The sequence below is a fragment of the Nonomuraea marmarensis genome, from assembly GCF_043197025.1.
GTDB lineage: Bacteria > Actinomycetota > Actinomycetes > Streptosporangiales > Streptosporangiaceae > Nonomuraea > Nonomuraea marmarensis.
Genome location: NZ_JBICRM010000004.1, coordinates 169,442 through 225,564 on the forward strand (window position 1 = coordinate 169,442; position 56,123 = coordinate 225,564).

Sequence of the window (56,123 nt, forward strand, 5' to 3'; positions counted from 1 at the left end):
CGCCGTACCCCAATCTCGCGCCGGGGACGGGCCCGCGCGGGGGACGGTGTTCGCGATCGAGCGGGCCGCGTCCGGCGAGAAGGTGGCCTACCTGCGGGTGCGCACGGGCGCCCTGCGTGCGCGCGAGCCCCTCACCTTCTACCGGCACAAGGGCGTCCACGCGTACGACGGCCGCCTGACCGCGCTCTCCGTCGTCGGCTCCCCGGACCGGCGGCAGGCCGTGGCGGGCGACATCGTCAAGGCGTGGGGCGTACCGGAGATCCGTGTCGGCGACCACCTGGGCGAGCCGGGGCCGGCCGACCAGGCCCACTTCACCCCGCCCAGCCTGGAGACCGTCGTACGCCCCCGCGTACCCGGCCAGGAGCCCCGCCTGCACGCCGCCCTGCTCACCCTCGCCGAGCAGGACCCCCTGATCGGCACCCGCACGCTGGCGGGCGGCGAGACGTCGGTCCTGCTGTACGGGGAGGTGCAGAAGGAGGTCATCGGCGAGACTCTGGCCAGGGATTTCGGCGTCGAGGCCGAGTTCGAGCCGAGTCGCCCCGTCTACTTCGAACGCCCCTCGGGCACCGCAGAAGCGATCGAGGAGATGCGGCGCCACGGCCACAACGACTTCATGGCCACCGTCGGCCTGCGCGTCGAGCCGGCCGCTCCGGGTGAAGGCGTCGGCTACCGGCTGGAGGTGGATCTCGGGTCGCTGCCGCTGGCCTTCCACCGGGCGATCGAGGAAAGCGTACGCCTGACGCTGAACGACGGCCCGCACGGCTGGCCGGTCACCGACGTCACGGTCACGCTGACCAGGACCGGCTACAACGCCCCCATCACTGTGGCGGCCGACTTCCGGGGACAGACGCCGATCGTGCTCATGCGAGCGCTGCGCCTGGCGGGCACCACCGTGTACGAGCCCTGCCACCGGTTCGAGCTGGAGGTGCCGGTGGAGACGTTCAGCGCGGTCACCGCCAAGCTCGCGGTGCTGGGCGGCGAGTTGCGCGACAGCGTCAGGCGCGACGACACGTGGGTGATCGAGGGCGAGCTCCCGGCGGCCGTGGTGCACGAGTTCGAGCAGCGGCTGCCCGGGCTGTCGCATGGCGAGGGCGTGTGGTGGTCCGAAGCGTCCGGGGACCGGCGCCTGCGATAAGCGGTATGTCGGTTTCGCCGCTAGATGGGTATTAAGGGGCTTGGTGTACCAATCCGGTGCACCTCGTTCGTACAGGGGGGGATTTCCATGGCAGACACGAAGAAGAAACCCGCTGCCAAGACCGGCAAGTCGAAGAAGCAGGCCATCAAGACCAGCCGGCAGGCCAAGGAGACGAAGCGGGACACCAGCAAGCGGACGGACGAAGGGGTGACCCGGGCGCCAGGCCATACGGCCATCTGACCGGGTGACGTGATCGGACAGCCGAGGCCCCCGGGCCACGGCTGTCCGATCGACCGCCGCGTACTCCGGATCCCCGGCAGCGCCGCGCATGCAACCTTTGCGACCTTGCGAGCGTCTAAAGATCATAGGTGGGGAAAGCGCACAGGGGATGAACGGTGCACTCCATCGAACGCGGGATAATGGCCGGTGGTGAGGCATGCTCCTCTCCGCCGGCCACGTGTGTTGTGACTTCTTCAGGCGACATAAGGGGAATTCTCAGGTGCGCGCACTGGCACGCAAGGGAAAGTCGGCCGTCGTCCGGCTGTATCGGGGGTACAACCGGCGCAAGGTGCAGCAGGCGCCGCCGCCCTCGACCAGGCAGGTCCGGATCCTGCTGCTGCATGCCCACGGCATGGGCGGCACGATCAGGACCGTGTTCAACCTGGCCGGATACCTGGCCAGGGAGCACGACGTCGAGATCGTGAGCGTCCTGAAGGAGGCCGAGGAGCCGTTCTTCCCCATCGATCCGCGGGTGAAGTTCCGCTTCCTGGACGATCGGCTCCGCCCCAGCCCCGACCCGCTGCGGGCGGTGTTGTCGAAGATGCCGAGCCGGATCATTCCCAAGGAGGAGTCGGCCTACCACCGCTTCAACCTGTGGACCGACCTCAAGCTGGCCCGCTACATCCGCTCGCTCGACTCGGGCGTGCTGATCGCCACCCGCCCCGGGCTCAATCTGGCGATTGCCCAGTTGGCGCTGCCCAGCGTCATCACGATCGGGCAGGAGCACGTGGCGCTGCGCACCCAGGCCGAGGCGATCCAGGATCTGATCAAGTGGCGCTACCGCCGCCTCGACGCCCTGGTCACGCTCACCAAGGCCGACCTGCGCGACTATCGGGAGACGCTGCCGAAGAAGCCGAAGAAGCTGATCCGCATCCCCAACGCCGTGCCGCCGATGACGGGCGACGTGGCCAAGCTCGATGCCAAGGTGGCCATCGCGATCGGCAGGATGACCCGGATCAAGGGCTTCCATCGGCTCATCACCGCCTGGCAGACGGTCGCCGCCGCCCATCCCGACTGGAAGCTGCGCATCTTCGGCGCCGGACCGCAGGAGGAGGTCCTCGCGCAGCAGATCGTCGAGGCGGGTCTCGAAGGCAAGGTCGAGCTTCCCGGGCCCACCTCCGACGTGGGCGCCGAGCTGGAGAAGGCGTCGATCTTCGTGCTCAGCTCGCGGCACGAGGGTTTTCCGATGACCATCCTGGAGGCCATGGCCAAGGGGCTGGCCATCGTGAGCTTCAACAGCCCGCACGGGCCCAGGGAGATGATCTCGGACGAGGTCGACGGGCTGCTGGTCAAGCCGCGTACCAACGCCAACCTGGCGGCCTCGATCATCCGGGTCATCGAGGACGAGCGGCTGCGCCGCGACCTGGCCGCCCGGGCGCTGGAGACCGCGCACGGCTACGACGTGGACGCGGTGGGGCAGAAGTGGGACGCGCTGCTGGCCGAGCTGCTGGCCCGCCGCACGGGCACGTACGTCAGGCCCGAGCGTCCATCGGCCGAAACCCCGTCGCCCGAAGCGCCACCGGCACCGGCGCCACAAGCTGAGGTCTCACCGGAAGAGGCGTCGCGCTGAGGTCAGACGCCTGAACCGGTGAGTTCCACCGGCTCGGCGATGACGTCCACGAGTGCGCCGTTGCGATAGACGGTGATCGGCAGCGGCCGCCCGATCGCGTCGGCGAACATCAGCCGCTGCAGGCTCTGCGCGTCGCCCACCGGGCTGCGGCCCGCGCTCAGCACCAGGTCGCCGGCGCGCAGCCCCGCCCTGTGGGCGGGCGAGCCCGGCACCACCTCCACCACCCGCAGCGCCCCATCCTGCCCGGTACGCCGCCGCAACTGCTCGGGCAAGGGCGCGGGCGAGGTCACCAGCCCCAGGAACGCCCGCCTGACCCGGCCGTCCCTGATCAGCGCGGCGATGATGGACCGGGTCGTGGCGTTCATCGGCACGGCCAGCCCGACGCCGACCCCGGCCACCGCCGTGTTGATGCCGACCACCCGCGCCCGCGAGTCGGCCAGCGCGCCACCGGAGTTGCCCGGGTTGAGCGCGGCGTCGGTCTGGATCACGTCCTCGATCAGCCGTACGGCCGCGCCGCTGCGGGCGGGCAACGAGCGCCCGAGGCCCGACACCACCCCGGCGGTCACCGAGCCGGCCAGCCCGAGGGGGTTGCCCACGGCCACGACGAGCTGCCCCACCACCAGCTCGTCGCTGTCGCCCAGCTCGGCCGGCGCGGGGGTGGCCGTCTGTGCCCTGATCACCGCGAGGTCCGACAGCGGGTCGCGGCCCACCACCACGAAGTCGCCGGAGCTGCCGTCGGCGAAGGCGACCGCGCCGGCGCGGGAGGAGCCGACCACGTGCGCGTTGGTCAGCAGGAACCCGTCGGCGGTGAACACCACCGCGGACCCGCTGCCCCGGCCGGCCCGCACGCTGGCCACTTTCGGCAGCAACTCGGCCGCCACGGAAGAGACGACGCGCGAGTAGGCGTCGAGGGGATCCGCCATCACGTGCACTCCTTTGCTTACAGGATTACACGTTAACTCTGCGACCACCGTTCCGTGTTCCCAGAGCGCCGGGCTCGGCGGGCACCTCAGGCGACCGCCTGGGCCAGCGCCACGCCGCAGTAGGCCGCGCCCAGCCCGGCCACCACACTGGCCGCGGCGTTGGCCACCGCGTGGAAGCGCGCCCCCTCCTCCAGCAGCCGCACCGTCTCATAACCAAGCGTCGAGTACGTCGTCAGCGCCCCGCAGAACCCGGTGCCCGCCAGCGCCATCACCCCGTCGCCCGCGGGCAGCGCGGCCAGGAACCCCAGCAGCGCCGACCCGGCCACGTTGACCGTCAGCGTCCCCCACGGGAACACGGTCTCGTGCCGCGCCTGCACCGCCCGATCCGCCAGGTACCGCAACGGCGCCCCGACGGCCGCCCCCAGCACGATCAGAACCACCGTCATCGGACGCCCATCCGGGGCCCGGCCCCCGTCATCGCACACCCGCCTGGACCCTGGCGATCCGCCTGGTCAGCCACATCCCGGCGGCCACGGCCAGCACCGCCGCCGCCATCGTCGCCCCCAGATAGACCAGCCCCGTCACCGGCGCCCCCGCCGCCACCGCCCGCTGGAAGTCCACCGCGTACGCCGAGAACGTCGTGTACCCGCCCAGCACCCCCACCCCGAGGAACGGCCGCACCAGCCGATGCGCCTGCCGTACCTCGGTGATCAGCACCATGAGCACCCCGATCAGCAGGCAGCCCGACACGTTGACCCAGAACGTCCCCCACGGGAAGTCCGCCGCTCCCGTCGGCAGCGCCGACTGCACGCCGTGCCGCGCCAGCGCGCCCAGCGCGCCACCGGCCGCGATCGCCACGATCACCGGCCAGTGCAGCTCGGCCCGCTGTGCGGGCACGTGGAGATCGACGTCCGGATCGATCGGACGATCAGTCACATAACCCTCCCCGTGTCAAAACGGTCGATGCCGGGAATTTCTCTAGACAACCTGTTGTAGCCCACGGGAGGACTGGTTGAGCACGAAGGACGCGATCGCCTTCCTCGCGGGAGCCATCATCGTCGTTTCCTTCATCGGCAGCGCCAAGACCCGGCCGGCCACCGCGGCCAGCCCGCTGGGCAACGCCGGCGGAACCTTACCGGGCCTGGCCCCCATCATCTCCGACGCCGACAAGGCCAGAGCACGCGACCTCATCAAAGGCCTGCGCGTCAAGGGCATGGGCCCCAACACCGGGTACGAGCGCACCAGGTACGGCGAGAACTGGGCCGACACGGCCACCGGGGTTCCGTACGCGCGCAACGGCTGCCGTACCCGCGACGACCTGCTGGCCCGCGACGGGCAGGAGGTGAGGTATCGCGCGGGCTCGAGTTGCGAGGTCGTCTCCATGGAGCTGACCGACCCCTACACCGGAAGGATCATCCACTGGCACAAGGACGACCCGGACGCGGTGCAGGTCGACCACGTGGTGCCGCTCAACTACGGGTGGCGCATGGGGGCGCCGCGCTGGTCCATGTCCAAGCGGCTCGACTTCGCCAACGACCCGCTCAACCTGCTGCCGGTGGACGGCGCCGCCAACGAGCAGAAGGACGCCTCTGGCCCGGCGAGCTGGTTACCGCCGCAGCGGCGCATCCGCTGCGCCTACGTCACCCGCTTCGCGCAGGTCGCGCTCAAGTACGAGGTGCCCGTCACCGCGGCCGACAAGAAGATCATGCTCGCCCAGTGCCGCTGAGCCGTCAGCGCGGGTCGATCCACTCGAAGCCGTTCTCGAACGTCTGCTCGGCGATGATCCGCTGCCCGGCGGTGTTCGGGTGGAAGTAGTCCCATTTGCTGACGTGGTCGAGCGTGAACGGGAAGGCGAACACCGCTCCCCCGTCGGTGTCGCAACCGGGCCCGAACGCGGCGCACGCCTCGGCCGCCTCCCGGTTGTAGGCCATCACCCGCGCCCGCACCCTGGCCCGGCGCTCGGTGTCGGCGGCCTTGGTGGACGTCGGCCTGGCCAGCATCGTCTGGCAGATGCGGCCCGCCGTCCAGAACGTGCGGGCGAGCGGGTTGCCCTTGCCCACCTGCCACAACCGCCGCAGGTCGGGGATGCTGGAGAAGAGCACCCTGGCCGCGGGCATCGCGGCCCGCAGCTCGGCGAGCGCCGCGTCCAGCCGCTGCCGGTAGGTCTGCACGGACGTCATCGCCTGCTCGGTGCGTACGCACGCGTCCTGGGCGCCGACGAGGATCGTCACGTAGCCGGCCTTGGCCTCGATCGCCTTCTTCACCTGGCCGAGGAGGTCGGCGCTGGTCGATCCCGGGACGGCGAAGTTGAGGTTGTGCTTCTGGAGCGTTCCAGACAATGTGGACAGGCGCAGGTAGTGGCTGGTCACCTGCTTGTTGTCACCGGCGGACCAGGAACGCGAGGTGCAGGAGACGTACCAGCCGCAGGCGTTGAACCCGGTGGAGATGGAGTCGCCGAGCGCGGCCATGATCTCGGGCACGGGCTGGGCCGAGGCCTGTGCCGTACCTGTCGGGGAGAGGACAACCACTGCGGCGAGGACGGACCCCAGGCGACCGATCATGGGCACCAAGGTAGGGAGCCGATCATCGGCCGACTATGGCGTCACGGCAAGGTCTGCCATTTCAGGACCGCTTTCATATCGCTGCTTGACAGACCACAGGCGATCAGGTTGCGGCCAAATCGGCTCAACGTCCGGGTTTTTCCGGGTTCATCGACCGTAACCCCGCATTCACGGGGGTCTGAGTCGAACGTGTTCAGTTCCCGCATAGAGTGTCTCGAGTGAGTGTCGCGCTCGGAACAACCCGCCCGCTACCGGTTCGCACCACCCCTGTCGGCGACCCCGGTGACCTGCTGGCATCCCTGCCCAGGACGGCACCCTACGCCTGGGTCAAGAACGGCGAAGGCCTCGTCGGCTGGGGAGAGGCCGCCCGGGTGGCCGTGCCCCCTGGCCCCGGCAGATTCGGCTGGGCCCGTGAGTGGCTGGCCACCGTCTTGGGCGATGCCCACGTCGACGACGCCGTACGCACTCCCGGCTCGGGCCCGGTCGCCTTCGGCAGCTTCACCTTCGACGAGGACGCCCACGGCTCGGTCCTCGTCGTGCCGCAGGCCGTGCTCGCCCGCCGCGACGGCCACGCCTGGCTCACCACGATCGGCGACGCCCCGCTGGAGACGTACTCCCCCATGTCCCCCATCCATGGGCCGGGCCGCATCAGCTACGGCGACGGCAGCCTGTCCGCCCTCCAGTGGGAGCACGTCGTGGCCCGCGCCGCCCGGCGCATCCGCGACGGCCGGCTGGAGAAGGTGGTGCTCGCGCGTGACCTGCTGGCCACCGCCGAGCGGCCCATCGACGTGCGGCTGCTGCTCACCCGGCTGGCCCGGCGCTATCCCGAGTGCTACACGTTCTCGGTCGCGGGCCTGGTCGGCGCCACGCCCGAGCTGCTGATCCGGCGCACGGGGCAGGAGATCGAGTCGCTCGTGCTGGCCGGCACGACCCCGCGCGGCACCGGTCCCGCCGACGACCTCGCGCGGGGGGCCGCGTTGTTCGCCTCGCCCAAGGACCGGCACGAGCACGAGTGCGCGATCGCCTCCGTACGCCAGACGCTCGCCCCGCTCTGCTCCTCGCTGGAGACGCCCGACGAGCCCGAGCTGCTGGTGCTGCCCAACGTGCAGCATCTGGCCAGCCACGTCAGCGGGCGGCTGGCCGACGGGGCGTCGGTGCTGGACGTGGTCGCGGCCATGCACCCGACGGCGGCCGTCGGCGGCACCCCGACCGGCACCGCGATCGAGGTCATCCGCGAGCTGGAGGGCATGGACAGGGCCGGGTACGCCGGTCCCGTGGGCTGGATCGACGCCCACGGTGACGGCGAGTGGGGCATCGCGCTGCGCTCGGGGCTCGTCCAGGGACGGCGGGCGCGCCTGTTCGCGGGCGGGGGCATCATGGGCGACTCCGACCCGGCCGCCGAGCTGGCCGAGGCCCAGGCCAAGTTCAGGGTGATGCAGTACGCGCTGGAGGGGTGATCACTGCGGGACGTGGATGTCGTCGCCCACGTCCACCCGGGCCCGGCCGGCCGTCAGCGTGGCCACCCAGTCCGCGAACGCCGCCACCTCGTCCTCGCCCACCGCCACCGAGAAGGTGACGCTGCTCGCGTACGTCACGTCGCGCACCGCGTAACGGGAGGCGCGCAGGTCGTTCTCCACCCGGCCCGCCTGGTCGTGCGCGACCGCGACGGTGACGAGCTTGGCCGGCACCATGCGCACCGGCTCCGCCCGGTCCAGGGTCTCCGTCACCGCCGAGCCATAGGCGCGCACCAGGCCGCCCGCGCCGAGCAGGGTGCCGCCGAAATAGCGGGTCACCACCGCCACCACGTCGCTGAACCCCCTGCCGACCAGGGCCTGCACCATCGGCGTGCCCGCGGTGCCGCCCGGCTCGCCGTCGTCGTCGCCCTTCTGCACGCGCTGCCCGATGACGTAGGCGGTGCAGTTGTGGCTGGCGCCCGGATGCTGGCGGCGGCGCTGGCCGATGAAGGCCGCCGCCTCCTCGACGGTGCGCGCGGGCGACAGAGCGCAGATGAAGCGCGAGCGCCGCGCCTCGGTCTCGTGCTCGACGCCGGCGTTGAGTGTGAGGTACGAGGCGGACACATTCGACAGGGTATGCCCTTGCCGTCCGGGCCACGGGAGCTACCATCTCGTCATTCCACCAAGGACCAACGGGAGGGTCACATGGGCACCGCGGACGACGTCATGCCCTTTGTCACCTCGGCGATCGGCGCCTACGGCGGCAGCGTGCTGGCCAAGACCATGGAACTCGCCGCCGACACCCCCGTCGCCCGGGGCTCGCGCATCCTGCAGCGGGTCTTCGGCCGCGGCGACGCGCGATCCAGGCAGGTGATCGAGCGGGTGGCCGGCGCCAAGCCGGATGACGAGCCCAGCCACGCGGCGCTGAGGTCGGCGATCACGGAGGCGTTCCGGGCCGACCCGATCCTGGCTCGAGAGGTTGCCGCCATGTTGCCCCGGGTCCCCGTGACCGCGGGAGACGGCACGGGGGTCGAGCCGCCGCGCTGATCTACCGTTCGCGGCAGGATGCACTGAACGTCCGGCCGGCCCTGTGCGGGGCGCACATGCGGGCGCGATCACCGCGGGCATACGGTTTCCCGCATGAGCTATCGCGTCGCCATGGACATCGGCGGCACCTTCACCGACGTCGTCTGCTATGACGAGCGGACCGGAGCCGTCACCGCCTCGAAGGCGCCCACCACCCCGGGAGACCTCGCCGAGGGCGTGTTCGCCGCGCTCGGCCGGGTCGTGCACGATCCCGCCGCCATCTCGTTCTTCGTGCACGGCACCACGCAGGGCCTCAACGCGCTGCTGGAGCGCAAGGGCGCCCGCGTGTTGCTGCTGGCGAGCCGGGGCGGCAGGGACGTCTACCAGATCGCCAGGGGCAACCGTGATCGCATGTTCGACCTGCGCTACCGCAAACCGGCGCCGCTGGTGCCGCGCCAGGACGTGATGGAGGCCGGTGGGCGGCTGGATTACCGGGGTCAGGAGCTCGTGCCCCTGGACGAGGAGTCGGTGCGGCGGGCGGCGCGGCGGGCGCGGGAGGAGGGGTTCGAGGCGGTGGCGGTGTGCCTGCTGTTCTCCTACGCCAACCCGGCGCACGAGGTCAGGGCGGGTGAGATCCTGCGCGAAGAGCTGGGCGACGACGTGCTGGTGGTGCTCTCGCACGAGGTGGCGCGGGAGTGGCGCGAGTACGAGCGGACCTCCTCGGCGGTGCTGGAGGCGTACACGGGGCCGGTCGTGCGCCGGTACCTGGCCAGGATCGAGCGGCGCTTCGCCGAGCGGGGCCTGGCGGTGCCGGTGCACGTGATGCAGTCGTCCGGCGGGCTGGTGAACGTCTCCTACGCGATGCGCCGGCCGTTGCAGACGCTGCTGTCGGGTCCTGTGGGCGGGACGATGGGCGGCGTGGCCGCCTCCCGTTTCATGAGCAGCAAGAACGCGATCTGCATCGACATGGGGGGCACGTCGTTCGACGTGTCGCTCGTCGTGAACGGGCGGCCCGACGTCAGCGCCGAGGCGCACATCGAGGGTTACCCGGTGCTCATGCCCGTGGTGAACCTGCACACGATCGGCGCGGGCGGCGGCTCGATCGCCTACACCGAGGCGGGCGCGCTGCGGGTCGGGCCGGAGTCGGCCGGAGCCGTGCCGGGGCCCGCCTGTTACGGCAGGGGCGGCACCCGGGCCACGGTGACCGACGCGAACGTGGTGCTCGGGCGGGTGGACCCGGCCTGGTTCGCAGGAGGGCTGATGACGCTGGACGTGGAGGCGGCGGGCACCGCGATCGCCACCCTGGCCGAGGAGCTCGACTACGATCCGCTGAACCTCGCCGAGGGGATCTGCGACGTGGCCAACGCCAAGATGGCGCAGGCGATCCGCACGCTGACGGTGGAGCACGGGGTGGAGCCGCGGGAGTTCGCGCTGGTGGCGTTCGGGGGCGCGGGGGCGATGCACGCCGCGCTCATCGCTCGCGAGCTGGGGATCTCCAAGGTGGTCGTGCCGCGGTTCCCCGGGGCGTTCTCGGCGTGGGGGATGCTGGAGGCGGATGTGCGCCGGGATCTGACGCATCCGTACTTCCGGTCGCAGGACGCGCTCGACGGCGGCGACATGTCCGGAAATCTCGTGACTTTGGAGCAGGATGCGCTGGACGCGCTCTCCTCGCAGGGCGTTCCTGAGGAGCGGCGCCGGGTGGAGCATGCTCTGGACATGCGGTACGAGGGGCAGGACTACACGCTGACCATCCCGCTGCGCGACTGCTTCGAGCCCGCCGAGCCGGAGTTCCTGGCGGAGATCGCGGCCCGCTACGCCGAGGCGCACACCGGCCGCTACGGGCACGCGACGCCCGAGGCGCCGGTGGAGTTCGTCCGGCTGCGGAGCACGGGGTTCGGCTCGTTCCCGCGTACCGGTGCGGCTTCGGCGGGCGTACCGGACGACGGGGCGCCGTACGTACGGGATGTGATCTTCGACGGCGGGGTGCACAGCACGCCGGTGCTGCGGCGCTCCAGCCTGGACGGTGAGCTGGCCGGGCCCGCGATCGTGGTCGAGGAGACCGCGACCACGGTCATCCCGCCCGGCTGCCTGGCCACCGTGGACGACAACGGCTTCCTCATCGTGAAGGTGAACACGTGATCGACCCCGTCACCACGGAGATCATCCGCTGCGCGCTGCTGCAGGCGGCGGAGGACATGAATACCACGCTCATCCGCAGCTCCTACACGCCCGTGATCTACGAGGCGAAGGACTGCGCGGTCGCGCTGCTGGACCGCGAGCACAACGTGCTCGGCCAGTCGTCGGGGCTGCCGATCTTCCTGGGCAACCTGGAGGTGTGCACCCGCGAGACCGAGCGCCTGTACGGGCGGGAGGTCTGGGAGGAGGGCGACGTGTGGGCGCTGAACGACTCCTACATCGGCGGCACCCACCTCAACGACGTCACCGTCTACGGGCCGATCTTCGTGGACGGGGAGCTGGCCGGGTTCGCGGCGTCGCGGGCGCACTGGCTGGACGTCGGCTCCAAGGACCCCGGCGGGTCGATGGACTCCACGTCGATCTTCCAGGAGGGGCTGCGGCTGGGCCCGGTGAGGGTGTACGCGGGCGGCGAGCCCTGCCGTGACCTGCACGAGCTGATCGCCCGCAATGTGCGCTTCCCGCACGCCACGCTCGGCGACCTGCGCGCCCAGGTGAGCTGCGCCATGACGGGCCAGCGGCGGCTGAAGGAGATCGTCTCCCGGTGGGGCCTGGACACGGTGACGGCGGCCCGCGACCAGATCTTCGCCCAGACCGAGCGCCTGGAGCGGGCGGCCATCGCGGCCATCCCCGACGGCGTCTACCAGGCGGCCGGCTACCTGGACGACGACGGCATCTCCCTGGGCACACCGCTGCCGGTGAACGTGACGGTCGTGGTGTCGGACGAGTCGATGCACGTGGACCTGACCAACTGCGCGGACCAGGCGCTCGGGCCGGTCAACTGCGGCGCGGCGCAGGCCGTGGCGGCCGTCCGGGTCGGGTACAAGCTGCTGGTCTCCGGTGACGTGCCGCTGAACGGGGGCTCGTTCCGCCCGCTGACGGTGGAGACGCGGCCCGGCTCGATGCTGGCCGCCGAGTCGCCGGCCGCGTGCCAGTACTACTACTCCCACCTGGGGCTGCTCATCGACCTGGTGGTCAGGGCGCTGGCCCGGGTGCTGCCGGACAAGGCGGCGGCGGCCTCGTACGGGGACTCGATGATCGTGCAGTTCACCGGCACGGACCCGCGTACCGGCAAGCTGTACGTCTCGCAGGAGGCCACGGTCGGGGGCTGGGGCGCCTGGGAGGGCGGGGACGGCGAGACCTGCCTGATCAACAACGTCAACGGCGCCCTGCGCGACATGCCGATCGAGGTGCTGGAGACGCTGTTCCCGGTGCGCGTGCGCCGCTACGAGATCCGCCCGGACACCGGCGGGGCGGGGCAGTGGCGGGGCGGGGACGGGGTGGTGCGGGAGTACGAGTTCTGCGGCGACACCTCGTTGTCGTTGTGGTTCGAACGTTCGGTCACCCCGGCGTGGGGCCTGGCGGGCGGCGAGGCGGGCGCGCCCCCGCGCGTGACGTTGAACCCGGGCGCGGCGGACGAGCGCCGCATGCTCAAGGCCAACGCGCTGCCGGTGCAGGCGGGCGACGTGCTGCGCTGCGAGACGGGCGGGGGCGGCGGCTACGGCCCGCCCGCCCGCCGCTCCCCCACGGCCACCGCCGAAGACCTGACCTACGGCCTGATCACCCCCTGAGTCACCGGCTTCCCGCCGTACCAGCACGTCCCCCTGGTGCTGGTACGGCGGGAGTCCCCCGGCCGCGTAGCCGGTCCATCTCCCGCCATTCCGGCCGCAGCCCCGTCAGGCTCGTGGTGAGCCCGTAGGCCGCCCCGCACGCCAGCAGCACCGGCGCCAGCCCGGCGGCCGCCACCGCCACCCCGGCCAGCAGCCCGCCCAGCGGGATGCCGGCCCAGGCCAGCGAGTTCCCCAGCGCGTTCACCCGGCCCAGCAGGTGCCGCGGCACCCGCTCGTACGAGATCGCCCCCAGGATCGGGTTCAGGAACCCGCCGCCGAACCCGCTGACCGCGAACACCGCCACCATGGCCCACACCGGCACGTCGGCGGCCAGGATGAGGAACCGCGGCGGCCCGGCCAGCAGGAACGCGATGAAGAACACCGGCCGGCGCCGCATCCGGTGCGCCACCGCCGCCGCGACCAGGCTGCCGCCGACCGCCGTCAGGCCCATCACACTGCTGTTCATCCCCACCACGGCGGGTCCGTGGCCGGACTCCTTGGCCCACACCGGCGCGAGCACCTGGCCGAAGGCGGCGTCGAGCAGGTTCGTGACGCCGACCATGACGGCCATGGCGAGCAGCAGCGGCTCACCGCGCAGGAACGCAAAACCCTGGCCGAACCGCCGCCAGTACCCCTCCTCCTCCCCCTGCGCCGGTGCGCGGTGCCCCATGCCGCGCGGCAGCGCCCACGCCACCACCACGGAGCCGAGCGCGAAGCAGGCGGCGCTGATGACCAGGCTCGCCAGCGGCCCGAGCAGCGCCACCACCGCACCGCCCGCCGCGGGCCCCACCGTCTGGGCCAGCCGCTCCGTCACGCCCATCAGCCCGGTGGCCCGCTCCAGCGGCACCCGGCCGCGCTCGGCCGCCTCGGGAACCATGACCTCCTTGGCCAGGTCCCCCGGCCCGCGGGCCGCGCCGACCACCGCGACCAGGGCGATCAGCGCACCCAGCGGCAGCAGGTCCAGCGCGTGCAGCAGGACCACGGCCCCGGCAGCCGCGGCGCTCACCACGTCGGTCACCCACGAGATCCGGCGCGGCCCCACTCGATCGACCAGCGGTCCGAGCAGCGCCTTGACCATCACGTACGGCGCCATCTCCGCGAACGCCACCAGCCCCGTCTGCGCCGCGCTCCCGGTCGTGGTCAGCACGAACCAGGGCAGCGCGATGGCCGACACCCGCGTCCCGGTCAGCGACACCGCCATGGCCGCGAGCACCCCGGCCATCGGGCGTAACGACCCACGCCGCCCCATCAGAGGACCTCCGGTAGAACCTGCGTGATCAACGAGACCCGCACCGCGCCCTCAGGCGCCTCACCGCCGTCCCGGCGGTAGCGCGAGACGACCTCGGTCAGCTCCTCGCGCAGCCGCAGTCCCTCCTCCAGCGTGAGGCGCAGCGCGAACGAGCTCAGGTCGAGCACGCGCCGCCACTCCCTGGGCATGGTCTGCAACTCGTTCAGCGCCTGCTGGGTGCGCAGGTTGTACTGGGCGGCCACGGCCTGCATGTACGCCAGCACCGCCTCGGGCTCCCGCTCCGACAACTCGTCGTCGGTGAGGCGGGTGACGCGGTGGACCGAGCGCCACCAGCGCTCGCGGGCGTTGCCGCGTTCGGTGTCCTCCTCGACGAATCCCGCCGCGCCGAGCCTGCGCAGGTGGTAGCTGGCCGTGCCCGAGTTCACCCCCAGGCGCTCGGCCAGCCGGGTGGCGGTGGACGGGCCGTGCTTGCGCAGCAGGTCCACGAGCTGTACGCGCACCGGATGGGCCAGGGCCCGCAGCCCTTTGGCATCGAGGACGACCACGCTCTCGCTGGGTTCTGTCATGCCTCGAAGACTAAACCGCAAACAGTTCTTCGCAAAGGATTTTTCGCGAAGAACTGTTTGCAATCAGGCTGACGCCCTTCAGCAGGGCGAGCCGGTGCCCGCGCGGCTGCCGGTGACGGCCACGCCGTGGGTGTCAGGGCGTGGCCAGGCGCCCGGGTTCGTCGCACGCCAGCAGGTCCAGCAGTTGCCCGCGCAGCAGCGCGAGCGTGCGGGTGGCGCGGGCCTCGGCCACGTCCGCGGGCACGCCCGGCTGCGCGTCCGTCAGCAGCCGCAACCAGTCGTGCACCGACTGCCGGGCGAAGTCCCGCCACGGCCCCGGCTCGGCCCGCAGCGACGCGACGTACGCCTCGAAGAACAGCCGGATCGTCGCCCGCTGCTCCGGCGCCGACACGAACGCCCACAACCGCTCCACCAGCTCGTCGAACCCGCCCCCTGCCGCGGCGACGGCGGCGATGAGCCGCAGCTCCTCCGCCCGCCCCTTGGCGAGGATCTCCCGCACGAGGTCGTCCTTGGAGCCGAACAGGTACAGCAGCACCCGGGGGCTCGTCCCCGTCGCCTTGGCCAGCGGGCGCAGGGACATCTCCGACAGCCCGTGTTCCAGGACGTAGTCGTAGGCCGCGGTGAGGAGCTGGGATCGACGTGAGTCCGGCACGCCGGATATCCTTTCACTGAAACGAGCGTTTCAGTAGGAAGGGTAGCGCCCATGAACGGGTTCTCGCTGCGGGGACGTACGGCGCTGGTGACCGGCTCGGGCCGCGGGCTCGGGCTGGAGATGGCCCGCGGGCTGGCCGGCGCGGGGGCCAGGGTGGTGCTCAACGGCCGCGACGACGCCTACCTGGCCGACCTCGCCCGGCGGATGGAGGTGGAGTTCGCCGCCTTCGACGTGACCGACCTCGACGCCGCCGGGCGCGCGCTGGAGGCGGTGGCCGGGCGCGGCGGGGCGGTGGACGTGCTGGTCAACAACGTGGGCCAGCGCGACAGGCGGGGCCTGGCCGAGTTCACCTCCGGGGAGCTGGCCCGGCTGCTGGACGTCGACCTCGTCTCCGCGTTCGGGCTGAGCCGCCTGGTCGCGGGCGATCTCGTACGGCGCGGCGCGCCCGGCCGGATCATCAACGTGTCGTCGGTGCTCGGCCGGCTCGGCAGGCCGGGCGACATCGGGTACGCCGTGGCCAAGGCCGGGCTCGACGGCTTGACCAGGGCGCTGGCCGCCGAGCTCGGGCCGCATGCGATCACGGTCAACGGCGTGGCGCCGGGCACGTTCGCCACCGAGGTGAACGCCGAGCTGGCCGCCGACCCGGAATGGACCGCCTGGCTGGAACGCCGTACGGCGCTGGGCCGCTGGGGCAGGCCGGAGGAGGTCGCCGGGGTGGTGGTGTTCCTGGCCGGCGACGCCGCCTCCTACCTCACGGGGCAGACCATCCCGGTGGACGGCGGCATGACCACGAGGTTCTGAGCGATCACGCGGGTACGGCGCCGTCAGTGGCGCATCGCGATCACGCAAGCCGGGCGCGGCGGTCAGTGGTGCATCACGTGGCAGGCGAGCTGGAGGGCCAGGCGGGTGGCGGCGTCGTCCAGGTCGAAGCCCGCGGACTTGATGCGTTCCAGGCGGGTGGTGACCGTGTTGCGGTGCACGCCCAGGCGTTCGGCCGCCTTCAGCGCCCCGCCCTCGTCCAGGACCGCACCCAGCGTCTCCAGCAGCGTGCCGTCCTTGTCGATCTCCAGCAGCGGCCGCAGCACGACCGCCGCGGGTGTCCGGAGCACGCCTGCCGGGAGCGCGCCGAGCAGCTCGGCGGGGCCCATCCGGTCGGCGCGGGCCACCGTACCCGGGCTCGCCACGAACGCCGCCGCCTCCGCGCCCAGCAGCGTCTCCTCCGCCGAGTCCAGCCCCTCCACCGGCGCGCCCACGCCGGCCGCGCACGGCCACGGCATCGTCTCGACGCAGCGCTCCAGGCGCTCGGCCAGCTTGGCCGGTTCCAGCGCCGCCCAGCCCGCCCAGCCTTCGCCCCTGGGCAGCACCGGCACCTGCCCGACGGCGGCCGTGATCAGCGTCTGAGCGAGTGAGGCGTCGCCCACCTCCCGGGCCGGGCGCACGTGGTAGCCGGTGATGCGGCCCTGCACGGGCCAGCCCAGCGCGATCGCCAGCGCCCGCGGCCGGCCGAGGTCGGCGCCCGCTTCGCCCGGAGCCGTCGCGGGCTCGCCCGCGTCCTGGGCCTCTTCGAACCCCATCCCGGTGGCTTCGGCGAGGACGCGTTCGGCCAGGGCCGCCTGCCGGGCGAAGTCGCGCGAGGCTCGCAGGCGCTCGTGCGCGGCCCACGCGGTCAGCGGCGCGGTCGCCAGCCCCAGCACCGTACGCACCACCGACGGCCACCCGGGCGAACGCGACGAGCCGACGGCCACCAGCGCGCCCAGCTCCACGTCCTCCGGGTCGAGCACCTCCACCTCCGCCGCCCATCGCGCACCCGCCTCGGGCTCCGGCTCGGCCGACGGCCGGGCGATGCTCTGGCGGCCCGCCAGGTGGCGGCCGTACCGGTCGAGGAAGGTCACCGACGTGCCGGGCAGCTCGGCGTTCAGCACGCCCAGCACGCGGCGGGCCGACGCGCCCGCGTCCGCGAGCCGGGTGGCGCACCGGGCGACGAGCTGCGTGCGGGCCGCCTCCGGGCGCGAGGCGGCCGAGGCGACCCGGACCGCGATGATCAGCGGATCCTCGTCCACGAAGATCAGCGTGACGCCGAGGCGTTCCGCCAGCACCTCGCCCGAGCCCGCGCTCAGCCCGCCGGACGGCGCGATCACGCAGGCCGCCGCCTGCTCCCAGGCCCGGCGCATGGCCATCTCGACCGCCCATCCGCCGCTGGCCGCCGCCCCGATCAGCACCACCGCCGTGTGCGGCGCCACCGCGCCGAGCACCGACAGCTCATCCACGATCCGCACCTGGTGCACCGGCTTCTCACCGGAGCCGTACATCCTGGCCCCGGCCAGCGGCCCGGCGTTGACCAGCTCGGCCACCGTGACGGGCGACTCCCACCCGGGCCCCCGCACCGCGCTCACCACGAGACCCCTTCCCTCTGCGGCCCGCTCACAGCGGGATCCCGAACGCGTGCAGCCCGCCCAACGCCAGCCCCCTGTCCGTATGCCACACCGGCGCCGCCTTCACCACCATGACCTCCACGTCCACCCCCGGCCTCGCCTTGTCGACGTCCACGACCATCCCGTCGGCCGTCGAGACCATGCAGATCAGGTCCGGCACCATGGCCACCATCGCCCCGTCGGCCAGCGCCAGCACGATCTCGTTGTGCGCCTCCAGCCGGACCAGCCGCCGCAGCCCCTCGGTCTCCTGCAGCACGATGCTCGACGGCAACGACGGCAACGCCAGGTCGGCGCCGTGCCCCGTACTGGCCTCCACGGCCAGGATCCGCCCGACGCACAACGTCCGCACACCGTACGGCGCCGCCACCGACCGCGGCGCACCCGGCACGCCGGCCCTCAGCAGCAGGCTCACCGTGCCGGGCACCAATACCCTGGCCAGGTCGCCGGCCGCCATCGGATAGCACGCCGCCACCGCCCACCCGCCGACCGACAACACCACGGGACGCAACAACTCCTCCACCCGGCCGGCCGCCGTCTCCAGCACCACCAGCTCCCCCGACGCCCCCGCCAGCGCCAGCGGGACGGGGCTCATGCCACCCAGCGTGTACGTCGTCTGCTCCACCAGCGGGAACACCCGCCCCGTGCCGTCACCGTCCACCAGCGGCACCCCGATCTCGGCCGCCGCGATGAGCGGGACCAGCGCGTTCTCCGCCGCCAGGTTCAGCGCCACCACCGCCCCGGCCCGCTCCCCCAGCCTGCGCTCCAGAGCCCGCACGGCCCGCGCCGGCTCCTCCCCGCCCGGCAACTGCTCCCCCAGCGCGGTCGTGGACCCCACCAGGCTGATGGACACGCACAACGTCCCGGGCTCCAGCTCCTCGGCCGCCACCAGCGGGACTCCCGGCCCGAGCACCGAGCCCGCCCAGTCCCGCGCCAGGTTGTACGACGACTCCGCCGCCCCGGTCGCGAACAACCGCGACCCCGCCGCGAACCGCTCCAGCTCGTCCCGATTGATGAGCAGCCCGGTCATGCCGTCGCCCCCTCCGCCGTCATCCGCACCCGGTACAGCCCGTGCGGCAGGTACGACAGCGGGTTCACCGTGCTCTCGGCGACCCTGGCCGACCCCGGCGCGGCACCCGCGCTGACCACCCGGGTGAGCACCTCGTCCCTGACCTCCTCCAGCGCCCTGTCCAGCTCGGCCCGGCCGCGCGCCTGCACGATCCGCTCCACCTGCGCCTCCGGCCGCCCGATCGCCGCCCCGTAGGCCGCGGCCACCTCGTCGGAGGCCCTCTGCTGCGCGACCAGCGCCGCCCGCCCTCTGGCCAGGCTCGCCGTCCGCCCCAGATCGCAGGCGAACGGATAGCGCCGGAAATAGTGCGCCGACACCAGTCCGCTCTCCGACCTGGCGAAATACACCGGCACGCCGGACAGCTCCCGGGCCGCCTCGTCGGCGATCCGCCCCGCCTCCGGCCCGAGCGCCGCGTTCCTGATCGACTCCTGCTCCCGCTCCCGCAACCCCGGATGCCCGAACTCGTACGACAACGTGATCCGCGCCCCCGGCACCTCCGCCGCGATGACGGCCGCCACCTCCAGCTCGTGATCGGCCAGCATCGGCGACCCCGCCGCCGTCACCGCGAAGTCGGCCAGCCCGCACGAGCCCGCGAACCGCCGCACCGCCTCGGTGTCCAGCGGCTCCAGCGCGCGCCCCGTCAAACTGTGGCCGCCCCGCACGATCGTGGCCACCCCCGAGCCGACATGAGGCCGCAACACCTCGGGGCACGGCCCGCCCACCCGGATGGCCGCCACCGGAGCGGTGGGCGCCCCGCCCAGGTCCACCGCCACGCAGGCCCGCCCCGCCGTGCGGGCCGCGGCCCGGCCGACCGGCCAGTCGAGAACCCCGTCCCTGAGCGCCACCACCACCGGCGCGTGCCGTCCGAGGGCGACACCGAGAATCACTCCTGCTCGCGCCCTTCCGTCTCCGGCAGCGGCACCGCCAGGGTGAACGGCATCCGGTCGAACGCCGCGCCGATGGGCATGCGCGCAGTGTTGCCCGTCCGAAGGCCTGGCGCCTTCGGACGGGCGATGTCGCGGTAATAACGGCCCAGGAGGTGTCTCCAGCCAGAGCGCCTTTACTATGTAGATCAAGAGCAGTTCCCCCGGCTCTTGGTGCACTGAGGTGTTATGTGCCCCTTTCACCCGTCCAGGCGACCGCCCCGATCGTCAAATCCTGGCCAAGGTCACTCCCGTTTCAGTTCATGCGCCAGCTCGTCCAACTCCGCCCCGCCCGCCATGAGCGCGGTCAGCTCCTCGGTGGTGATGTCGGCCTTGGCGTACTCGCCCAGGCTCGTCCCCCGGTTGAGCAGCAGGAACCGGTCCCCCACCGGATAGGCGTGATGGGGGTTGTGGGTGATGAAGACCACACCGAGCCCGCGGTCGCGGGCCCTGGCGATGTAGCGGAGCACCACCCCGGCCTGCTTGACCCCGAGCGCCGAGGTGGGCTCGTCGAGGATGAGCACGCGGGCGCCGAAGTAGACGGCCCTGGCGATGGCCACCGACTGCCGCTCGCCGCCGGACAGCGTGCCGACCGGCTGGTCCACGTCGCGGATGTCGATGCCCATCGCCCGCAGTTCCTCCCGGGCCACCCGCCGGGCCTTGGCCACGTCGAAGGCCAGCCCCTTGCGCGGCTCGGAGCCGAGGAAGAAGTTCCGCCAGACCGACATGAGCGGGATCATCGCCAGGTCCTGGTAGACGGTGGCGATGCCGCGGTCGAGCGCCTCGCGCGGGCTGGCGAAGCGCACCTCCTGACCGTCCACCAGGAACGTGCCCGCGTCGTGCTGGTGCACCCCCGCGAGGATCTTGATGAGCGTGGACTTGCCCGCGCCGTTGTCGCCCAGCACGCAGGTGACCCGCCCGGCCTCCACGCCCATCGACACCTCGCGCAGCGCCAGCACCGAGCCGAACGTCTTGCCGATGCCGCGGGTCTCGAGAATCAATGTTTCACCTCCTCGGCGTACCGCCTGACCAGGCGGTTGGCCAGCGTCGCCAGCAGCAGCATCCCGCCGAGGAAGAACTTGAACCAGTCGGCGTCCCACCCCAGGAACACGATGCCCTTGTCGGCCATGCCGAAGATCACCGCGCCGATGGCGGCTCCGACGGCGGAGCCGTACCCGCCGGTGAGCAGGCAGCCGCCGATCACGGCGGCGATGATGTAGATGAACTCCTGCCCGATGCCGATGTTGGCCTGCACCGAGGTGTACCGCAACGCCAGGATCGAGCCCACCAGCCAGGCCGCGACCGCCGTCGTCATGAACAGCACGATCTTCGTACGGGCGGCGGGCACGCCCACCGCGCGGGCGGCCTGCTCGTTGCCACCCACCGCGAAGATCCAGTTGCCGGCCTTGGAGCGCATGAGCACCCAGGTCGCCACGACGGTCACCAGGATCCACCACAGGATCGCCACCCGGAACGACGTCCCGCCGAGCTGGATCGTCCCGGCGAAGATCGCGCTCGCGCCCTCGAACCCGGACGCCCGGCGCAGCCCGCTGACCTGCACGGTCCCGGTGATGGCCTTGGTGACGCCGAGGTTGACGCCCTGCAGCATGAGGAACGTGCCCAGCGTGACGATGAAGCTGGGCAGCTTCGTCCTGGTCACGATCAGGCCGTTGGCGTACCCGACGCCGAGCGCCACGACCAGCCCGGCCAGCATCGCCAGCCACACGTTGAACCCGTAGCGGGTGGCCAGCGTGACGAGGATCAGCCCGCTGGTGCCGGTCAGCACGCCTGCCGACAGGTCGAACTCGCCGCCGATCATCAGCAGCGCGACCGCCACCGCCATGATGCCGAGCGTGGCCGCCGGGTCGAGCCAGTTGGCGATGCCGTCCGGCGACCGGAACACCTCCGACTGCGAGGCGAAGAACGCGAAGACCACGACCAGCCCGACCACCGCGCCCAGCTCGGGCCTGATCAGCAGGCGGCGAGCCAGCCCGACCCGGGCGACCCGCTCATCCGCCGTGATCGTCATCGCGTGCCCGCCTCCGCCAGCTTGGCCACCTGCTCGGCGTTGTCCTTGGTCACGAAGCCGGGACCGGTGTTGACGGGCAGCCCGCCGCCGACGGTGTTGAGGTTGTTCTTGTACAGGTTCAGGAACGTGATCGGCAGGTAGCCCTGCAGGTACTGCTGCTGGTCCACGGCGAACAGGATCTCCCCGTCCTTGATCGCGGTCACCACGTCGCCCGACAGGTCGAACGTGCCCAGCTTGGCCTGCGACCCCGAGTCCCTGATCGCGTCCCTGGCGGCCACGGCGATGGCCGGGTTGAGCGCCAGCACGCCGTTGACCTGCTTGTCCGACTGGAGCTTGGCGGTGACCTTGGACGTCACGTCGGCCAGGTTGCTCACGTCCACCTGCAGCCGCTCGACGGTGCCGCCCAGCGTCTCCTCGGCGCCCTTGCAGCGCTGGTCGAGGCCGACGTTGCCGGCCTCGTGGATGACGCACAGCAGCTTGGTGACGCCGGCGGCCTTGAGCTGCTCGCCCGCGCCGCGCCCGGCCACGTCCTCCGACTGGCCGACGTGCGTGATGGCCCCGAACGCCTTGGACGAGTCGGCGCCGGAGTTGATCGTCACCACCGGGATCTTCGCCGCGACGGCCTTGCCGATGGCCTCCTTCAGCGCGTCGGGGTTGGCCATGGAGACCACGATGCCGTCCACCTTCTCGGAGACGGCCTGGTCGATGAGCTGCGACTGCTTGGCTGGGTCGCCGTCCCCCTGGTAGGTGACCTGCACGCCGTACTGTTTCCCCGCGGCCTCCGCGCCGTTCTTGACCACGTCCCAGAAGGAGTCGCCGGGCGCTCCGTGGGTGATGACGGCGAAGCTGGCACCTGCCGGGGCCGCAGCGGAGCTCGCGGGGGCGCTCTGCGCGGTCTGTCCTCCCGAGGAGGAGCAGCCGGTCACGGCGAGCGCTCCCAGCAGGGCCAGCACGATCGGGGTACGTCTCATAGGACACCTCCAAGACCAACGGGCTAGCCCTGGTTCTACCGCAATGTCAACTCTTTGTATAGACATGCGGACTAATGCCTGACGCCAGACGGCAGAACGGAATCTTACGTTCCCTGCCGCCCGCCCACCACGAGCTGCCGGGCCCGCCACCGGTGGACGAGGAGCTGTCGGCCCGCTGGAGCCCCGCCGCCTAGGGCCGTCCGTCTGATGGCTGGTCGGCCAGTTGCCGGGCGAGGGCCACGGTGCGGCGGGCTCTGGCGACGATCGGGGCGTCCACGAACCGGCCGTCGGGCAGCGCGACCGCGCCGGCACCCGACCGCTCGGCCCGTTCCGCCGCCTCTACGATCTCGGCGGCCCTGGCCGCCTCCTCATCCGCCGGGCGGAACGCCTGCCTGATCACGGGAATCTGGCGGGGATGGATCGCGCTCCGGCCGAACAGCCCGAGCGCGCGCCCCGCCCGGCAGGAGGCGAGCAGCCCGGCCTCGTCCTTGACGTTCGGGTAGACGGACATCGGCACGGGCGGCAGGCCCGCCGCGGCGGCGGCGAGGACGACCTGGACCCGGAGCTGGTTCATGGCGCCCTCGTCCGTGATGGACAACTCGGCGAGCAGATCCTGCTCGCCCAGCGCGACCCCGGCGACCCGCGGGTGCGCGGCGATGTCGCGCGCCGCGAGGACCCCGGCCGCCGACTCCAGCAGCGCGTACGCGGGAGCACCGGTGATCGCGTCGAGCACCGCGACCGACTCCACCTTGGGCACCCGCACGGCATCGGCGAGCTCGCCGACGGCGGCCAGGTCGTCGAGACCGCGCGGGGTGGCCAGGTCGTTGACCCGGACGTGCACCTGCACCGCCGCGCCCTGCGTGTCCCGGCGGGCGCGCAGGTAGGCGGCGGCGTTGGCGCGGGCCTCGTCCTTGCGGACCGGCGCGACCGCGTCCTCCAGATCGATGATGACCACGTCCGCGCCCGACGTGACGGCCTTGTCGAAGCGCCCGGGACGGTCGCCGGGCACGTACAACCAGGTCACGGGGACATAAGCGGGGGCGTTCACGCGATCACCCCGGCCTCGCGCAGCGCGGCGATCCGCTCGTCCGAGTAGTCGAGCTCCCCGAGCACCTCGTCGGTGTCCCGGCCGAGCGGCCGCCCCGGCCACCGGATCTCGCCGGGCGTGTCGGACAGGCGGAAGAACACGTTCTGCATGGTGACCGAGCCCAGCTCCTCGTCCGGCACCTCCACGAACGTGCCCAGCGCCGCGTACTGCGGGTCCTCGGCCAGGTCGGTGACGTCGTAGATGGGCGCGACCGCGGCCTGCACCTCCTCGAACCTGGCGATGACCTCATCGGCGTCCCGCTCGGCGATCCAGGAGGCGACCGCCGCGTCCAGCTCGTCCACGTGCCGCACGCGTCCCGCCCCGGTGCCGAACCACGGCTGCTCGACCAGGTCGGGCCGCCCGACCAGGGTGACCACCCGCTCGGCGATGGGCTGGGCGCTGGTGGAGATCGCCAGCCAGCGGCCGTCGCGGGTCCGGTACGTGTTGCGCGGCGCGTTGCTGCTCGACCGGTTCCCGGTGCGCTGGGGCACGACCCCGAGCGCCTTGTACGCGCTCATCTGCGGCCCCAGCAGGCCCAGGATGGGCTCGATGATCGCCAGGTCGACGATCTGGCCGCGCCCGGTCCGCTCGCGGGCACGCAGGGCCACCATGATCGCGTACGACATGGCGAGACCCGCGATGCCGTCGGCGAGGGCCAGCGGCGGCAGCGTCGGCGGCCCGTCGGGCTGCCCGGTCATGGCCGCGAATCCGCTCATGGCCTCGGCCAGCGTCCCGAACCCCGGCCGCCCGGCCATCGGCCCGAACTGCCCGAACCCGGTCATCCGCGCCACGATCAGCCGCGGGTTCGCCTCCAGCAGGTCTTCCGGGGCCAGGTTCCAGCGTTCCAGCGTGCCGGGGCGGAAGTTCTCGATCAGCACGTCGGACCGCTCGGCCAGGCGGCGCAGGATGTCCTGCCCCTCTGCCCGCGACAGGTCCACGGCCGCGGTCCGCTTGTTGCGCGACAACGTCTTCCACCACAGCCCCACCCCGTCGACGGCGGCGCCGTGCCCGCGCGAGGGGTCGCCGCGGCGCGGATGCTCAATCTTGATCACGTCGGCGCCGAAGTCGCCCAGCATCATCGCGGCGGAGGGACCGGCGAACAACGTCGCCGCGTCGACGACCCGCAGGTCGGCGAGGCTCATCATGAGTATGTAACTTATATGTTATAGCTAAACCCGCGGAGGGCGACCCCCCGCACACCCCCCAAAGACCAAGGAAGACGTGGTCAGGCGGGGGGCAAGCCCCCCGCCTGACAAACTAGGAAACTGCGGGACACTTAGCGATATGTCAACCAGCGAGCCGCGGCCGCCCATGAGCAAGGCCGAATACGTCTACAGCGTGCTGCTCGACGACATCCGCCACTCGCGCATCCCCGGCGGCACGGCGTTGCGGGCCGGGGAGGTGGCCAGGCGGCTCGGGGTGTCGGTCACGCCCGTGCGCGAGGCGCTGCGCCGGCTGGAGAAGGACCAGCTGATCAGCTACGAGGCGCACCACGGCGCGACCGTGGTGGACCTGGGCGACGAGGCGCTGGCGGAGTACTACGGGTTGCGGGCGGTCGTCGAGGGCCTGGGCGCGCGCCTGGCTGCGGCCAGGATCACCCCCGCCGACCTGGCCGGGCTGCGCGAGTTGCACGCGTCGATGGCCGACGACGCCGAGCACGGCAGGTACGACCGGCTGGGCGAGCAGAGCAGGCGCTTCCACCTGCGGATCGTGGACATCGGTGGGCCCGCGTTCCTGGGCGGGCACGCCAGGTCGGTGCGCGACAACTTCCCGGTGCCCGCCGAGGCGTCGCTCTGGCTGGCCGAGACCCAGGTCAAGGCCCAGCTCGAAGCGCACGAGGGCATCCTGGCCGCCCTGGAGGCGGGCGACGCCGACGCCGCGGAACGCATCATGATCGGCCACGTACGGCGAGCCGGAGACCACCGCACCCATCACTGACACCCCTGATGACGGCCGGGGTCAGACCACTCGGGCGACGCCGCCGAGCCAGGCGGTGCGCTCGGGGGCGACGTCCACCTCGGTCCCGTCCGGCCGCCACTGCGGCGCCCACACCAGCCCGGGTTCGACCAGCTCCAGCCCGTCGAACAAGGCCAGCACCTGCTCCCTCGCCCGGAAGTGGATCGTCAGCCCCAGCTCCCGGTTCACCGCCGCGACGGTCGTGCGCATGTCCGCGTCGTAGGCGTCCAGGCTCAGCGCCGTCAGCCACAGATGACTGCCGGCGGCCATGGCCCGCCGCAGCCGCGCCACCCAGGAGACGTCCTCGACCGGGATCTCGTGCACCGACAACACGCCCACCGCCACCGGCTCGGCCCAGTCCACGAACGTGCGCACCATCGGATCGTCCAGCAGCTGCGCCGGACGCCCGAGATCGCACCCCACGATCCTGACCCGGTCACTCCCCTTCCCGATGATCGCCCGGGCATGGGCCAGCAGGTACGGATCCTGCTCCGCGTACACCACCCTGGCCGGCGGGAACACCTCGTGGATGGTCTCGTGGGCCTGCCCGGTGCTCGGCAGCCCGGTGCCGTACAACACGAACTGGTCCACCCCGCGCGCCGCCAGGTGCCGTACCACCCGGTGCACGTGCTGGTGGTGGGCGACGAGCGAGTGGGCGGCGTCGGCGCTGAGCCGCTCGGCCAGCCTCAGGGCCTCGCGGTCGGCGCTGAAGTTCTGCTTGCCGCCCTGCGCGGCGTCGTACATGCGGGCGGTGCTGACACCACCGAGGAACGCGACCGGACTGTCGTCTTCAGGCACTTGGTTACCTCCGTCCCGATCGGCCAGGTTCATCCTGTCAGCCGGGGCGGGCGGCGCGAAGGCCCGTCAATCGGGGAGTACGGCGCGGATCCCGTCCAGCACCTCGGGGGTGGCGTCCACGGAGAACGCCGACAACGACAACCGCGCGAACGCCTGCTGATGGTCCTCGACCCGCCGCCAGTCCTCGACGACCACCGGCGCGTGCAGCAGATGCAGCACCAGCACGTCGCCCCGGCCCGCCTCGGCGAAGCGCAGCAGCGTGAACGGCGGCCCCTGGTAGAGGTAGCCGCTCTCGGCGCCCGGCCGGGCGACCTGCACGGCGACGTGCGGCTGCTTGGCGGCCAGGGCGAGCGCGTCGAGCTGGGCGAACCGATCCTCCGGCCGGGCCAGCGGCGGGTCGAGCAGCGCCTGCCGGTCGAGCACCGCCCACAGGTGCGGCCCGTCGTGCCGGTCGAGCCGCTCCTGCCGGTGCGCCACCAGGTCCACGCCGCGGCCGACCCGCTCGGGCGTGACGCCGGGCGGGAGCGCGGCACGTGCGGCCGACTCGGCGTAGGCAGGGGTCTGCAGCAACGGCGGCACGTACTGCGGGCAGTAGGTGTAGATCACCTGCGCCTGGTCCTCCAGCTCCAGGAACCCCGACAGCCCGAGGGGCACCCCCGGCGCGTCGTACCATCCGGGCACCCGCTCCTCCCGCAGCAGCGACAGCAACCGCGGCGCGTGCTCGCCCTCGCCGTACAGGTCCAGCAGGATCCGTACGGTCGACTCGCGCGGCGCCACGAGACCGTGCTCGATGCGGAAGATCGTGGAGGTGTTGAGCCCGGCGGCCTGCGCCGCCGACTTCATCGAAAGCCCGCACTCGGCGCGCAGGGACGCGAGACGGACCGCCATAACGCTCAATTGCATACGTACGTCACAACGATCGATGACAAAAATCAGCGTTTACACCTGGTCTATTGCAACAGAGTGACGGGTGATGCACGATGGCCACTCTAGTGGTCTGACCCCTTGTGCATACGCCAATTCTGAAGGGCAGAGACTGTGGCGGACGCGTGGATACTGCATCCCGACTACCGGACACCGCCGGTCCCCACAGGCACTGCCATCGCTCCGGGCCCGTGGCGGCACCCCGACTGCGGCCAGATCATGAACGGCACCTACGAACGCCTGCTGCCCGAGCGCCAGGTCGAGGTCGTCACCATCTGGTACGGCTACCCGCTCAGCCACTGGTGCGGCCCGCGCATGCCCCGCTTCAGCAACCCCATGGTCTCGGCCTGGAACCCGGTGCTGGCCCAGGGCCTGACCATCGATCCCCGCTCGCCCGCACCCTACCTGCTCACTGCCTCACTCCGTTCGGCCGCTCGGTCGCCATACGCCGCCGCCTTCCCCCACTCTGGTCGCTTCGCTCCCGCCGCTCCTCCAGGCGACGGCACTCCCTCGCGTGACGCGCTGTGGTGCGACCGGTGGATCGCCGAGGCGCTGCTGTACGGGCGCAAGCCGTACGGGGCGTTCACGCTGCCCGCCGAGGAGGCGCTGCGCTGGTTCGCCAAGAGCGGCGGCACCGGGCTGGTGTACCACGCGGAGCCGGCCGGCGAGCTGATCAGGGTGGTGGCGGGCACGGCGGAGCGGTACGCGCAGCTGTTCGACCTGGACGCGCTGATCGCCGACTACCTGGACGCGCTGCCGCCGGAGCTGGCCGAGCCGCAGGCGGCGGCGCTGGACTCGCACCGCTGCCACTCCCCCGCGCTGCACTACATCGTGAGCGAGAACGCCGAGGCCCGCTTCGCCCAGGCGCCCCTGTCGGTACGCGGCCTCACGCTCGGCTACCCGCCCCGCGAGACCGCGGCCCGCATCGCCGCCGGGGCCGTATCCTGATCACGGACACCCGCCCCGATCCCCTCACCGCCGAGCGCCTATCCTGATCAGGGAAGTCCTGCCCGAACCCCGTCACCACCGAGGCGCTGTCATGATCAAGAGGGTCGCCCTGTCCGGCGTCAAGGGCATCCTGTTCGACCTGGACGGCACCCTGCTCGACCACCGGGGCGCCGCCGACACCGCGATCACCGCCTGGTTGTCGGCGCACTCCCCCGGCCATCCGCGCCTGGCCGAGGCGGCCACGCTCTGGGCCGGCCTGGAGCTTCCCTACCTGGCGATGTGGCAGTCGGGCGAGTGCTCGCTGGAGGAGCAGCGGCGCCGCCGCCTGCGCGCGCTGTGCCGCGAGCTGGCCGTGCCCGAGCCCGGCGACCTGGACGCGGCCTTCACCGACTTCGCCGAACGCTACCGCCAGGGCTGGGCCGCCTTCCCCGACGCGGCGGCGGCGGTGGCGGGGCTGGGCGGGTTCGCGTTCGGGGTGCTGACGAACGGGACGCAGCGCATGCAGCAGGCGAAGGTCCGCGCGATCGGCCTCGACGGCCTGGTCGGGCCGGTCCTGACGGGCGAGGTCCTGGACGGCCACTACAAGCCGTCGCCCGCCTCCTACACCGGGGCCGCCGCGGCGCTCGGGTTGCCGCCGCAGGAGGTGCTCCTGGTAGGCGACGACGTGCGGAACGACGTGACGGGACCGGCGGCGACGGGGATGCGCTCGGTGTGGCTCGACCGGCTCGGCACCGAGCCCGCACCGGCCGGCTTCCCCCGCATCACCTCGCTGACCGACCTGGCCCAGCTCGTCCACTGACCCCGCGCGTCACTGCTTCCCCACCGCGGGCACGGATCCTCGCCCGGCGGGGAGGATCACCCTCGGTCCCGGCGCGCCCCCGTGGCGGGCCCGCCACTCCCTCGGGTAGCCGACGGACACCTCCTCGAACGGCACGCCGTCGTACCGGGTGCTGCGCGGGATGTGCAGGTGACCGTAGACGACGGCGGCGGCCCGGAATCTGCGGTGCCAGTCGGCGGTGCGCTCGGTCCCGCACCACTGGGCGAACACCGGATATCTGAGGACGCTCGTCGGCTCCCGTACCAGCGGATAGTGGTTCACCAGCACGGTCGGCACGGACGGATCGAGGTCCGCGAGCCTGCTCTCGGTCTCGGCGACCCTGGCCGCGCACCACGCCTCTCTGCTGGGGTACGGGTCGGGGTGCAGCAGCATCTCGTCGGTGCACACCACGCCCGCCTCGTAGGCGCGGGCCAGCGACTCCTCCTTCGTCGTGGTCCCCGGCGCCCGGAAGGTGTAGTCGTACAGCAGGAAGAGCGGCGCCACGGTGACGGGCCCGTCCGCGCCCCGCCAGACCGGATACGGATCCTCGGGGGTGAGCACCCCCAGCTCGCGGCACAGCTCCACCAGGTGCCTATAGCGTTCCTCGCCGCGCAGCCGGACGGGATCGTCTCGCGTGGTCCACAACTCATGGTTGCCCGGCGCCCACACGACGCTCGCGAAGCGGGCGCTGAGCAGCCGCAGCGCCCACTCGATCTCGGCCACGACCTCACCGACATCGCCCGCGATCAGCAGCCAGTCACCTTCGGACTCCGGCCGCAGCCCTTCGACGATCTTCCGGTTCTCCGGGTAGTGAACGTGTAGATCACTGATGGCCAGCAGCCTCGGAGCAGAGATCATGCCTGCGATCGTAAGCTCCGGCGACACGATCCGCGCCCCCCTTCTCGGCGGGCGCGGCGGCTGAGGGAGTATGTCCAGACAAATGTTTGACTGTACCTGTAACCCGCAGGACACATTTGTCTGGACATTCTGACCTCGGTTAAGCTGATCGGCATGACCGCGAACCTGGCCATCGACCTGGATCGATCCAGCCCCGTGCCGCTCTACTTCCAGGTGGCCGAGCAGATCGCCGAGGCGATCCGGCGAGGTGATCTGGCGCCCGGCTCCCGGTTGGACAACGAGATCCTGCTGGCCGACAAGCTGGGCCTCTCGCGGCCCACGATCCGCCAGGCGATCCAGTATCTCGTGGACAAGGGCCTGCTGGTACGCAAGCGCGGCGTCGGCACTCAGGTGGTGCACGGGCAGGTCAAGCGCTCGGTCGAGCTGACGAGCCTCTACGACGACCTGCGCCGGGCGGGCCAGGAGCCGGCCACGCAGGTGCTGGCCCTGGAGTCGCGGCCGGTCGACGAGGAGATCGCCGGCATCCTGGGCGTGGAGGCCGGCTCCCAGATCCTCTACCTGGAGCGCCTGCGTTTCGCGGCCGGGGAGCCGCTGGCCGTGCTGCACAACTGGCTGCCGCTGGGCCTGGCCCAGCTCACCGTCGCCGACCTCGAAGGCCGCGGCCTGTACGAGCTGCTGCGCGGCGCGGGCGTGCGCATGCGGGTGGCCAACCAGCGCATCGGCGCCAGGGCCGCGACCCAGGCGGAGGCCAGGCTGCTGGCCGAGCGCCGGGGCTCGCCCCTGCTCACCATGATCCGCACCACCTACGACGACCAGGGCCGGGCCGTCGAGCACGGCTCACACGTCTACCGGGCCTCGCACTACTCCCTGGAGGTCACCCTCATCGAGCGCTGAGGCGGCCCGGCCGCAGCCGCTCATCGCTCGCTGTCGAGATGGGCCAGCTGCGCCTCGGCGTACCGGCCTCCGGCGGCCGCTCCCCGGGGCACGGCGGCCTCGATCCCGGCCAGGTCCTCGGCCGTCAGCGTCACGTCGAGCGCCCCCAGCGCCTCGGCGAGCCGCTCGCGCCGCCGGGCCCCGACGAGCGGGACGATGTCGCCGCCCTGCGCGAGCACCCAGGCGATGGCCAGCTGCGCGACCGTGGCCCCCTTGGCGTCGGCGAGCGCCCTCAGCGCGTCCACCAGGGCCAGGTTGTGCGCGAGGTTGTCACCGGAGAAGCGCGGGCTGATGGCACGGAAGTCGCCCGGGCCCAGCTCGCGGTCCTTCGACCAGTGCCCGCTCAGCAACCCCCTGGACAACACCCCGTACGCGGTGACCCCGACCCCCAGCTCGCGGCAGGCGGGCAGGATGTCCTGCTCGATCCCCCTCGACAGCAGCGAGTATTCGAGCTGCACGTCGGAGATCGCATGCACGGCGTGGGCCCGCCGGATGGTCTCGGCCCCGGCCTCGGACAACCCGATGTGCCGTACGTGCCCCTTCGCCACCTCCTCGGCGATGGCCCCGACGGTCTCCTCGATGGGGACGTCCGGGTCCACCCGCGAGATCCGGTAGACGTCGACGTGGTCGGTGCCGAGGCGGCGCAGCGTGTAGGCGAGCGACGTCTTGACGGCCGCGGGCCGGCCGTCGTAGCCGAGCCAGTTGCCGTCGTAGTCGCGCTGCGCCCCGAACTTCACGCTGATCCGCACGTCGTCGCGGGAGCGCCCCTTGAGCGCGTCGCGGATGAGCAGCTCGTTGTGGCCCATGCCGTAGAAGTCGCCGGTGTCGAGCAGCGTGATGCCGGCGTCGAGGGCGGCGTGAATGGTGGCCACGGACTCGGACGCGTCCGCCGGCCCGTACAGGTCGGACATTCCCATGCAACCAAGCCCGAGGTCGGACACGACCGGCCCGTCTGTTCCCAGAGTTCTCATGCCGCCAGTATGCCCATTGGGATGACAGATTTCAATTTCTGTCAGTCCCTCAGTGGCGGGGCCAACGGATACTCAACGATTTCTCAACATCCCCGGGCCTACCTTCCCCTCATCGGTCACGACAACCGAGATCGACATCGGAGGGAACCGACATGCGTACCAGAACGATCATCGCCGCGGGCGCCTTCGCGGCCGCGGCCGTCGCCATGGCGCCCGTCCCCGCGCAGGCGGCGGCGCCGTCCTGTCTCACATACTCGCTCGACAGCTCGGGCTTCAACGACCACCTGTGGGTCTGGAACACCTGCAAGGGGCCCAAGAGCTTCAAGGTCAGGCTCGCCAACGGCCCGGACATGCCGTGCACCTTCAAGCGACCCCACAGCGGCGCCAGCACGTGGTGGTGGCCGTACCCGCGCCGCTTCGACGGGCTCGTGAGCTGCTGAAAGAGGGTCAGACCAGGTCGCCGGTCTCCATGTAGAACTCGGCGGCCACCTCCACCTGGGCGGTGAAGCCGTGCGATCCGGTACGCGAGACGCCCAGGGAGAACGACCCCTCCGCCGTCTCGCCCGCCCGCAGCCGGTGCCGTGGCCTGTCCAAGCGGCCGAACGTCACCTGAACCGGACGGCTGAAGTCCTCGGCCGTCACGTCCCCGGGGATCTGCGGGTCGGGGTCGTGGCGTACGGTGCCGGGGACGATCCGGACCGGGAGCACCTGGTCGAAGTCGGGGCGGGCGGTGATCTCGTGCGCGAGGTGCAGCCGGCCCGCCCGGCCGAAGCACAGGTACGTCAGCGCGCCGTCGTCGTCGTGCCGCAGCTCGGGGTCGAGCCGGCGGAAGCATGACACGCGAGTGATCCGCGCCGTGACGCCCTCGGCGATCGGGGAGCCGCCGCGTTCGAAGTGCCCGTGGAAGACGGTGCCGGCCACCGACGTCCTGGCCGGGCCGCCGTCGCCCGGGTCGAGCTCGAGGATGTCGAACGGCTCCGGCACGAACGTCTGGATGTCGCCCGCCTTCTGGTCGGCGCGCACCGCCTCGCGTACGTCGTCGCGGAAGTCGACCTCCATGAGCACCTGGAAGCGGTGGGCCGGGTGCTCGAACATCGGCAGGTGCGAGAAATAGAGCGGGTCCTCGCCGAACAACAACATTCCGTGGACGTTGAACGTCTCCGGGTGTTCGTGGTGGGCGTTCATAGCCGCCTCCAGGGATCGGGTGGTCACCGCCAGTAGAACGCGGGGCAGCGGTGACCACCTGAGTACGACCTACTCAAATCCACCTGTTCCGGACACGTTACGGTCTTTTTACGTAGGGCTCCAGCTCTTGGCAACACACCTCCCAGACACCTAAGGTTCAGTGCAATGCCACACATTACTGGGAAGGTTCATGACGTCCAAGCAGGTCAAGCCCGGGTTCGGCGCCGTACGCACTGATGCGGGAGCCGTACGACCGTTGTCCGGGGTACGCATCACCGGCGGGCTGCTGCAGCACTGGCAGCGCCGGAACAGCCGGGCCACGATCCCGCACACCATCGAGCAGCTCCGCGCGGCGGGCAACGTCGCCAACCTGAGCCGCCTCCTGGAGCGCGACCCCGCCCCGTACCGCGGCCGCTACCCCTTCCTGGACACCGACCTGTACAAGACCCTGGAAGGTCTGGCGTACGAGCTCGGCGCACAGGAGACACTGCCGGTCAGGGAGTTCTACGAGGAGGTCGTCGGGCTGCTGGAGCGGGTGCAGGCCGACGACGGCTACCTCAACTCCTTCTTCCAGGACCCGGCGGCGGACAAGAAGCCGTGGGAGGACCTGGCCTGGGGGCACGAGCTGTACAACCTGGGCCACCTCATCCAGGCCGCCGTCGCCGCGAGCCGCAGGATGGGCGACGACCGGCTGCTGCGCGTGGCGATGAGGTTCGCCGACCTGGTGGTCCGCAGGTTCGCCGAGGACGGCGTCTGCGGGCATCCCGAGGTGGAGATGGCGCTGGTCGAGCTGTTCAGGGAGACGGGCGAGCGGGCCTACCTCACCCAGGCGGCGGCGTTCGTGGACCGGCGCGGCACGGGCCGGCTGCAGCACCGCATCTTCCCCGGCGACTACTTCCAGGACCACGTGCCGTTCCGCGAGCTGCCCTCGGTGACCGGGCACGCGGTGCGCATGGCGTACCTGGCGGCGGGCGCGGCGGACGTGTTCCTGGAGACCGGCGACCGGTCGCTGTTCGAGGCGCTGGAGCGGCTCTGGGACGACATGGTGGCGACCAAGCTGTACATCACCGGCGGCCTCGGCAGCCGCCACTCCGACGAGGCGATCGGCGACCGGTACGAGTTGCCGTCGGAGCGCGCCTACAGCGAGACCTGCGCCGCCATCGCGGTCATGCAGTGGGCGTGGCGGATGTTCCTGGCGACCGGCGGCGCCAAGTATCTCGACGTGTTCGAGCGGGTGCTCTACAACGCCTACGCCGTGGGCCTGTCGGAGGACGGCCGGGCGTTCTTCTACGACAACCCGCTGCAGCGCCGCCCCGACCACGAGCAGCGCAGCGGCGCGGAGCCGGGCGGGGAGCCGCTGCGCCGCGCCTGGTTCGGCTGTCCGTGCTGCCCGCCGAACATCGTGCGGTGGATGGCCCAGCTCGCCGACTATGTGGCGGCCGAGCGTGACGGCGCCGTGCTGATCGCCGCCTACACCCCGGCCAGGATCGAGACGGCCGGGCTGGACCTGGCGATGGAGACCGCCTACCCGTGGGACGGCGACGTGCGCCTCACGGTCGGGCGGGCGCAGGACGGGCCGTACGGGCTGGTGCTGCGGGTGCCCGGCTGGGCCGGGAACGTGACGGTCACGGTCAACGGCGAGCCGTGCGCGGCGCAGGCGTCCGATGGCTGGATCACGCTCGAACGGCGCTGGACGGCGGGTGACACGATCCGCCTCAGCCTGCCGATGCCGGTCCGGGCGCACGGCTCGCACCCCTACCTCGACGCGACCAGGGGCGCGGTCAGCCTGGCCCGCGGCCCGCTGGCCTACTGCGTCGAGCAGCAGGACAGCCCCTCGGCCGCGGTGGACGACCTGGTCGTCGGCGTGCCGGACATTGTTAACGCGAACACCGAGCGGCGGGACGAGGCCGTCGTGCTGCGCGCGCGGGCGACCGCGGCTCCCCCGCCGTCCGCCGAGCTCTACCCCGAGCTGCCCCTGGAGGGGGCGCTCCCCGAGACGGAGGTCGCCGCGACCTTCGTCCCCTACTTCCTGTGGGGCAACCGCGGCCCCGAAGCCATGCGGGTCTGGGTCAGGACCCCTAGGAACTAACGGAAAGAAGACGAGATATGAGGAGATCGGCGGCGCTCGCGAGCGTCACCATGACCGCCGTGCTGGCGCTCACCGCGTGCGGTGGGGGCGGCGGCGCGGCACCGGGCTCCGGCGGCGGCGCGGCCACCTCGGCCGCGGCCCCCGCGACGGGCGGCACGCTGCGGTTCCTGACCAACGCGGACTTCTCCCACCTGGACCCGGCCCGCGGCTGGGACGGCGGCGTGAACAACTTCTACCGGCTCATCTACCGGGGCCTGACCACGGTCGGGGCAGGGCCGGGCGCGGAGAGCACGAAGATCGTGCCCGACCTGGCCACGGACACCGGCAAGCCGTCCGCAGACCACAAGACCTGGACGTACACGCTCAAGGACAACTTGTTCTTCGAGGACGGCACGCCGATCACGAGCGAGGCGGTGAAGTTCGGGTTCTCGCGGTCGTTCGACCCGGAGGCCGGCATCGGCTCTCCCTACGCCAAGCTGCTGCTCGACGCGCCGAAGGACTACAAGGGCCCGTACCTGTCCGGCGATCTCGACACGATCGAGACGCCCGATGCCAAGACGGTCGTGTTCCACCTGAAGAAGTCGTTCCCCGACTTCCCGAGCGCGCTGACGCTGCCGAACTTCGTCCCGTTCCCCAAGGGGACCGGCGCGGCGGCCGCGTTCGACAGCAAGCCGATCGCGAGCGGGCCGTACAAGGTGGCGAGCTACCAGCGCAGCGCCTCGCTCAAGCTGGTGCGCAACCCGCAGTGGAAGGCCGAGACCGACCCCGTGCGGGCGGCCAAGCCGGACGCGTTCGAATGGACGTTCGGGCTGGACGCGGCCACCATCGACGAGCGCATGATGGCCGGGCAGGGCACCGACACCGACGCGATCATGGGGAACATCCAGGGCGCGACCGTGGCTCGGGTGCAGGCGCCGCAGCTCAAGGCGCGCACGCTGAGCGGCCTGACCGGCTGCACCACGTACATGTCCCTGAACACGACCAAGAAGAACCTGGACGACCTGCGGGTACGCCAGGCGATCAACTACGCGGTCGACAAGGACACCGTGGTCGCGGCGCAGGGCGGCTCGACGCTGTCCGCCAAGGCAACCGCGATCCAGCCGCCGACGATCCCCGGGCGGGTGGACTATGACCCGTACCCGCACAACGTCGAGACCGCCAAGAAGCTGCTCGCCGAGGCGGGCCTGGCCAACGGGTTCTCCCTCACGCTCGACACGCGGTCCGACCCGAAGATGCAGGCGATGTCGGTGGCGATCCAGGAGGCGCTCAAGCAGGTGAACATCGACGTCAAGATCAAGAACGTCGATGTCTCCACGTTCTACGAGGTGATCGGCACTCCGACGCAGCAGAGCGACGCCGCCGTCACCGGCTGGTGCCCTGACTGGGCGTCGGGGGCGACGTTCCTGCCGCCGCTGTTCGACGGGCGTACCATCGTCGCCAAGGGCAACCAGAACCTCGCGCAGATCGACGACAAGGCGATCAACTCGCACATCGACGAGATCGCGGCCATGCCCGACGTGCAGCAGGCCAACGCGGCCTACGGCGAGCTGGACAAGCAGATCATGGCGCAGGCGCCGATCGTGCCGCTCACCTACGAGAAGTACGTCACGATCATCGGCTCGAACATCGCGGGCGCGTACCTGTCGGCGTCGTTCTCCGGTGGCATCGACCTGGTCTCGGTCGGTCTGGCGAAACCGACGAAGTAGATGACCGTCGTAGCCCACACTGAGGTGGCGGCCCCGCCCGCCACCTCGGGCCGCCGGATCGCGGGCGTGCTCCTGCACGACAGGGGCGCCGTCCTCAGCACCGCGTTCCTCGCGCTCATCGTGCTCATGGCGATCTGCGCGCCGCTGATCAGCGCGATCACCGGCCACGGCCCGAACGACTTCGACTCCGCCGCGATCAACACCGACCTGGGCGGGCTGCCGCGCGGGTCGCTGGGCGGGATCAGCGCCGAGCACCTGCTGGGCGTCGAACCGCAGAACGGCCGCGACATCCTGGCCCGCGTCGCCTACGGGGCGCGCGTGTCGCTGCTGATCGCCACCGCCGCCACGGCGCTGACGACCCTGCTGGGCGTGGTGCTGGGCATGCTGGCCGGGTTCTACCAGGGCTGGGTGGACCAGGTGATCTGCCGGGTCATGGACTTCCTGATGGCCTTCCCCGCGCTGATTTTCATGATCGCGATCCTGTCCTCGCTGCCGCAGGGCAACAAGTCGGTGCTGCTGGTCGCGGTGATCACCGTGTTCGGCTGGCCGTACCTGGCGCGGGTGGTGCGCGGGCAGACGATGACCCTGGTCAACCGGGAGTTCGTGGAGGCCGCGCGGGCGTCCGGCGCCTCCACGGGGGCGCTGGTGTTCAAGGAGATCCTGCCGAACCTGCGCAACTCGCTGATCGTGATGACCACCCTGGCCGTCCCCGGGTTCATCGGCACCGAGGCGGGCCTGTCGTTCCTGGGCGTGGGCGTGACGCCGCCGACGCCGTCGTGGGGCCAGATGATCGCCGGCTCGGTCGGCTGGTACGCCGTGGATCCGATGTACTTCGCGGTCCCCGGCGCGTTCCTGTTCGGCACGGTGTTGTCGCTGACCGTGCTCGGCGACCGGCTGCGGGCCGCCCTCGACACGGGGGAGGCCTCATGATGGCGCGCTACCTGGCCGGGCGCCTCGCCGGAGTGGTGCTGATCCTCTTCCTGGTGTGCCTGTTCACGTTCCTCATCTTCTTCACGCTGTCACCGGACCCCGCGGTGCTGATCTGCGGGAAGACGTGCACGCCCGAGCGCATCGACCAGATCCGCATGGTGCTGGGGCTGGACAAGCCGTTCCTGACCCAGTTCTTCGGCTTCCTCGGCGGGATCTTCGCCGGGCGGGACTACGGCGAGGGCGCGAACCTGGTGCACTGCGCGGCCCCGTGCCTGGGCTACAGCTTCCAGACCAACCAGTCCGTGTGGGACATGGTCGTCGAGCGGCTGCCGGTCAGCGCCACGGTCGCGGTCGGCGCGGCCGTGTTGTGGTTGTTCTTCGGGGTCCTCGCCGGGCTGCTCAGCGCGGTCAAGGAGGGCACCTGGTGGGACCGTACCGCGATGGGGCTGGCCCTGGGCGGCTCCAGCATCCCCAACTACGTGCTGGCGCTGGCGCTGCAGTACGTGCTGGTGGTGCAGCTCCAGGTGCTGCCGTTCCCGCAGGCCGTGGCGTTCGGCGACGACCCGGTGGTGTGGTTCCAGTCGTACCTGATGCCGTGGATCGTGCTGGCCACCGGCTACGCCTGCCTGTACGCGCGGCTGACCAGGGCGAACGTGATCGACACGCTCGCCGAGAACTTCATGCGCACGGCCCGGGCCAAGGGGCTGAGCCCGGTGCTGACCATGCGCAGGCACGCGTTGCGCCCCGCGCTGACGCCGATCACCACGATCTTCGGCATGGACTTCGCCGCGTTGCTGGGCGGCGCGCTGATCACCGAGACGGTGTTCGGGCTGAACGGGGTCGGCAAGATGGCCGCCGACTCGATCGCCAAGAACGACCAGCCGGTGATCATGGCGGTGACGCTGCTGGCGGCGTTCTTCGTGGTGGTCGGGAACGTGGTGGTGGACCTCGTCTACACGACGCTGGACCCGAGAGTGAGGATCACGGCGAAATGAGCGAGCTGCTTGTGGTGGAGGACCTCACCGTCACCTTCCCGACCACCTGCGGCCCGGTGGACGTGGTCAAGGGCGTCTCGTTCACGGTCGGGCGGGACGAGACGGTCGGGATCGTCGGCGAGTCGGGGTCCGGCAAGTCGATGACCAGCCTGGCGATCATGGGGTTGCTGCCCAGGGGCGCCAGGACCGGTGGCAGCGTCCGGCTGGACGGCGTCGAGCTGCTCGGGCGGCCGGATCGGGAGCTGCGGCGGCTGCGCGGTGACCGGATGTCGATGATCTTCCAGGATCCGCTGTCGTCGCTGAACCCGTACTACACGGTCGGCCTGCAGATCGAGGAGGTCTATCGCACCCATCGCGGCCGCTCGCGCAAGGCGGCCAGGAAGGTCGCGATCGAGGCACTCGAACAGGTGGGGCTGCCGGACGCCGGGCGGCGGGTGGACTACTACCCGCACCAGTTCTCCGGCGGGCAGCGGCAGCGCATCATGATCGCGATGGCGCTGGTGTGCTCGCCCGAGCTGCTCATCGCCGACGAGCCGACCACGGCCCTGGACGTGACAGTGCAGGCGCAGATCCTGCGGCTGCTGGCCGACCTGCGGCAGCGGAGCGGCACCGGGATGGTGTTCATCACGCACGACCTGGCCGTGATCAGCTCGATCGCCACCCGCGTGCTGGTGATGCGCCGGGGCGAGCCGGTCGAGTACGGCACCGCCGAGCAGATCTTCGCCGGGCCGCGGCACGACTACACCCGGATGTTGCTGGAGAGCATCCCGCGCATCGACGACCCAGCTGAGGACGGGGTGACCGCATGACGCTTCTGCAGGCCAGAGACCTGACGAAACGGTTCGTCTTGCGCGGCCCGCTGGGTGCCAAGGCCGAGTTCACGGCGGTCGACCGGGTGAGCTTCGAGGTGCGGCTGGGCGAGACGCTGGCCGTAGTGGGCGAGTCGGGGTCGGGCAAGTCGACGACCGCCCGCATGGTGGCCAAGCTCATGGATCCCAGCGAGGGCACGCTGGAGTTCGAGGGCGAGGACGTCACCCGGGCCACGGGGGCGGCGCTGGCCCGCTTCCGCGGCAACGTGCAGGTCGTCTTCCAGGACCCGTTCTCCTCGCTCAACCCCCGGCACACCGTCGAGCGGATCCTGATGGCGCCGCTGGTCTACCAGGGCATCGCGCCCCACGGCAGCCGGCGGGCGCACGCGAAGGAGCTGATGGAGCGGGTCGGGCTGAACCCCGACCACTCGCTGCGCTACCCCGCGCAGTTCTCCGGCGGGCAGGCACAGCGCATCGGCATCGCCCGCGCGCTGGCCGTCAATCCCAAGCTGGTGATCTGCGACGAGGCGGTCTCCGCCCTGGACGTGTCGGTGCAGGCGCAGGTGATCGAGCTGTTGCGGCGGCTGCAACGGGAGAGCGGCTTCAGTTACATCTTCATCGCCCACGACCTGGCCGTCGTCCGGCAGATCGCGCAGCGCGTCGCGGTCATGAGCAAGGGGAAGATCGTCGAGCTGGGCTCGGCCGCGCAGGTGTTCGGCGACCCGCGGGACGAGTACACGCGGACGCTGCTGGCCGCCATCCCCCGCATCAACCCCGAATGGGAACGCCGCAGGAGGGAACTTCGATGATCACAGCGAGTTACACGATGCCCGGGATGCGGGTGCGTGACCACGTCGTGGAGGTGCCGCTCGACTGGTCCGGCCCCGGCCATGATCCTGGGGCCACGATCAGCGTGTTCGCCCGGGAGCTGGTCGATCCCGTCCGCGATCGGGAGGACCTGCCGTGCCTGCTCTACCTGCAGGGCGGGCCGGGCGGCAAGGGTCCGCGTCCCGTGGGCACGTCGGGCTGGCTGGGGCGGGCGCTGGAGACGTACCGGGTGATCCTGCTGGACCAGCGGGGCACTGGCCGCAGCTCGCGGATCGACGGGCGGGTGATGGGCGCGCTCAGCCCGGACGAGGGGGCGGCGTACCTGGCCCGCTTCCGCGCGGACTCGATCGTGGCCGACGCCGAGCACCTGCGTAAGACCGTCTTCGGCGGCAAGCGCTGGTCGACGCTCGGGCAGAGCTACGGCGGCTTCCTCACGCTGACCTACCTGTCCGACGCGCCCGAGGGCTTGACCGCCTGCTACGTGGCGGGCGGTCTGCCGGCGCTGGAGCCGGACGCCGCCGAGGTCTACCGGCGCACCTATCCCCGGGTCGCGGCCAAGAACGCCGAGTTCTACCGCCGCTACCCGCACCACGTGGAGACGGCGGGCCGCCTGGCCGACCGGCTGGCCGAGGGTGACGTGCTGCTGCCGGACGGGGACGTGCTGACCGTGCGGCGGCTGCAGTCCCTGGGCATCGACTTCGGCATGAAACCCGGCTACGAGCGCATGCACTGGCTGCTCGACGAGTCCGCTGGGCTGCCGGAGACTTTCCTGCACCAGGTGCTGGCCCGCTCCTCCTACGCCGACAACCCGCTGTTCGCCGCGCTGCAGGAGAGCATCTACGGCTCGGGGCCCGGCGCGACCGCGTGGGCGGCCGAGAGCGAGCGCGCCCGGCATCCGGCCTTCGCCGAGGACGCCCGGCCGCTGCTGTTCACCGGGGAGATGATGTATCCCTGGATGTTCGAGGAGATCCGGGTGCTGCGGCCCTTCCGCGCCGCCGTCGAGCTGCTCGCCGAGCGCTCTGACTGGCCGCCGCTGTACGACCTGGACCGGCTGGCCGCCAACGATGTTCCGGTGGCCGCGGCCGTCTATTTCGACGACATGTACGTCGACTCCGGCCTGCAACTGGACACCGCCGCCCGCGTCGGCAACACGCATGCCTGGGTCACCAACGAGTACGAGCACGACGGCATCGGCGAGGACCGCGTCTTCGCCAGGCTGACCGGGCTCGTCCGCGACATAGGAGGAGGAATCACCGGTGAGTGACGGCAAGCCCCCCAAACTTACGGAAATCCCCGCGTTCGTCGAGTACATCGCCCAGGGCTGGGACTCCCCCGCCCGCACCCCCGCGCTGGTGCCGGGCGCCGCCGAGGCCGCCGCCGCGCATCGGCTCCGGCTCGGCGCCGCGCTGCCCGGCAGGACCGTCGTGGTGGCGGCCGGGCGGGCGCCGGTACGCAGCAACGACACGGCCTACGACTTCCGCGTGGACAGCGACTTCTACTGGCTCACGGGCTGCGCGGCGGAGGACGCCGTGGTCGTGGTCACCGACAGCGACGCCACCCTGTACCTGCCGGTCTCCGCCCGTCCGGGAGACGTGGGCTTCTTCTCCGACGCCGCCCATGGAGAGTTGTGGGTGGGGCCGTCGCCGTCCCCGGCCGAGTGGTCGGCCGCGCTGGGCATCGAGGTCAAGCCGCTGGCGGACTTCGCGGGGCCGCCCGGTGACGCCCTGCTCGCCGGGCCCGGCTGGGAGCAGGGCGGCTCCGAGGAGCTGCTGCGGGTGCTGGCGGAGCTGCGCATGATCAAGGACGTGTGGGAGATCGAGCAGCTCCGTGAGGCCGTGGACCGTACCGTCGAGGGCTTCGCGGCGGTGCTGGCCGAGGTCCCCAAGGCGATCAAGGGGCGGGGCGAGCGCTGGCTGCAGGGCACGTTCGACCGGTACGCCAGGACGTACGGCAACGGCCCCGGCTACGCCTCCATCGTGGGCAGCGGCCCGCACGCCCCGACCCTGCACTGGGTGCGCTGCGACGGCCCGGTGCTGCCAGGCGAGCTGCTGCTGCTCGACATGGGGGTGGAGACGCGCAGCCACTACACCGCCGACGTCACCCGCACCTTCCCCGCCTCGGGCACCTTCTCCCCCGCCCAGCGGCAGGTGCACGACCTGGTGGAGCGGGCGCACCGGGCCGGGCTGGCGCAGGTGGCGCCGGGCCGCCGGTTCACCGACTTCCACCACGCCGCCATGGAGGTCATCGCGAACGGGCTGCACGACTGGGGGCTGCTGCCGGTCTCGGTCGACGAGGCCCTGTCCGAGCACGGCCAGCACCACCGCCGCTACCTGATCTGCGGCATCGGCCACCACCTGGGCCTGGACGTGCACGACTGCGCCAAGTCCGGCGTGGAGGCGTACCACGGCGCGCTCATGGCCCCGGGCATGGTGCTCACCGTCGAGCCTGGACTGTACTTCCACGCCCACGACCGCACGGTCCCGCCGGAGCTGCGCGGGATCGGCGTGCGCATCGAGGACGACCTGCTGGTCACGCCGGACGGCGCGGAGAACCTGTCCGACGCACTGCCCCTCGACGCGAGCGGGCTGGAGAACTGGAGCAAGGAGAGATCATGACCGCCCCCGTGTGGCACGGCGTGCACGTCGCGACCGCGCTGCCCTTCAATGACGACCTGACGGTGGACTACGACGGCTACGCCGAGCACGTGCGGTTCCTGGCCGCGGGCGGCTGCGACGGCGTGTGCCCCAATGGCTCGCTCGGCGAGTACCAGACGCTGTCCGACGAGGAGCGGGCCCGCGTGGTGCGCACCGCGGTCGAGGCCGCGCCCGACGGCTTCCACGTCATGCCGGGCGTGGCCGCCTACGGCGCGGCCCAGGCCAGGCGGTGGGCCGAGCAGGCGGCCGAGGCGGGCGCCGCGTCGGTGCTGCTGCTGCCGCCGAACGCCTACCGCGCCGACCGGCACGCCGTCGTCGGCCACTACCGCGAGGTCGCCAAGGCGGGCCTGCCGGTCGTGGCCTACAACAACCCGATCGACACGAAGGTGGACCTCACCCCCGACCTGCTGGCCGAGCTGCACCAGGAGGGGCTGATCGTCGGGGTCAAGGAGTTCACCGGGGACGTGCGCAGGGCGTACGAGATCGCCGAGCTGGCGCCCGGGCTCGACCTGCTGGTCGGGTCGGACGACGTGCTGCTGGAGCTGGGCATCGCCGGGGCGGTCGGCTGGATCGCCGGATACCCGAACATGATCCCGCGGGCCACCGTCGAACTCTACCACCTGGCCACCACCGGCGACGTGGCCAGGGCGCTGCCCCTCTACCGCGACCTGCACCCGCTGTTGCGGTGGGACTCCAAGCCGGAGTTCGTGCAGTCCATCAAACTGTCGATGGACCTGGCCGGACGCAAGGGCGGTGCCTGCCGCCCGCCGCGCACCGCCCTCTCCCCCGGCCAGGCCGCCACGATCACCCGCGACACACAGGAGGTCCTCGCCAAGGGCTACCGGTAGCGTCATACGCTGAGTCGACCCACGACAGGCGCAGCTCCCGCGCCCGCCCCCGAGTAAGGAGCCGACTTGTTCCCCCTGATCCTCTCCGCCGCGGGCGTCGCCCTGGTGCTCGATCGCTCCGGCGACGGCCTGCCCCGGGTGCGCCACTTCGGCGCCGACCTCGGCCCCGTCGACGCGATCGCGCTCCTGCCCGTGCTGGGGTCCCTGTCGCCCGTGCCGCGGCTGGTGCCCGCGCAGGGCGACACCTGGTACGGCAGGCCGGGCCTGTCGGGAAGCAGGGCCGGCGAGCACTGGCCGGTGCGGTGGAGCCTCGAGGACGTCCAGGTGGCGGCCAGACCCGGCGCCGGAGGCACGGTGACCGTCACGGCCGCCGACCCCGACGCGGGGCTGGAGCTGTTCACCGAGCTGGCCATGGACACGCGCGGCCTGGTGACGATGCGGCACACGGTGCTGAACGTGGCCGCGACGCCGTACCGGGTGGAGGGGTTGACCTGCGCGCTGCCGGTGCCCGCGCGGGCCGGCGAGCTGCTGGACTTCACCGGCCGGTGGGCGCTGGAGAAGGTGCCGCAGCGCCGGGCGTTCGGGCACGGCGTGTGGTCCAGGGAGAACCGGCGGGGCCGCACCGGGCACGACGGCACCGGGCTGCTGGTGGCCGGGACCCAGGGGTTCGGCTTCCGCGGCGGCGAGGTGTGGGGGGTGCACGCGGGCTGGAGCGGCGACCACGTCCACTACGCCGAGCGCCTGCACGAGGGCGTGGCGCTGCTGGCCGCGGGCGAGCTGCTCGAATCGGGCGAGATCACCCTGGCCCAGGGGGAGACGTACCGCACGCCGCTGGTGTACTTCACCTGGTCGGACAGCGGGCTCGACGACGCCAGCGCCCGGCTGCACGACCACCTGCGGGCCGAGCGCTCGCTGTCCGTCCGGCCCGTCACGCTGAACAACTGGGAGGCCACCTACTTCGACCACGGCCTCGACCGGCTGCTGGAGCTGGCGGACCGGGCGGCGGCGGTCGGGATCGAGCGGTTCGTGCTCGACGACGGCTGGTTCCGCCACCGCCGCGACGACCGGGCCGGGCTCGGCGACTGGTACGTCGACGAGGACGTGTGGCCGGACGGCCTGCACCCGCTGGCCGAGCACGTACGCAAGCACGGCATGCAGTTCGGCCTCTGGTTCGAGCCCGAGATGGTCAACCTGGACTCCGACCTGGCCCGCGAGCACCCAGGCTGGATCCTGGGCATGCCCGACCGGCTGCCGCCGCCGCAGCGCCACCAGCAGGTGCTCGACCTGGCCAGGCCGGAGGCGTACGACTACGTGCTGGGCCGGCTGGACACGCTGGCCGGCGAGTACGCGCTCGACTACATCAAGTGGGACCACAACCGCGACATCGCCGAGCCGGTGCACGGGGGTGTGCCCGGCGTGCACGCGCAGACCCAGGCCACCTACCGGCTGCTGGACGAGCTGCGCCGCCGGCATCCGGGGCTGGAGATCGAGTCGTGCTCGTCCGGCGGGGCGCGCATCGACTACGGCATCCTGGCCCGTACCGACCGGGTGTGGACCTCCGACAGCAACGACGCGCTCGACCGGCAGGCGATCCAGCGCTGGACCGGGCTGCTGGTGCCGCCGGAGCGCATGGGCAGCCACGTCGGCGCGCCGTACGACCACATCACGGGCCGGGCGTTGCCGCTGGGCTTCCGCGCCGCGACCGCGCTGTTCGGGCACATGGGCGTGGAGTGGGACCTGACCGCGGCGAGCGAGTCCGAGCTCGAGGAGCTGGCCACCTGGATCGCCCTGCACAAGCGGTTCAGGCCGCTGCTGCACGCGGGCCGGGTGGTCCGCGCCGACCATCCGGACCCGTCGGCGCTGCTGCACGGCGTGGTGACGCCGGAGCGCGGGCTGTTCGCGTTCGTGCAGCTCACCTCCCGGGTCGAGTCGGGGCCCGCGCCGCTGCGGCTGCCCGGGCTCGACCCGGCGGCCGAGTACGACCTGCGGATCGCGGGGCCGATTCCGGCCGGGACGGCGATGCCCGGGTGGGCCGACGAATCGCTGCGGCTGCCCGGCGCCACGCTGGGCGAGCTGGGGCTGCCCGGACCGTCGCTGCGGCCGGCGTCCGCGCTGCTCTTCGAGGTCGAGAGGGTTTAGGTCGAGATCCCGTTTCGACGTCGAGCGGGATCAGCCGAGATCCAGCTCGGATCCGCCGAACCTGTCGCGCAGGAACCGGCCCTGATCGCGCAGCGCCTGTTCGTCGCCCCGGTGGATGGCCTCGGCCACCTTGCGCGACTGGGCGTCGAGCAGCGCGAGCTGGGCGAGCAGCTCCTCGTGCGCGCTACGCTCCCGCCCGCCGCGGCGGGTGAGGGCGTAGCCGCGCGGCAGGTTCGCGTACGCCTCCAGACTCGCGGGCAGGTAGCGGCGGATCGTCTGCGACACCACGTGCAGCTGGTCCGGGGACGCGGTGAGCTGCTCGGCCCGGTCCAGCACCCCCCGCAGGACCTCGGCCAGCGCGTCCACGGCCACGTGCACGTCAGCGGGGAAGCGCCCGCCGATCCGCCGGAGCAGCGTGTCCAGGTCCGCCCGCAGCGCCCGCGTCTCCACCTCGGCGTGCGAGATCGTCAGCCGGACGCGCTCCGGCGGGGCGAGCAGCGCGCCCACCCCGTACAGCGCCGCCACGACCAGCGGCCAGAACGCGCCCGCCAGCCCCAGGAAGTGGGCCAGCAGGCCGAGCAGCGCCAGGGAAGAGCCGACGATGTTCCTGGTCGAGCCCAGATAGCGCAGGACCCGGTCACTGGTAGCCACGGATCTCCTTGAACACACCGCTGAGCGAGGTCTTGCGGGCGTCGAACACGGCGCCGCCGGTCAGCTCGGCGACCTTGCGCATCTCCGCCACGTCGCTCTCGCCGAACAGCACGACGAACGTCGGCGCCCGCCGCTCCTCCGGCAGCGCCCGGTAGCGCGCCTCGAAGGCGGCGTAGTCGGAGCCGTCGGTGTTCTCGCCGTCGGTCATGAGCACGATCGAGGTGTAGTGGCCGGGCGTGACCGGACGGTCGTAGGCGGCGCCGAGGCTGTCGTAGATCGCGGTGCCGCCCTCAGCGGCCAGCCCTTCGGCGAACCCCTTGATCTGGGCGAGCACCGGCTCGGGGTCGCGTTCCGGGACGGTGAACGGGACCGGCTCCCCCGGCGCGCCGCTGAACGGGATCATCGTGACTGCCTCGCGGTTGCTGAACCGCGAGAACGCGCCGGAGGCGGAGGTGTCGGCGCCGGTCAGCGCGACCAGCGCCTGCCGCAGGGCTGCGATCCGGTCGCCCTGCATCGAGCCGGACGTGTCCAGCACGAACCTCGCCTCCGCCGGGACACGCACCCGGTTGAGGTAAGTGGCGATCAGCTCGTCCGCGGTGCTGCGCCGGTTCGGGAACGGCAGCTCGATCAGCTGTCTCCCGCCGAACCTGGGGTCCTGGGCCACGCCCGGCACGATCGGCCGCCGGTGGGTGCCGGTCATGATCTCCTTCTGTACGGCGGGCGTGCGCAACCAGGCGGTGAGCTTGCCGTACAGGGCCTTCTTGGCCTCGGGGGCGGAGGCGAGCAGCGTGAGCGGGTAGTCGGCGCTGACCACGCCGTCGCCCGGGTAGACCAGCGTGAGCGGCTCGCGCACGCCCAGCAGGACCGACTCGTAGTTCACCATGCCGTCCACGCGCGGGTCGCGGGCGTAGGCGTCGGCCAGCCAGCCGGACGAGCCCGCCGTCAGCCGCTGCGCGGAGAAGAACTCCTTCAGCCGCGGCGTCACCGAGTCGACCTGCTCGGCGCTGAGCGCCCCGTCCGCGCCTGACAGTGCCGCGGCCACCCCGACCAGGGCGGAGAAGCCGGAGTTGGAGGAGGCGGGGTTGGTCATGCCGAAGCTGAACCTGCCCTCCTTGGCCGCCTTCGCGATGTCCGCCCAGGTGACCGGCTTGCCGTCCCAGCCGAGCTCGCTCGCCTTGGCGGGCTTCAGCCCCAGCACGACCGGGGAGACCATGATCTTGGTCTGGGTGGAGAGTTTCGCCTGGGCGCCGTCGATCAGGGACAGGTAGCGGTTGGAGGAGAACCAGATCGCGTCCAGCCGGCCGTCGGCGCGGCCGCTCGCGACCTGCTCGGCGCCGTCGAGCGTGCCGGTGTAGGTGAGCTTCACCTTGACGCCGGCCTCCGCCTCGGCCCGCTGGAGCAGCGGCTCGAGGTCCTTGACCTCGCTGCCCGCCAGCACCCGCAGCGTGTCGGCCGGGTCCTCACCGGACGCGCATCCCGCCAGGCCCGCAAGGAGCAGGACGAGGACCATCAGGACTCGTCTCATTCAGCGCTCTCCCGGGCCCGCTCCAGGTACGTCTTCGCGTGCCCCAGCTCGGCGGACAGGCTGTCCACGGTGGCCGCCATGTTGTCCACGGCCTTCGCGCGGAACGCGTCGATCAGGTCCATCGTGGTGTAGACGTTGTCGAACGCCTTGCGCAGCGTGTCCAGGTCCACGGTGGTCGACGCCGCCTGGTTCTGGATCGCGCCCGCCTGGGTGCGCAACATCTCGCTGGTGGCCAGGATCAGGTCGCCCGTGGTGGCGTTCAGCGCGGTGATCTGGTCGAGCACCAGCTTCTGGTTCGCCAGCGCCTGCGCGACCGTCACCGCCGTGCGCAGCGCCGCCACCGTGGTCGTGGTGGCGCGGTCCACGCCCTTGCTCAGCTCCAGGTTGTTCTTGCGTACGAGGTCGAGCGCCAGGTAACCCTGGGCCGACACGGCGAGCTGGGTGAGCAGGTCCTGGTGCCGCTGGCGCACGGTGAACAGGGCGTCGGAGCGCAACGCCGTGGCCCGTTCCTCGTCGGCCAGCGCGATGCTGTCCTCCAGGGCGGCGTCCATCGCCTGGGCCATGACCGCGTACTCCTGCAGCCGGGTCATCGCCTCCCACAGGTTGGCCTTCTCGCCCTCGATGGCGGCGTTGTCGCGCAGCAGCTCGTCCTGGCCGGACTTGAGCGCGCGGATGATGTCGTCGATGTGCTTCTGCGCGGAGTGGTACTTGGCGAAGTAGTCGCGCAGCCGGTCGCCGAACGGGATGAGCCCCAGCAGCTTGCGCGTCCCGCTCGCGGCCTGCTTCGGATCCAGGTCCACGACGGTACGGCGCAGCGCGACCAGCTCGTTCGCGACCCTGGCCTGCGCGTCGGCGCCCTCGCCCCGGGCCGCGTCCAGGGCGGCGACCGGCCGCTTGAGCATGCGGTTGGCGACCTGGGACGCGGACCTGATCTCGGTGTCGCCCATCGAGGAGATGTCGTGCACCTTGCGGGAGAACTCCGGCGAGCGCGGGTCGAGCCCGCTCAGCTCGCCGGCGAAGTCGCGCGCTTTGGCGGTCAGCTCGGCGGCGCGCTCGCCGGCCATCGGCAGCATGGTGGCCGCCGTCTCGGCCGAGACCGGGGTGACCGGCGCGGGCGGCGTGAGCACCAGATCGGACACGTGCGGGATCTCCTTGCCAGGGCCGGGGTCTCTAAGGTCGGGCGGAGTCGATGGTGGTGATCAGCTGGTCCAGCCGCTCGTACGTGGGCGGCTCGACGACGTCCACCAGGTCGGCCGCGGCCGGCGCCTTCGTCTTCGCGACCAGGTCGGTGAACGCTTTGGGGTCTGTGGTGCGGAAACCGTACGCGGCCGCCAGGGCCTGCAGCTCCGGGTCCTTCGTGAGCAACTCCCCGACCTGGGCGCCCGGCCCGGCCAGCGGGACCAGCGTGTGCTTGCTGAGCACGGTCGGCGACGGGTACACCAGCCGCATCTCGGGCTTGATCGCGCCGTCGCCGGCGAAGACGTGCGACAGGTACTGCGCCTCGTAGACGACCAGCATCGGCGTCTTGCCCGCGCCCAGCGCCAGGTAGTCGTCGAACGACGCCTCGCTGGTGGACTCGGCGAAGCCCTGGTCGAGCACGGCCGGCGCGATCACGGACGCTATCTTGGCGATTTGGGCGGCGGAGGTGGGCACGTCCTCGCCGTTGGCGACGTAACCGATCACCGACAGGTACATGGCGGCGGAGTTCGAGGTACGGATGTCGGTGGTGGTGAGGAGCACCCGCTTACGAGCCGGGTAAGCTGAATTATCCGGAAATTGATCCCAGCGGATGCCTTTGGCGACTAAATCCAGATATTTCTTTATATCGAGGGTTTGGTAACCTTTGCCGGAACCGCGCAGCACGCCCGCCCTGGTCAGCAGGCCCGCGATCGGCTGGAACGTGGCCACCGCCATCGGCGAGTAGAACGGCGAGTACGTGGTGGTGGCCTTGCGATCGCGCTTGATCCGCTCGGCGGCCGGAACGCTGGAGGGAAAGGCGAAGGCGTACCGGCTCAGGTCCACGTCGGTGACGATCTGCCGCGACCCCGCGGTGTCCACCTCGACCCGCAACCCGTGCTTGGCGAAGGCCGCCCTGACCCGGGGATCGTCGAAGAACGGCTTCTTCTCCGACCCGATGACCCCCCGCACTAAGACCGCCTCCGGCCCCGCGTCCCCCCGGTTCCCCAGGAGAATCGCCACCACCGCCACCCCGGCGAGAACCACCGCCAGAATGACGCCGACCCACCGCTTCATCGCACCCCGTTCCCCGAAATAACCCCCATAAGGAAATTATGGGATGGCGATTGTCGGGCCCGCGCGGCCGGAAAGGTGATGGTACGGCAGAATTCATACCCCGTTCACGCAGCCAGGAGGACTCACCCAGGGGAGGACCGAAGCGGCGCCGCCGGCCTGGAGCTGAATATGGTGGCAAAGCCAGGCCATGTTCCGGTCACGCGGTGAACGCGGTTTAATGGCGCCGCAACCTCGCCGCTCGTGATCATGTAACAACCCGTGGACAGACTGGGTGTCATGAGCGATGCACCTGAGGTGATTCACGCACGTTCCGGACAGACCGACAAGCACGCGCGCTCCTGGAAGCGGGAGATCGTGGAGCTTGCCGCCCTGTTCCTCGCGGTCGGCCTGGCGCACCTGCTCGCGACGTTGCTCGGGCACCGGGACCCCGGGCCGGTCGTGCTGGTCGGGCTGGGGGCGGCGATGATCGTGGGGGCGGCAGTCCACAAGCGGATGGGCCACAAGCGGATGGGCCACAAGCGGATGGGCCACAAGCGGATGGGCCACAAGCGGATGGGCCACAAGCGGATGGGCCGCAAGCGGATGGGCCGCAAGCGGATGGGCCGCCGCCCGGCGCGCAAGGCCGGGCCGCTCCCGGTGGAAGGGGGCGCCGGGTCGCCCATGGCGTTGTGGCGCATTCGCATGCGGGTGGTCGAGCGTCCCGGCAGGCTCGCCACCGTGGCGGGCGCGTTCGGCCGCCTCGGCTGCAACATCCTGGCCCTGCACATCGCGCCGACCGGCAGCAGCGCCATCACGCCCGCCGGGTGCGACGCGCTCGACGAGTTCGTCATCGAGGCGCCGCCCGGGCTGGCGCTCGACGTGCTGGCCACCGCGCTGACCGAGGCGGGCGGGCACGACGTCGTGATCGTGCCCGCCCAGGTCAAGGACCTCAGCGACCCCGGCGTACAGGCGTTCGTGCTGGCGCAGCGGGTGAGCGCCGACCCCGACCGGTTGCCGGAGGCCATGGCCGAGCTGCTGCGGGTCTCGCAGGTCGAGTGGCGGCGGCCCGGCGACACGGTGGACGAGGGCGCCGAGCTCAACACCACCATGGTGATCTCCGTGAACCCGGACCGTACCCTGCTGATCAGGCGGCCCGAGCTGCCGTTCACCCCGACAGAGGCGGCCAGGGCCGCGGCCCTGACCGCCGCCGCCAGGCAGGCCCGCTACAGCAGCCCGGCGTGACGCCGCGGCCCCTCCGGCGGGCACGCCGGAGGAGCCGGGGGGTCAGACGGAGATCCTGCCTGCGCCGGCCCCCGCCGTCACGATGGACTTGACGTTGGAGGCGGTGTCGAGCGAGTAGGAGTAGGGGATCGACCCGACGCTGCCGCCGGCCTGGCCGCTGCCGGAGTTGACGAAGTGGTTGTTGCGCGCGACCAGGGTGCCGGGGCCGGACGCGGCCTCTCCGAGGTGATAGGGGTCCTCGGTGTTCTCGAAGTAGTTGCCCTCGACCAGCACGCCCGCGCCCTCGGTGGAGGCCACGCCGTAGCCGCTGACGCTGCCGTAGAAGTTGTTGTAGACGTGCACCGGGTTGCCGAAGCGGACGCGCGGGTTGCGCTGCGTGGTGCCGTCGAACCAGTTGTGGTGGTACGTCACCCGCAGGTGTCCCCGGTCCTCGGTGCCGTTGTCGTCGCTGTGGCCGAGCAGCATGGTCTTGTCGTGGTTGGAGACCTTGTTCCACGAGATGGTGACGTAGTCGCTGGCCCGCTTGACGTCCACGGCGCCGTCGTAGCCGTTGCTGAGGGAGTTGTGGTCGATCCACACCCGGGTCGAGTACTGGACGTTGATGGCGTCGTCATCCCAGTCACGGAAGGTGAGGTTGCGGACGATCACGTTGGAGGCTTCGGAGATGTTGAACCCGCAGCCGACGATGGTCGCGCCCGAGTTGCCCAGCACGGTCTTGTTGGAGGCCACCCGCAGCATGCCCGAGCAGGAGATCGTGCCCGACACCCGGATCACCGAGGCGCCGCCGGCCGACAGCGCGCTGGTCAGGGCCGAGGCGCTGTTGACGGTGACCGGCGCGGCGTTGCCGCCGCCGGTGGTGCCGCCGCCCTGCGTGGCCCAGCCGGCCAGCCCGTTCGGGTTGCCGGGAGGAGGCGTCGTCGGGGGATCGGTCGGTGGGTCGGTGGGCGGATCGGTCGGGTTGCCGCCGCCCGCGGGGACGAGCCGCCACTGCTTGGTGGCCACCGAGTCGCAGGAGTTCTGCTGCACCGCGGCGCCCGAGGCGGTCGAGTTGTCCTTGGTGTTGAGGCACTTGCCGCCGTTGGCGTTGACGATCCTGAGGGTGGATCCCGACTCGGGCAGCGTCCACGTCTGGGACGCCGCGCCGGAGCAGCTCTCCTGCTGCACAGCCTTGCCCGCGGACGTGCTCGCGTCCCGCACGCCCGCGCACTTGCCGCTGTGGGCGGCCTTGAGCGTGTAGCCGCTGCCGCTCGCGGCCAGGTTCCAGGTCTGCGCGGCGCCGCCGCAGCCGGTCTGCGTGAGCTGGACGCCGTCGGACGAGCTGGATCCCGGTACGGTGAGGCACAGGCCGCTGCCGTTGTTCACCACGGTGTACGCCCCTGGCGCCGGAGCGGCCGCCGAGGCCACCGCGACGCCGGCCACCGCCGTGCCCGACAGGGCGATGACGCCCGCGATGACCGCAGCCGTTCTGCCGTTGATTCTGTGTCGCACGATTCAAGCTCCTTGCTGGCCCGGGCAGGCCCTGTACGGCCTGCGGCATGGTGTCCCCCCAGCGAGCATCCGTTCACATATGTGATTGCCATACGTGTGAGCGAACAAGCGACAACATAGGTAAGCGCTTTCCCGCTGTCAATCGGCGGTGAAACTTTCATCACAGCCCCGATTTCCGGTCGTGCGAACCAGGGCCCACCTGCGGCAATCCGATATCTCGCATTCGTCTGGCGACCCAGCGCAATCAGACCGGGCTGGCCATCACTCGCGCGATCGATTAGGTTAGCCTCACCTAATAAAGATCGGAGAGCCGGGGATGACCGAGCCCTTTCGCATGTTCGACGCACGGGTGGACAGGCTCCAGCGGTTGAGCCCCTCGTTCCTGCGGGTGACCTTCACCGGAGACGATCTGCACCTCTTCGCCGACAACGGGTTCGACCAGCGGCTCAAGCTCATCCTCCCGCTCCCCGGGCACGGCCTGGCCCACCTGCCGACCGGCTTGGACTGGTTCCCGCGATGGCGGGAGCTCGACGACGCCGAACGCAACCCGATGCGTACCTACACCGCCCGCCTGGTCCGCCCCGAGGCCCGCGAGGTCGACGTGGACGTGGTCATGCACCCGGACGGCGGCCCGGTCGCGCGCTGGGCGGAAGGGGTGCGGCCCGGTGACATCGCCGCGCTCTACGGCCCGGACGCCCGCCACGACGGCCGGCACGGCGGCCTGGAGTTCCGCCCGCCCGCGGGCACCGGCTGCGTGCTGATCGCGGGCGACGAGACCGCGGTGCCCGCGATCTGCTCCGTCCTCGAACGCCTCCCGGCCGGCCTGGCGGGGCAGGCGCTCATGGAGGTGCCCGGCGAGGACGACTTCCTCGAGGCGGAGACGCCCGGCTCGGTCCAGGTGAGCTGGCTGGCCAGGAACGGCGCCGAGCGCGGCAGCCTGCTCGTCCCCGCCGTCCAGGCCGCCGCCGACCGGCTGCTGCCGCCGCTGCCCGTGCCCGAGACGTTCGACGACGTGGACGTAGACGAGGCGGAGTTGTGGGAGGTGCCGCAGGAGGAGGCGCACGCGTACGGGCCGCTGTACGCGTGGCTGGCCGGCGAGGCGGCCGTGATCAGGACCCTGCGGCGGCACCTGGTGGCCGAGCGGGGGATGGACCGGCGCGCGGTGGCGTTCATGGGCTACTGGCGGCAGGGCCGCGCGGAGCACAACGAGTGATCGCTACGGGCTCGGCGTCGGCTCGGCGCTGGGACCGACGCGGTCAGCGCAGCTCGGGCGAGGCGGCGGTCACGATGCGCAGTTCCTCGTCCGTCGGCGGCTTCGTCCAGGTCAGGCCCGGCCCGCCGGCCATGATCAACCGAGGCGTGACCTCGCGCAGCAGTGCCTCGGCGCCGGCGTCCGGCTGCTTGTCACGGGCCTCCCGGTAGCGCTCGAGCACCCGGGCCAGGTCCAGCATCATCGTGTTGGCCTCCGGCTCCTGACGTCCGCCGGTCACGGTGACCTGCAACGCTCCAATGGCCTCGTCGCTCGACCAGACGCCCTCGGCGTACACGACCTCCCGCACGGCGGCGGCGAAACGTGTCCCGTCCATGCCGTCCACCTCCCCGTCCAGCCAGTCCCGGCTCAGGCGCAACACCCCGGGTCGCTCGGCCCCGGCCAGCCGCGCCAGCAGCGCCGCGACGGTGCCCTGCGGATCGTGCAGGGCCGCGTCGCCCCTGGCCGCGAAGGCGTCCGCGAGCAGGTGCAGCGAGATCAGCCGCGGCGGGTCGTACGTCGTGAGCACCCCCTGCTCCCCGCCGACCCGCAGCGTGTCCCCGCCGTCGTGGCAGGCCCGCAGGCCCTCCATGAACGCGGCCTGCGCCTCGGGCGTGAGACGGAGCTCCCAGCCCCACGTCTGCCCCGTCTCGAACCGGTCGTCGGCGTCACCGCCGGCCGGGCCACGGCGGAACCACCAGGCCACCGCGCCGACGACGGCGGCGGCCAGCACTGCGACTGCGATCCACACGATGCGCTGCTTCCCCCTCGTACCTGACAGGGCTAGCAGCGTAGTGTGATCTACCCCCGCAAACCTGCTAATTTCCGCAAAAATCGCCCGCCCCTCCAGTGGCGCGTCCTCGCATGCCGAACCGGCTGACAGAATTGGAAAGGTGACAGATGGCATCCTGACCTCCGACCAGATCCTCGCGGCGGCTCAAGACGTGCTGCGCCGCTACGGTCCCGCCAAGGCGACGGTCGTCGACGTCGCGCGGGCGCTCGGGGTCAGCCACGGCAGCGTCTACCGGCACTTCCCCAGCAAGACCGCCCTGCGCGAGGCCGTCACCCAGCGCTGGCTGGACGAGTCGCACGCGGTCCTGGCCGACGTCATGTCCGCGGACACGCCCGCCGACGTGCGGCTGCGCGACTGGCTGGCGGCGTTGTCCGGCGCCAAGCGCAAGAAGGCGCTGGACGATCCCGAGTTGTTCGCCACGTACATGGTGCTGGTGAACGAGGCCAGCGCGGTCATCGACCGGCACGTCGCCGACCTGATCGGCCAGATCGAGCAGATCATCGCCACCGGCGTCGCGCGGGAAGAGCTGGCCGCCACCGACCCCGCCGCCGCGGCCCGCGCCGTCTTCCACGCCACAACCGCCTTCCACAACCCCGTGCACGCCTCCGGCTGGAGCCGGCCGGGTATCGAGGACGACTTCGCATCCCTGTGCGATCTCATCCTCCTCGGGCTGAAGCCGCGACGGCGGGAGTGAATTTCTGCCAACTGGTAAGCGGAAATGTTTTCCTGAGGAATTCTCCTGTCTACCTGAACAGCCGCTCACCTCTGGACGCGGACGAGCGGACATGTACACTCCATTCCGGAAGCACACAGTCGCTCTAAGTGACAT

The 56,123-nt window shown here is 71.6% G+C and carries 54 protein-coding genes (1 of these 54 cut by a window edge); 27 read left to right on the forward strand and 27 right to left on the reverse strand.

What is annotated here, in order from left to right:
* The 3 genes from ACFLIM_RS08165 to ACFLIM_RS08175 all read left to right on the forward strand — a co-directional run.
* A protein-coding gene (locus ACFLIM_RS08165) for a GTP-binding protein (RefSeq protein ID WP_393163616.1) crosses the window boundary here: on the forward strand, nt 1-1,135 show its 3' portion. The gene continues 722 nt to the left of window position 1, outside the view; 1,135 of the gene's 1,857 nt are visible here — the last part of the coding sequence; its start codon lies off the left edge, out of view; the stop codon is at nt 1,133-1,135.
* A gap of 87 nt (nt 1,136-1,222) precedes the next feature.
* Nucleotides 1,223-1,375, forward strand: coding sequence for a hypothetical protein (locus tag ACFLIM_RS08170; protein ID WP_393163618.1), 153 nt, complete (start codon nt 1,223-1,225; stop codon nt 1,373-1,375).
* A gap of 259 nt (nt 1,376-1,634) precedes the next feature.
* Nucleotides 1,635-2,984 (forward strand): glycosyltransferase family 4 protein, encoded by a 1,350-nt coding sequence (locus ACFLIM_RS08175; protein WP_393163621.1) that lies wholly within the window; start codon nt 1,635-1,637, stop codon nt 2,982-2,984.
* A 2-nt stretch (nt 2,985-2,986) separates the two neighbouring features.
* Here the strand turns inward: ACFLIM_RS08175 and ACFLIM_RS08180 are convergent, their stop codons facing one another.
* From ACFLIM_RS08180 to ACFLIM_RS08190, 3 genes are all read right to left on the reverse strand, one after another.
* A complete protein-coding gene (locus ACFLIM_RS08180) occupies nt 2,987-3,907 on the reverse strand; it encodes a S1C family serine protease (protein WP_393163623.1) in 921 nt (306 codons plus the stop codon).
* Between the two features lie 86 nt (nt 3,908-3,993).
* Nucleotides 3,994-4,353, reverse strand: a complete 360-nt coding sequence (gene crcB / locus ACFLIM_RS08185) for a fluoride efflux transporter CrcB (RefSeq protein ID WP_393163625.1) — start codon at nt 4,351-4,353, stop codon at nt 3,994-3,996.
* A gap of 28 nt (nt 4,354-4,381) precedes the next feature.
* A complete protein-coding gene (locus tag ACFLIM_RS08190) occupies nt 4,382-4,843 on the reverse strand; it encodes a fluoride efflux transporter FluC (RefSeq protein WP_393163627.1) in 462 nt (153 codons plus the stop codon).
* A gap of 76 nt (nt 4,844-4,919) precedes the next feature.
* Here ACFLIM_RS08190 and ACFLIM_RS08195 point away from each other — a divergent pair, with 76 nt between their 5' ends.
* Nucleotides 4,920-5,633 carry an HNH endonuclease family protein gene (locus tag ACFLIM_RS08195; RefSeq protein WP_393163629.1) on the forward strand — a complete coding sequence of 238 codons (714 nt, stop codon included), beginning with the start codon at nt 4,920-4,922 and terminating at the stop codon, nt 5,631-5,633.
* A gap of 4 nt (nt 5,634-5,637) precedes the next feature.
* Here the strand turns inward: ACFLIM_RS08195 and ACFLIM_RS08200 are convergent, their stop codons facing one another.
* Nucleotides 5,638-6,468 carry an SGNH/GDSL hydrolase family protein gene (locus ACFLIM_RS08200; RefSeq protein WP_393163631.1) on the reverse strand — a complete coding sequence of 277 codons (831 nt, stop codon included), beginning with the start codon at nt 6,466-6,468 and terminating at the stop codon, nt 5,638-5,640.
* Between the two features lie 218 nt (nt 6,469-6,686).
* Between ACFLIM_RS08200 and ACFLIM_RS08205 the strand changes: the two genes are divergently transcribed.
* Nucleotides 6,687-7,925: an isochorismate synthase gene (locus tag ACFLIM_RS08205; protein ID WP_393163633.1), complete on the forward strand. Its 1,239-nt coding sequence runs from the start codon at nt 6,687-6,689 to the stop codon at nt 7,923-7,925.
* Here the strand turns inward: ACFLIM_RS08205 and ACFLIM_RS08210 are convergent, their stop codons facing one another.
* Nucleotides 7,926-8,546, reverse strand: coding sequence for a YigZ family protein (locus ACFLIM_RS08210; protein ID WP_393163635.1), 621 nt, complete (start codon nt 8,544-8,546; stop codon nt 7,926-7,928). It lies immediately after the preceding gene.
* Between the two features lie 81 nt (nt 8,547-8,627).
* Between ACFLIM_RS08210 and ACFLIM_RS08215 the strand changes: the two genes are divergently transcribed.
* The 3 genes from ACFLIM_RS08215 to ACFLIM_RS08225 all read left to right on the forward strand — a co-directional run bounded on the left by ACFLIM_RS08215 (nt 8,628) and on the right by ACFLIM_RS08225 (nt 12,712).
* Entirely contained in the window at nt 8,628-8,969 is a 342-nt protein-coding gene (locus tag ACFLIM_RS08215; RefSeq protein ID WP_393163637.1) for a hypothetical protein, read from the forward strand.
* A gap of 93 nt (nt 8,970-9,062) precedes the next feature.
* The gene (locus tag ACFLIM_RS08220) at nt 9,063-11,087 is read left to right on the forward strand and encodes a hydantoinase/oxoprolinase family protein (protein ID WP_393163639.1); all 2,025 of its coding nucleotides are present in this window, start codon (nt 9,063-9,065) and stop codon (nt 11,085-11,087) included.
* Entirely contained in the window at nt 11,084-12,712 is a 1,629-nt protein-coding gene (locus ACFLIM_RS08225; protein WP_393163641.1) for a hydantoinase B/oxoprolinase family protein, read from the forward strand. Before ACFLIM_RS08220 ends, ACFLIM_RS08225 begins: the two co-directional genes overlap by 4 nt.
* 1 nt (nt 12,713) lies before the next feature.
* Here ACFLIM_RS08225 and ACFLIM_RS08230 read toward each other — a convergent pair whose 3' ends face one another.
* The 3 genes from ACFLIM_RS08230 to ACFLIM_RS08240 all read right to left on the reverse strand — a co-directional run bounded on the left by ACFLIM_RS08230 (nt 12,714) and on the right by ACFLIM_RS08240 (nt 15,218).
* Nucleotides 12,714-14,000 carry an MFS transporter gene (locus ACFLIM_RS08230; RefSeq protein ID WP_393163643.1) on the reverse strand — a complete coding sequence of 429 codons (1,287 nt, stop codon included), beginning with the start codon at nt 13,998-14,000 and terminating at the stop codon, nt 12,714-12,716.
* Nucleotides 14,000-14,566 (reverse strand): ArsR/SmtB family transcription factor, encoded by a 567-nt coding sequence (locus ACFLIM_RS08235; protein ID WP_393163645.1) that lies wholly within the window; start codon nt 14,564-14,566, stop codon nt 14,000-14,002. Before ACFLIM_RS08235 ends, ACFLIM_RS08230 begins: the two co-directional genes overlap by 1 nt.
* 133 nt (nt 14,567-14,699) lie before the next feature.
* The gene (locus ACFLIM_RS08240; protein WP_393163647.1) at nt 14,700-15,218 is read right to left on the reverse strand and encodes a TetR/AcrR family transcriptional regulator; all 519 of its coding nucleotides are present in this window, start codon (nt 15,216-15,218) and stop codon (nt 14,700-14,702) included.
* 51 nt (nt 15,219-15,269) lie between these two features.
* Between ACFLIM_RS08240 and ACFLIM_RS08245 the strand changes: the two genes are divergently transcribed.
* A complete protein-coding gene (locus ACFLIM_RS08245; protein ID WP_393163649.1) occupies nt 15,270-16,019 on the forward strand; it encodes an SDR family oxidoreductase in 750 nt (249 codons plus the stop codon).
* A gap of 62 nt (nt 16,020-16,081) precedes the next feature.
* Here the strand turns inward: ACFLIM_RS08245 and ACFLIM_RS08250 are convergent, their stop codons facing one another.
* From ACFLIM_RS08250 to ACFLIM_RS08285, 8 genes are all read right to left on the reverse strand, one after another.
* Nucleotides 16,082-17,611 carry a PucR family transcriptional regulator gene (locus tag ACFLIM_RS08250; protein WP_393163651.1) on the reverse strand — a complete coding sequence of 510 codons (1,530 nt, stop codon included), beginning with the start codon at nt 17,609-17,611 and terminating at the stop codon, nt 16,082-16,084.
* A 28-nt stretch (nt 17,612-17,639) separates the two neighbouring features.
* Entirely contained in the window at nt 17,640-18,677 is a 1,038-nt protein-coding gene (locus tag ACFLIM_RS08255) for a DUF917 domain-containing protein (RefSeq protein ID WP_393163653.1), read from the reverse strand.
* Nucleotides 18,674-19,603 carry a hypothetical protein gene (locus tag ACFLIM_RS08260; protein ID WP_393163655.1) on the reverse strand — a complete coding sequence of 310 codons (930 nt, stop codon included), beginning with the start codon at nt 19,601-19,603 and terminating at the stop codon, nt 18,674-18,676. The genes ACFLIM_RS08255 and ACFLIM_RS08260 overlap by 4 nt, the downstream gene beginning before the upstream one ends.
* A gap of 281 nt (nt 19,604-19,884) precedes the next feature.
* The gene (locus ACFLIM_RS08265) at nt 19,885-20,640 is read right to left on the reverse strand and encodes an ATP-binding cassette domain-containing protein (RefSeq protein WP_393163657.1); all 756 of its coding nucleotides are present in this window, start codon (nt 20,638-20,640) and stop codon (nt 19,885-19,887) included.
* Complete coding sequence (locus ACFLIM_RS08270; protein WP_393163659.1) at nt 20,637-21,668, reverse strand: ABC transporter permease; 1,032 nt, start codon at nt 21,666-21,668, stop codon at nt 20,637-20,639. Before ACFLIM_RS08270 ends, ACFLIM_RS08265 begins: the two co-directional genes overlap by 4 nt.
* The gene (locus ACFLIM_RS08275; RefSeq protein ID WP_393163661.1) at nt 21,665-22,639 is read right to left on the reverse strand and encodes a sugar ABC transporter substrate-binding protein; all 975 of its coding nucleotides are present in this window, start codon (nt 22,637-22,639) and stop codon (nt 21,665-21,667) included. The genes ACFLIM_RS08270 and ACFLIM_RS08275 overlap by 4 nt, the downstream gene beginning before the upstream one ends.
* Before the next feature lie 190 nt (nt 22,640-22,829).
* On the reverse strand, nt 22,830-23,687 hold the full coding sequence (locus ACFLIM_RS08280) for an HpcH/HpaI aldolase/citrate lyase family protein (protein WP_393163663.1): 858 nt from the start codon (nt 23,685-23,687) through the stop codon (nt 22,830-22,832).
* A complete protein-coding gene (locus ACFLIM_RS08285) occupies nt 23,684-24,871 on the reverse strand; it encodes a CaiB/BaiF CoA transferase family protein (protein WP_393163665.1) in 1,188 nt (395 codons plus the stop codon). Before ACFLIM_RS08285 ends, ACFLIM_RS08280 begins: the two co-directional genes overlap by 4 nt.
* Nucleotides 24,872-25,010: 139 nt before the next feature.
* Here ACFLIM_RS08285 and ACFLIM_RS08290 point away from each other — a divergent pair, with 139 nt between their 5' ends.
* Nucleotides 25,011-25,664 (forward strand): GntR family transcriptional regulator, encoded by a 654-nt coding sequence (locus ACFLIM_RS08290; protein WP_393163668.1) that lies wholly within the window; start codon nt 25,011-25,013, stop codon nt 25,662-25,664.
* Nucleotides 25,665-25,685: 21 nt separating this feature from the next.
* Here ACFLIM_RS08290 and ACFLIM_RS08295 read toward each other — a convergent pair whose 3' ends face one another.
* Together ACFLIM_RS08295 and ACFLIM_RS08300 are read right to left on the reverse strand one after the other, a co-directional pair.
* Entirely contained in the window at nt 25,686-26,480 is a 795-nt protein-coding gene (locus ACFLIM_RS08295) for an SAM-dependent methyltransferase (RefSeq protein WP_393163670.1), read from the reverse strand.
* A gap of 66 nt (nt 26,481-26,546) precedes the next feature.
* Nucleotides 26,547-27,368 carry a Scr1 family TA system antitoxin-like transcriptional regulator gene (locus ACFLIM_RS08300; protein ID WP_393163673.1) on the reverse strand — a complete coding sequence of 274 codons (822 nt, stop codon included), beginning with the start codon at nt 27,366-27,368 and terminating at the stop codon, nt 26,547-26,549.
* 150 nt (nt 27,369-27,518) lie between these two features.
* On the opposite strand from ACFLIM_RS08300, the gene ACFLIM_RS08305 reads away from it, so the two are divergent.
* Both ACFLIM_RS08305 and ACFLIM_RS08310 read left to right on the forward strand, forming a co-directional pair.
* Entirely contained in the window at nt 27,519-28,352 is an 834-nt protein-coding gene (locus ACFLIM_RS08305; protein ID WP_393163675.1) for a hypothetical protein, read from the forward strand.
* 91 nt (nt 28,353-28,443) lie between these two features.
* Nucleotides 28,444-29,151 (forward strand): HAD family hydrolase, encoded by a 708-nt coding sequence (locus tag ACFLIM_RS08310; protein ID WP_393163677.1) that lies wholly within the window; start codon nt 28,444-28,446, stop codon nt 29,149-29,151.
* Nucleotides 29,152-29,160: 9 nt separating this feature from the next.
* Here the strand turns inward: ACFLIM_RS08310 and ACFLIM_RS08315 are convergent, their stop codons facing one another.
* Nucleotides 29,161-30,027: a metallophosphoesterase family protein gene (locus ACFLIM_RS08315; RefSeq protein ID WP_393163679.1), complete on the reverse strand. Its 867-nt coding sequence runs from the start codon at nt 30,025-30,027 to the stop codon at nt 29,161-29,163.
* 153 nt (nt 30,028-30,180) lie between these two features.
* Here ACFLIM_RS08315 and ACFLIM_RS08320 point away from each other — a divergent pair, with 153 nt between their 5' ends.
* Nucleotides 30,181-30,921, forward strand: a complete 741-nt coding sequence (locus tag ACFLIM_RS08320; RefSeq protein ID WP_393163682.1) for a GntR family transcriptional regulator — start codon at nt 30,181-30,183, stop codon at nt 30,919-30,921.
* 20 nt (nt 30,922-30,941) lie between these two features.
* Here the strand turns inward: ACFLIM_RS08320 and ACFLIM_RS08325 are convergent, their stop codons facing one another.
* A complete protein-coding gene (locus ACFLIM_RS08325) occupies nt 30,942-31,931 on the reverse strand; it encodes an aldo/keto reductase (RefSeq protein WP_393163684.1) in 990 nt (329 codons plus the stop codon).
* Nucleotides 31,932-32,083: 152 nt separating this feature from the next.
* Between ACFLIM_RS08325 and ACFLIM_RS08330 the strand changes: the two genes are divergently transcribed.
* Nucleotides 32,084-32,371 (forward strand): hypothetical protein, encoded by a 288-nt coding sequence (locus ACFLIM_RS08330; protein WP_393163686.1) that lies wholly within the window; start codon nt 32,084-32,086, stop codon nt 32,369-32,371.
* A gap of 7 nt (nt 32,372-32,378) precedes the next feature.
* Here ACFLIM_RS08330 and ACFLIM_RS08335 read toward each other — a convergent pair whose 3' ends face one another.
* The gene (locus ACFLIM_RS08335; protein WP_393163688.1) at nt 32,379-33,143 is read right to left on the reverse strand and encodes a hypothetical protein; all 765 of its coding nucleotides are present in this window, start codon (nt 33,141-33,143) and stop codon (nt 32,379-32,381) included.
* 163 nt (nt 33,144-33,306) lie between these two features.
* On the opposite strand from ACFLIM_RS08335, the gene ACFLIM_RS08340 reads away from it, so the two are divergent.
* The 10 genes from ACFLIM_RS08340 to ACFLIM_RS08385 all read left to right on the forward strand — a co-directional run bounded on the left by ACFLIM_RS08340 (nt 33,307) and on the right by ACFLIM_RS08385 (nt 46,114).
* Nucleotides 33,307-35,205: a glycoside hydrolase family 127 protein gene (locus ACFLIM_RS08340; protein WP_393163690.1), complete on the forward strand. Its 1,899-nt coding sequence runs from the start codon at nt 33,307-33,309 to the stop codon at nt 35,203-35,205.
* 17 nt (nt 35,206-35,222) lie between these two features.
* Nucleotides 35,223-36,911: an ABC transporter substrate-binding protein gene (locus tag ACFLIM_RS08345; RefSeq protein ID WP_393163692.1), complete on the forward strand. Its 1,689-nt coding sequence runs from the start codon at nt 35,223-35,225 to the stop codon at nt 36,909-36,911.
* Nucleotides 36,912-37,841 carry an ABC transporter permease gene (locus ACFLIM_RS08350; RefSeq protein WP_393163694.1) on the forward strand — a complete coding sequence of 310 codons (930 nt, stop codon included), beginning with the start codon at nt 36,912-36,914 and terminating at the stop codon, nt 37,839-37,841.
* Nucleotides 37,838-38,836, forward strand: a complete 999-nt coding sequence (locus ACFLIM_RS08355; RefSeq protein ID WP_393163696.1) for an ABC transporter permease — start codon at nt 37,838-37,840, stop codon at nt 38,834-38,836. Before ACFLIM_RS08350 ends, ACFLIM_RS08355 begins: the two co-directional genes overlap by 4 nt.
* A complete protein-coding gene (locus ACFLIM_RS08360) occupies nt 38,833-39,645 on the forward strand; it encodes an ABC transporter ATP-binding protein (protein WP_393163698.1) in 813 nt (270 codons plus the stop codon). The genes ACFLIM_RS08355 and ACFLIM_RS08360 overlap by 4 nt, the downstream gene beginning before the upstream one ends.
* Nucleotides 39,642-40,454, forward strand: a complete 813-nt coding sequence (locus ACFLIM_RS08365) for an ATP-binding cassette domain-containing protein (protein WP_393163700.1) — start codon at nt 39,642-39,644, stop codon at nt 40,452-40,454. The genes ACFLIM_RS08360 and ACFLIM_RS08365 overlap by 4 nt, the downstream gene beginning before the upstream one ends.
* A complete protein-coding gene (locus ACFLIM_RS08370) occupies nt 40,451-41,737 on the forward strand; it encodes an alpha/beta fold hydrolase (protein ID WP_393163702.1) in 1,287 nt (428 codons plus the stop codon). The genes ACFLIM_RS08365 and ACFLIM_RS08370 overlap by 4 nt, the downstream gene beginning before the upstream one ends.
* Nucleotides 41,730-43,088 (forward strand): aminopeptidase P family protein, encoded by a 1,359-nt coding sequence (locus tag ACFLIM_RS08375; protein ID WP_393163704.1) that lies wholly within the window; start codon nt 41,730-41,732, stop codon nt 43,086-43,088. Before ACFLIM_RS08370 ends, ACFLIM_RS08375 begins: the two co-directional genes overlap by 8 nt.
* Nucleotides 43,085-43,975 (forward strand): dihydrodipicolinate synthase family protein, encoded by an 891-nt coding sequence (locus ACFLIM_RS08380; protein ID WP_393163706.1) that lies wholly within the window; start codon nt 43,085-43,087, stop codon nt 43,973-43,975. Before ACFLIM_RS08375 ends, ACFLIM_RS08380 begins: the two co-directional genes overlap by 4 nt.
* A 66-nt stretch (nt 43,976-44,041) precedes the next feature.
* Nucleotides 44,042-46,114, forward strand: coding sequence for an alpha-galactosidase (locus ACFLIM_RS08385; RefSeq protein WP_393163708.1), 2,073 nt, complete (start codon nt 44,042-44,044; stop codon nt 46,112-46,114).
* A 30-nt stretch (nt 46,115-46,144) separates the two neighbouring features.
* Here ACFLIM_RS08385 and ACFLIM_RS08390 read toward each other — a convergent pair whose 3' ends face one another.
* Genes ACFLIM_RS08390 through ACFLIM_RS08405 form a run of 4 tightly spaced genes read right to left on the reverse strand, consistent with a single transcriptional unit; the run spans nt 46,145 to nt 50,543 of the window.
* Nucleotides 46,145-46,765 (reverse strand): hypothetical protein, encoded by a 621-nt coding sequence (locus ACFLIM_RS08390; RefSeq protein ID WP_393163711.1) that lies wholly within the window; start codon nt 46,763-46,765, stop codon nt 46,145-46,147.
* Nucleotides 46,752-48,290, reverse strand: a complete 1,539-nt coding sequence (locus ACFLIM_RS08395; protein WP_393163713.1) for a vWA domain-containing protein — start codon at nt 48,288-48,290, stop codon at nt 46,752-46,754. The genes ACFLIM_RS08390 and ACFLIM_RS08395 overlap by 14 nt, the downstream gene beginning before the upstream one ends.
* Complete coding sequence (locus tag ACFLIM_RS08400) at nt 48,287-49,429, reverse strand: toxic anion resistance protein (protein WP_393163715.1); 1,143 nt, start codon at nt 49,427-49,429, stop codon at nt 48,287-48,289. The genes ACFLIM_RS08395 and ACFLIM_RS08400 overlap by 4 nt, the downstream gene beginning before the upstream one ends.
* Before the next feature lie 31 nt (nt 49,430-49,460).
* On the reverse strand, nt 49,461-50,543 hold the full coding sequence (locus tag ACFLIM_RS08405; protein ID WP_393163717.1) for a hypothetical protein: 1,083 nt from the start codon (nt 50,541-50,543) through the stop codon (nt 49,461-49,463).
* Between the two features lie 276 nt (nt 50,544-50,819).
* Between ACFLIM_RS08405 and ACFLIM_RS08410 the strand changes: the two genes are divergently transcribed.
* Nucleotides 50,820-51,764: an ACT domain-containing protein gene (locus ACFLIM_RS08410; RefSeq protein ID WP_393163719.1), complete on the forward strand. Its 945-nt coding sequence runs from the start codon at nt 50,820-50,822 to the stop codon at nt 51,762-51,764.
* Nucleotides 51,765-51,806: 42 nt separating this feature from the next.
* On the opposite strand, the gene ACFLIM_RS08415 is transcribed toward ACFLIM_RS08410, so the two are convergent.
* Complete coding sequence (locus ACFLIM_RS08415; protein WP_393163721.1) at nt 51,807-53,252, reverse strand: RICIN domain-containing protein; 1,446 nt, start codon at nt 53,250-53,252, stop codon at nt 51,807-51,809.
* A 316-nt stretch (nt 53,253-53,568) separates the two neighbouring features.
* Here ACFLIM_RS08415 and ACFLIM_RS08420 point away from each other — a divergent pair, with 316 nt between their 5' ends.
* Nucleotides 53,569-54,465 (forward strand): siderophore-interacting protein, encoded by an 897-nt coding sequence (locus ACFLIM_RS08420; protein ID WP_393163723.1) that lies wholly within the window; start codon nt 53,569-53,571, stop codon nt 54,463-54,465.
* 43 nt (nt 54,466-54,508) lie between these two features.
* On the opposite strand, the gene ACFLIM_RS08425 is transcribed toward ACFLIM_RS08420, so the two are convergent.
* The gene (locus ACFLIM_RS08425) at nt 54,509-55,252 is read right to left on the reverse strand and encodes a hypothetical protein (protein ID WP_393163725.1); all 744 of its coding nucleotides are present in this window, start codon (nt 55,250-55,252) and stop codon (nt 54,509-54,511) included.
* A 142-nt stretch (nt 55,253-55,394) separates the two neighbouring features.
* Between ACFLIM_RS08425 and ACFLIM_RS08430 the strand changes: the two genes are divergently transcribed.
* Entirely contained in the window at nt 55,395-55,988 is a 594-nt protein-coding gene (locus tag ACFLIM_RS08430) for a TetR family transcriptional regulator (RefSeq protein WP_393163727.1), read from the forward strand.
* Nucleotides 55,989-56,123: the final 135 nt, after the last annotated feature.

Excerpts from the sequence above, each read along its gene's own strand:
- ACFLIM_RS08170 (WP_393163618.1), top strand. The coding sequence starts at position 1,223 with ATGGCAGACACGAAGAAGAAACCCGCTGCCAAGACCGGCAAGTCGAAG.
- ACFLIM_RS08180 (WP_393163623.1), bottom strand. The coding sequence starts at position 3,907 with ATGGCGGATCCCCTCGACGCCTACTCGCGCGTCGTCTCTTCCGTGGCG.
- crcB (WP_393163625.1), bottom strand. The coding sequence starts at position 4,353 with ATGACGGTGGTTCTGATCGTGCTGGGGGCGGCCGTCGGGGCGCCGTTG.
- ACFLIM_RS08200 (WP_393163631.1), bottom strand. The coding sequence starts at position 6,468 with ATGATCGGTCGCCTGGGGTCCGTCCTCGCCGCAGTGGTTGTCCTCTCC.
- ACFLIM_RS08215 (WP_393163637.1), top strand. The coding sequence starts at position 8,628 with ATGGGCACCGCGGACGACGTCATGCCCTTTGTCACCTCGGCGATCGGC.
- ACFLIM_RS08220 (WP_393163639.1), top strand. The coding sequence starts at position 9,063 with ATGAGCTATCGCGTCGCCATGGACATCGGCGGCACCTTCACCGACGTC.
- ACFLIM_RS08230 (WP_393163643.1), bottom strand. The coding sequence starts at position 14,000 with ATGGGGCGGCGTGGGTCGTTACGCCCGATGGCCGGGGTGCTCGCGGCC.
- ACFLIM_RS08235 (WP_393163645.1), bottom strand. The coding sequence starts at position 14,566 with ATGACAGAACCCAGCGAGAGCGTGGTCGTCCTCGATGCCAAAGGGCTG.
- ACFLIM_RS08245 (WP_393163649.1), top strand. The coding sequence starts at position 15,270 with ATGAACGGGTTCTCGCTGCGGGGACGTACGGCGCTGGTGACCGGCTCG.
- ACFLIM_RS08255 (WP_393163653.1), bottom strand. The coding sequence starts at position 18,677 with ATGACCGGGCTGCTCATCAATCGGGACGAGCTGGAGCGGTTCGCGGCG.
- ACFLIM_RS08270 (WP_393163659.1), bottom strand. The coding sequence starts at position 21,668 with ATGACGATCACGGCGGATGAGCGGGTCGCCCGGGTCGGGCTGGCTCGC.
- ACFLIM_RS08275 (WP_393163661.1), bottom strand. The coding sequence starts at position 22,639 with ATGAGACGTACCCCGATCGTGCTGGCCCTGCTGGGAGCGCTCGCCGTG.
- ACFLIM_RS08285 (WP_393163665.1), bottom strand. The coding sequence starts at position 24,871 with ATGATGAGCCTCGCCGACCTGCGGGTCGTCGACGCGGCGACGTTGTTC.
- ACFLIM_RS08290 (WP_393163668.1), top strand. The coding sequence starts at position 25,011 with ATGTCAACCAGCGAGCCGCGGCCGCCCATGAGCAAGGCCGAATACGTC.
- ACFLIM_RS08300 (WP_393163673.1), bottom strand. The coding sequence starts at position 27,368 with ATGGCGGTCCGTCTCGCGTCCCTGCGCGCCGAGTGCGGGCTTTCGATG.
- ACFLIM_RS08310 (WP_393163677.1), top strand. The coding sequence starts at position 28,444 with ATGATCAAGAGGGTCGCCCTGTCCGGCGTCAAGGGCATCCTGTTCGAC.
- ACFLIM_RS08315 (WP_393163679.1), bottom strand. The coding sequence starts at position 30,027 with ATGATCTCTGCTCCGAGGCTGCTGGCCATCAGTGATCTACACGTTCAC.
- ACFLIM_RS08320 (WP_393163682.1), top strand. The coding sequence starts at position 30,181 with ATGACCGCGAACCTGGCCATCGACCTGGATCGATCCAGCCCCGTGCCG.
- ACFLIM_RS08325 (WP_393163684.1), bottom strand. The coding sequence starts at position 31,931 with ATGAGAACTCTGGGAACAGACGGGCCGGTCGTGTCCGACCTCGGGCTT.
- ACFLIM_RS08330 (WP_393163686.1), top strand. The coding sequence starts at position 32,084 with ATGCGTACCAGAACGATCATCGCCGCGGGCGCCTTCGCGGCCGCGGCC.
- ACFLIM_RS08340 (WP_393163690.1), top strand. The coding sequence starts at position 33,307 with ATGACGTCCAAGCAGGTCAAGCCCGGGTTCGGCGCCGTACGCACTGAT.
- ACFLIM_RS08345 (WP_393163692.1), top strand. The coding sequence starts at position 35,223 with ATGAGGAGATCGGCGGCGCTCGCGAGCGTCACCATGACCGCCGTGCTG.
- ACFLIM_RS08350 (WP_393163694.1), top strand. The coding sequence starts at position 36,912 with ATGACCGTCGTAGCCCACACTGAGGTGGCGGCCCCGCCCGCCACCTCG.
- ACFLIM_RS08355 (WP_393163696.1), top strand. The coding sequence starts at position 37,838 with ATGATGGCGCGCTACCTGGCCGGGCGCCTCGCCGGAGTGGTGCTGATC.
- ACFLIM_RS08360 (WP_393163698.1), top strand. The coding sequence starts at position 38,833 with ATGAGCGAGCTGCTTGTGGTGGAGGACCTCACCGTCACCTTCCCGACC.
- ACFLIM_RS08365 (WP_393163700.1), top strand. The coding sequence starts at position 39,642 with ATGACGCTTCTGCAGGCCAGAGACCTGACGAAACGGTTCGTCTTGCGC.
- ACFLIM_RS08370 (WP_393163702.1), top strand. The coding sequence starts at position 40,451 with ATGATCACAGCGAGTTACACGATGCCCGGGATGCGGGTGCGTGACCAC.
- ACFLIM_RS08380 (WP_393163706.1), top strand. The coding sequence starts at position 43,085 with ATGACCGCCCCCGTGTGGCACGGCGTGCACGTCGCGACCGCGCTGCCC.
- ACFLIM_RS08395 (WP_393163713.1), bottom strand. The coding sequence starts at position 48,290 with ATGAGACGAGTCCTGATGGTCCTCGTCCTGCTCCTTGCGGGCCTGGCG.
- ACFLIM_RS08405 (WP_393163717.1), bottom strand. The coding sequence starts at position 50,543 with ATGAAGCGGTGGGTCGGCGTCATTCTGGCGGTGGTTCTCGCCGGGGTG.
- ACFLIM_RS08410 (WP_393163719.1), top strand. The coding sequence starts at position 50,820 with ATGAGCGATGCACCTGAGGTGATTCACGCACGTTCCGGACAGACCGAC.
- ACFLIM_RS08420 (WP_393163723.1), top strand. The coding sequence starts at position 53,569 with ATGACCGAGCCCTTTCGCATGTTCGACGCACGGGTGGACAGGCTCCAG.